Source organism: Microbacterium indicum DSM 19969, assembly GCF_000422385.1.
GTDB classification, from domain to species: Bacteria; Actinomycetota; Actinomycetes; order Actinomycetales; family Microbacteriaceae; genus Microbacterium; species Microbacterium indicum.
Map to the genome: position 1 here is coordinate 1 of NZ_AULR01000013.1, position 57110 is coordinate 57110.

Annotated in this window: 52 protein-coding genes and 1 pseudogene (1 of these 53 running past the window's edge); 13 read left to right on the plus strand and 40 right to left on the minus strand. The window is 71.8% G+C overall.

The features are described from left to right. Together H576_RS16965 and H576_RS15175 are read left to right on the plus strand one after the other, a co-directional pair. Window positions 1–202: pseudogene (locus tag H576_RS16965) on the plus strand (hypothetical protein); the annotation flags it as partial. 76 nt (window positions 203–278) lie between these two features. Further along, entirely contained in the window at window positions 279–2024 is a 1746-nt protein-coding gene (locus H576_RS15175) for a class I adenylate-forming enzyme family protein (RefSeq protein WP_051172549.1), read from the plus strand. A gap of 6 nt (window positions 2025–2030) precedes the next feature. Here the strand turns inward: H576_RS15175 and H576_RS0109550 are convergent, their stop codons facing one another. From H576_RS0109550 to H576_RS0109635, 18 genes are all read right to left on the minus strand, one after another. Further along, window positions 2031–2888, minus strand: a complete 858-nt coding sequence (locus H576_RS0109550; RefSeq protein ID WP_211215800.1) for an RluA family pseudouridine synthase — start codon at window positions 2886–2888, stop codon at window positions 2031–2033. Window positions 2889–2956: 68 nt separating this feature from the next. Next, window positions 2957–3526 (minus strand): signal peptidase II, encoded by a 570-nt coding sequence (gene lspA / locus H576_RS15180; RefSeq protein WP_245559159.1) that lies wholly within the window; start codon window positions 3524–3526, stop codon window positions 2957–2959. Between the two features lie 11 nt (window positions 3527–3537). Continuing rightward, entirely contained in the window at window positions 3538–4209 is a 672-nt protein-coding gene (locus H576_RS0109560; RefSeq protein WP_029150758.1) for a DivIVA domain-containing protein, read from the minus strand. Window positions 4210–4277: 68 nt separating this feature from the next. Then, a complete protein-coding gene (locus tag H576_RS0109565; protein WP_029150759.1) occupies window positions 4278–4583 on the minus strand; it encodes a YggT family protein in 306 nt (101 codons plus the stop codon). Window positions 4584–4659: 76 nt separating this feature from the next. Next, window positions 4660–5136, minus strand: a complete 477-nt coding sequence (locus H576_RS0109570) for a cell division protein SepF (protein ID WP_029150760.1) — start codon at window positions 5134–5136, stop codon at window positions 4660–4662. Window positions 5137–5228: 92 nt separating this feature from the next. Further along, complete coding sequence (ftsZ, locus tag H576_RS0109575) at window positions 5229–6386, minus strand: cell division protein FtsZ (RefSeq protein WP_029150761.1); 1158 nt, start codon at window positions 6384–6386, stop codon at window positions 5229–5231. Window positions 6387–6584: 198 nt separating this feature from the next. Continuing rightward, entirely contained in the window at window positions 6585–7568 is a 984-nt protein-coding gene (locus H576_RS0109580) for a cell division protein FtsQ/DivIB (protein WP_029150762.1), read from the minus strand. 7 nt (window positions 7569–7575) lie between these two features. Beyond that, window positions 7576–8979 (minus strand): UDP-N-acetylmuramate--L-alanine ligase, encoded by a 1404-nt coding sequence (gene murC, locus H576_RS0109585; protein WP_029150763.1) that lies wholly within the window; start codon window positions 8977–8979, stop codon window positions 7576–7578. Continuing rightward, on the minus strand, window positions 8976–10064 hold the full coding sequence (locus H576_RS0109590; RefSeq protein ID WP_029150764.1) for a UDP-N-acetylglucosamine--N-acetylmuramyl-(pentapeptide) pyrophosphoryl-undecaprenol N-acetylglucosamine transferase: 1089 nt from the start codon (window positions 10062–10064) through the stop codon (window positions 8976–8978). The genes murC and H576_RS0109590 overlap by 4 nt, the downstream gene beginning before the upstream one ends. Continuing rightward, complete coding sequence (locus H576_RS0109595) at window positions 10061–11293, minus strand: peptidoglycan glycosyltransferase FtsW (protein WP_029150765.1); 1233 nt, start codon at window positions 11291–11293, stop codon at window positions 10061–10063. Before H576_RS0109595 ends, H576_RS0109590 begins: the two co-directional genes overlap by 4 nt. Continuing rightward, entirely contained in the window at window positions 11259–12797 is a 1539-nt protein-coding gene (gene murD, locus H576_RS0109600) for a UDP-N-acetylmuramoyl-L-alanine--D-glutamate ligase (RefSeq protein WP_029150766.1), read from the minus strand. The genes H576_RS0109595 and murD overlap by 35 nt, the downstream gene beginning before the upstream one ends. After that, window positions 12794–13906 carry a phospho-N-acetylmuramoyl-pentapeptide-transferase gene (gene mraY, locus H576_RS0109605; protein WP_029150767.1) on the minus strand — a complete coding sequence of 371 codons (1113 nt, stop codon included), beginning with the start codon at window positions 13904–13906 and terminating at the stop codon, window positions 12794–12796. Before mraY ends, murD begins: the two co-directional genes overlap by 4 nt. Further along, window positions 13903–15315: a UDP-N-acetylmuramoyl-tripeptide--D-alanyl-D-alanine ligase gene (locus H576_RS0109610; protein WP_029150768.1), complete on the minus strand. Its 1413-nt coding sequence runs from the start codon at window positions 15313–15315 to the stop codon at window positions 13903–13905. Before H576_RS0109610 ends, mraY begins: the two co-directional genes overlap by 4 nt. A 28-nt stretch (window positions 15316–15343) precedes the next feature. Beyond that, window positions 15344–17134 (minus strand): peptidoglycan D,D-transpeptidase FtsI family protein, encoded by a 1791-nt coding sequence (locus H576_RS0109615; protein WP_029150769.1) that lies wholly within the window; start codon window positions 17132–17134, stop codon window positions 15344–15346. A 40-nt stretch (window positions 17135–17174) separates the two neighbouring features. Continuing rightward, window positions 17175–17762: a cell division protein FtsL gene (gene ftsL, locus H576_RS0109620; protein WP_029150770.1), complete on the minus strand. Its 588-nt coding sequence runs from the start codon at window positions 17760–17762 to the stop codon at window positions 17175–17177. Further along, window positions 17759–18712: a 16S rRNA (cytosine(1402)-N(4))-methyltransferase RsmH gene (rsmH, locus tag H576_RS0109625; protein WP_029150771.1), complete on the minus strand. Its 954-nt coding sequence runs from the start codon at window positions 18710–18712 to the stop codon at window positions 17759–17761. Before rsmH ends, ftsL begins: the two co-directional genes overlap by 4 nt. A 119-nt stretch (window positions 18713–18831) precedes the next feature. Next, the gene (gene mraZ, locus H576_RS0109630; protein WP_029150772.1) at window positions 18832–19263 is read right to left on the minus strand and encodes a division/cell wall cluster transcriptional repressor MraZ; all 432 of its coding nucleotides are present in this window, start codon (window positions 19261–19263) and stop codon (window positions 18832–18834) included. Between the two features lie 244 nt (window positions 19264–19507). Continuing rightward, on the minus strand, window positions 19508–19933 hold the full coding sequence (locus H576_RS0109635; RefSeq protein WP_342664881.1) for a DUF3040 domain-containing protein: 426 nt from the start codon (window positions 19931–19933) through the stop codon (window positions 19508–19510). A 33-nt stretch (window positions 19934–19966) separates the two neighbouring features. On the opposite strand from H576_RS0109635, the gene H576_RS0109640 reads away from it, so the two are divergent. After that, a complete protein-coding gene (locus H576_RS0109640; protein WP_029150774.1) occupies window positions 19967–21070 on the plus strand; it encodes a polyprenyl synthetase family protein in 1104 nt (367 codons plus the stop codon). A 3-nt stretch (window positions 21071–21073) separates the two neighbouring features. Here H576_RS0109640 and H576_RS0109645 read toward each other — a convergent pair whose 3' ends face one another. Then, the gene (locus H576_RS0109645) at window positions 21074–21418 is read right to left on the minus strand and encodes an Rv2175c family DNA-binding protein (RefSeq protein WP_029150775.1); all 345 of its coding nucleotides are present in this window, start codon (window positions 21416–21418) and stop codon (window positions 21074–21076) included. A 157-nt stretch (window positions 21419–21575) separates the two neighbouring features. Here H576_RS0109645 and H576_RS0109650 point away from each other — a divergent pair, with 157 nt between their 5' ends. Both H576_RS0109650 and pknB read left to right on the plus strand, forming a co-directional pair. Then, window positions 21576–22874 carry a LysM peptidoglycan-binding domain-containing protein gene (locus H576_RS0109650; RefSeq protein ID WP_051172552.1) on the plus strand — a complete coding sequence of 433 codons (1299 nt, stop codon included), beginning with the start codon at window positions 21576–21578 and terminating at the stop codon, window positions 22872–22874. A 41-nt stretch (window positions 22875–22915) separates the two neighbouring features. Then, complete coding sequence (gene pknB, locus H576_RS0109655; protein WP_029150777.1) at window positions 22916–24934, plus strand: Stk1 family PASTA domain-containing Ser/Thr kinase; 2019 nt, start codon at window positions 22916–22918, stop codon at window positions 24932–24934. A 60-nt stretch (window positions 24935–24994) separates the two neighbouring features. Here pknB and H576_RS0109660 read toward each other — a convergent pair whose 3' ends face one another. Further along, complete coding sequence (locus H576_RS0109660) at window positions 24995–26320, minus strand: class II 3-deoxy-7-phosphoheptulonate synthase (protein ID WP_029150778.1); 1326 nt, start codon at window positions 26318–26320, stop codon at window positions 24995–24997. Between the two features lie 41 nt (window positions 26321–26361). Beyond that, entirely contained in the window at window positions 26362–27048 is a 687-nt protein-coding gene (locus tag H576_RS15185; protein ID WP_051172554.1) for a lysophospholipid acyltransferase family protein, read from the minus strand. 141 nt (window positions 27049–27189) lie between these two features. On the opposite strand from H576_RS15185, the gene H576_RS0109670 reads away from it, so the two are divergent. Continuing rightward, the gene (locus H576_RS0109670; RefSeq protein WP_029150779.1) at window positions 27190–29022 is read left to right on the plus strand and encodes an AMP-dependent synthetase/ligase; all 1833 of its coding nucleotides are present in this window, start codon (window positions 27190–27192) and stop codon (window positions 29020–29022) included. A gap of 22 nt (window positions 29023–29044) precedes the next feature. On the opposite strand, the gene def is transcribed toward H576_RS0109670, so the two are convergent. The 3 genes from def to H576_RS0109685 all read right to left on the minus strand — a co-directional run bounded on the left by def (window position 29045) and on the right by H576_RS0109685 (window position 34851). Next, window positions 29045–29536 (minus strand): peptide deformylase, encoded by a 492-nt coding sequence (gene def, locus H576_RS0109675; protein WP_029150780.1) that lies wholly within the window; start codon window positions 29534–29536, stop codon window positions 29045–29047. Next, window positions 29533–31377: a MinD/ParA family ATP-binding protein gene (locus H576_RS15190; RefSeq protein ID WP_051172558.1), complete on the minus strand. Its 1845-nt coding sequence runs from the start codon at window positions 31375–31377 to the stop codon at window positions 29533–29535. The genes def and H576_RS15190 overlap by 4 nt, the downstream gene beginning before the upstream one ends. A 66-nt stretch (window positions 31378–31443) precedes the next feature. Continuing rightward, window positions 31444–34851, minus strand: a complete 3408-nt coding sequence (locus H576_RS0109685; protein ID WP_029150781.1) for a pyruvate carboxylase — start codon at window positions 34849–34851, stop codon at window positions 31444–31446. 81 nt (window positions 34852–34932) lie between these two features. On the opposite strand from H576_RS0109685, the gene H576_RS0109690 reads away from it, so the two are divergent. Next, the gene (locus H576_RS0109690; RefSeq protein ID WP_029150782.1) at window positions 34933–35751 is read left to right on the plus strand and encodes a ParA family protein; all 819 of its coding nucleotides are present in this window, start codon (window positions 34933–34935) and stop codon (window positions 35749–35751) included. Between the two features lie 4 nt (window positions 35752–35755). Here the strand turns inward: H576_RS0109690 and H576_RS15195 are convergent, their stop codons facing one another. From H576_RS15195 to H576_RS0109720, 6 genes are read right to left on the minus strand one after another with little or no spacing between them, the layout of a single operon-like run. After that, window positions 35756–36754, minus strand: coding sequence for a hydroxyacid dehydrogenase (locus tag H576_RS15195; RefSeq protein WP_036320296.1), 999 nt, complete (start codon window positions 36752–36754; stop codon window positions 35756–35758). Continuing rightward, on the minus strand, window positions 36751–37419 hold the full coding sequence (locus tag H576_RS0109700; RefSeq protein WP_036320299.1) for a hypothetical protein: 669 nt from the start codon (window positions 37417–37419) through the stop codon (window positions 36751–36753). The genes H576_RS15195 and H576_RS0109700 overlap by 4 nt, the downstream gene beginning before the upstream one ends. 2 nt (window positions 37420–37421) lie before the next feature. Continuing rightward, entirely contained in the window at window positions 37422–38336 is a 915-nt protein-coding gene (locus H576_RS0109705; RefSeq protein ID WP_029150784.1) for a carbohydrate ABC transporter permease, read from the minus strand. Then, the gene (locus H576_RS0109710) at window positions 38333–39247 is read right to left on the minus strand and encodes a carbohydrate ABC transporter permease (RefSeq protein WP_051172560.1); all 915 of its coding nucleotides are present in this window, start codon (window positions 39245–39247) and stop codon (window positions 38333–38335) included. The genes H576_RS0109705 and H576_RS0109710 overlap by 4 nt, the downstream gene beginning before the upstream one ends. 44 nt (window positions 39248–39291) lie before the next feature. Continuing rightward, complete coding sequence (locus tag H576_RS0109715; protein ID WP_245559160.1) at window positions 39292–40605, minus strand: extracellular solute-binding protein; 1314 nt, start codon at window positions 40603–40605, stop codon at window positions 39292–39294. A 15-nt stretch (window positions 40606–40620) separates the two neighbouring features. After that, window positions 40621–42471, minus strand: a complete 1851-nt coding sequence (locus H576_RS0109720) for a DUF2264 domain-containing protein (protein ID WP_029150787.1) — start codon at window positions 42469–42471, stop codon at window positions 40621–40623. 104 nt (window positions 42472–42575) lie between these two features. On the opposite strand from H576_RS0109720, the gene H576_RS0109725 reads away from it, so the two are divergent. After that, window positions 42576–43676 (plus strand): substrate-binding domain-containing protein, encoded by a 1101-nt coding sequence (locus tag H576_RS0109725; protein WP_029150788.1) that lies wholly within the window; start codon window positions 42576–42578, stop codon window positions 43674–43676. Here the strand turns inward: H576_RS0109725 and ftsR are convergent, their stop codons facing one another. Further along, window positions 43677–44366 carry a transcriptional regulator FtsR gene (gene ftsR / locus H576_RS0109730; RefSeq protein ID WP_029150789.1) on the minus strand — a complete coding sequence of 230 codons (690 nt, stop codon included), beginning with the start codon at window positions 44364–44366 and terminating at the stop codon, window positions 43677–43679. Further along, window positions 44366–44839: an FHA domain-containing protein gene (locus H576_RS0109735; protein ID WP_029150790.1), complete on the minus strand. Its 474-nt coding sequence runs from the start codon at window positions 44837–44839 to the stop codon at window positions 44366–44368. The genes ftsR and H576_RS0109735 overlap by 1 nt, the downstream gene beginning before the upstream one ends. A 142-nt stretch (window positions 44840–44981) precedes the next feature. Here H576_RS0109735 and H576_RS0109740 point away from each other — a divergent pair, with 142 nt between their 5' ends. The 3 genes from H576_RS0109740 (at window position 44982) to H576_RS0109750 (ending at window position 47899) form a co-directional block, all read left to right on the plus strand. Beyond that, entirely contained in the window at window positions 44982–45731 is a 750-nt protein-coding gene (locus tag H576_RS0109740; protein WP_169564336.1) for a copper resistance CopC family protein, read from the plus strand. A 19-nt stretch (window positions 45732–45750) separates the two neighbouring features. Further along, window positions 45751–47148, plus strand: a complete 1398-nt coding sequence (gene lpdA / locus H576_RS0109745) for a dihydrolipoyl dehydrogenase (RefSeq protein WP_029150792.1) — start codon at window positions 45751–45753, stop codon at window positions 47146–47148. Window positions 47149–47356: 208 nt separating this feature from the next. Beyond that, window positions 47357–47899 (plus strand): MerR family transcriptional regulator, encoded by a 543-nt coding sequence (locus H576_RS0109750; RefSeq protein ID WP_029150793.1) that lies wholly within the window; start codon window positions 47357–47359, stop codon window positions 47897–47899. Window positions 47900–47905: 6 nt separating this feature from the next. Here the strand turns inward: H576_RS0109750 and H576_RS15200 are convergent, their stop codons facing one another. The 7 genes from H576_RS15200 to ftsE are packed head-to-tail and all read right to left on the minus strand — an operon-like array spanning window position 47906 to window position 53597. After that, a complete protein-coding gene (locus tag H576_RS15200) occupies window positions 47906–48898 on the minus strand; it encodes a M15 family metallopeptidase (RefSeq protein ID WP_051172561.1) in 993 nt (330 codons plus the stop codon). A 57-nt stretch (window positions 48899–48955) separates the two neighbouring features. Then, window positions 48956–49561, minus strand: coding sequence for a CYTH domain-containing protein (locus H576_RS0109760; RefSeq protein WP_029150794.1), 606 nt, complete (start codon window positions 49559–49561; stop codon window positions 48956–48958). Between the two features lie 9 nt (window positions 49562–49570). Beyond that, window positions 49571–50617: a YihY/virulence factor BrkB family protein gene (locus H576_RS15205; RefSeq protein WP_036320301.1), complete on the minus strand. Its 1047-nt coding sequence runs from the start codon at window positions 50615–50617 to the stop codon at window positions 49571–49573. Between the two features lie 16 nt (window positions 50618–50633). Beyond that, window positions 50634–51098 carry a prepilin peptidase gene (locus tag H576_RS0109770; RefSeq protein WP_029150795.1) on the minus strand — a complete coding sequence of 155 codons (465 nt, stop codon included), beginning with the start codon at window positions 51096–51098 and terminating at the stop codon, window positions 50634–50636. Between the two features lie 59 nt (window positions 51099–51157). Then, window positions 51158–51634 (minus strand): SsrA-binding protein SmpB, encoded by a 477-nt coding sequence (gene smpB / locus H576_RS0109775; protein WP_029150796.1) that lies wholly within the window; start codon window positions 51632–51634, stop codon window positions 51158–51160. A gap of 59 nt (window positions 51635–51693) precedes the next feature. Next, window positions 51694–52605 (minus strand): permease-like cell division protein FtsX, encoded by a 912-nt coding sequence (ftsX, locus tag H576_RS0109780; RefSeq protein WP_029150797.1) that lies wholly within the window; start codon window positions 52603–52605, stop codon window positions 51694–51696. Next, complete coding sequence (ftsE, locus tag H576_RS0109785) at window positions 52602–53597, minus strand: cell division ATP-binding protein FtsE (protein WP_029150798.1); 996 nt, start codon at window positions 53595–53597, stop codon at window positions 52602–52604. The genes ftsX and ftsE overlap by 4 nt, the downstream gene beginning before the upstream one ends. A gap of 129 nt (window positions 53598–53726) precedes the next feature. On the opposite strand from ftsE, the gene H576_RS0109790 reads away from it, so the two are divergent. Both H576_RS0109790 and H576_RS15210 read left to right on the plus strand, forming a co-directional pair. Further along, window positions 53727–54329: a TetR/AcrR family transcriptional regulator gene (locus H576_RS0109790; RefSeq protein ID WP_029150799.1), complete on the plus strand. Its 603-nt coding sequence runs from the start codon at window positions 53727–53729 to the stop codon at window positions 54327–54329. A gap of 94 nt (window positions 54330–54423) precedes the next feature. Then, window positions 54424–55662 carry a S1C family serine protease gene (locus H576_RS15210; protein ID WP_084502650.1) on the plus strand — a complete coding sequence of 413 codons (1239 nt, stop codon included), beginning with the start codon at window positions 54424–54426 and terminating at the stop codon, window positions 55660–55662. Window positions 55663–55716: 54 nt separating this feature from the next. On the opposite strand, the gene pepN is transcribed toward H576_RS15210, so the two are convergent. Then, window positions 55717–57110, minus strand: the 3' portion of a protein-coding gene (gene pepN / locus H576_RS0109800) for an aminopeptidase N (RefSeq protein ID WP_029150800.1). Its footprint extends 1075 nt past the window's final position; only the last 1394 of its 2469 coding nucleotides appear in the window; its start codon lies off the right edge, out of view; it ends in the stop codon at window positions 55717–55719.

Sequence of the window (57110 nt, forward strand, 5' to 3'; positions counted from 1 at the left end):
GAAGTTCCAGATCGGCAGCCACCTCGCCGGAGCACTCGTCACCATCGTCCGAGACGCCACCACCATCGCGTTCTACGACGTCGCTACCGGCGAACTCCTCATCGAACACCCCTGGCCCGAGCCCGGCGTCCGCTACGTCAGCAACGGCAGGCCCCGCGGGCCCCGGAGGACCCCGCCACCGGAACCGTCACCGACGTCTTGACACATGAAGCGTCACCGATCTGCTGATGCGCTTCCGTCACCGAAGTCCTGATACATCACATGCAGGAAAGCCGACCGTGACCGAAACAGATACCGGATCCGAGAACCCGACGAACGCAGCCTCCCCCTACGACCAGAGCGGCCGATACGACGCCGCGGCCCTCCGAGAGGTGTTCGAGCAGCACCTCACCTACCTCGCCGGCGTCGAGCGCAACGTGCATCGCTACGCGCACCGCACAGCGCTGTCCGATCCCGCGACGGGAGGCTCCTGGACCTACGCGCAGCTCGGCGAGGACGTGCGCCGCATCGCGGGCGGCCTGTTCCGCCGCGGGGTGCGCGCGCGACAGCTCGTCATGGTGGAGCTGCCCAACTCGCCCGAGTTCGCCCTTCTCTACCCCGCCGCCAACACGCTGCGCGGCATCTTCTCGCCGACGAACTTCCGCCTCGCGCCCGGCGAGGTCGCCTACCTCGTCGAGGAGGCCCGCCCCGCCGTGCTCGTGTACGACACCGATCGCACCGCCGACCTCGCGCAGGCGCTCGCGTCCGTGGCGCTGCGCCCGCACCTCCTCGTCGCCGTCGGCGACGGCGAGCGGATCCCCGGATCGGTCGGCTGGGACGACATCGCGGGCGGCGAGCCGATCGCGGCCGCCGAGCTCGAGGAGCTCGGCGCCGGCCTCCCTCCCGCGAGCGTGTACGACGAGACCACGCGCCTGTACACCTCCGGCACGACGGGTCTGCCGAAGGCCGTGCCGCTGCCGAGCCTCGTCGACCTCATGAGCGCGCACGACGTGATCATGCACTTCCCGCTCAGCCCGTTCGACAAGACCCTCAACATGACGCCGCTCTTCCACCGCGGCGGCCTCTACTCGGGCGGCCCGAACCCGGTGTTCTACGTGGGCGCCGAGAACGTCACGCTGCGGTCCTTCGACCCCGACGTCGTGCTCGACCTCGTCGAGTCCGAGAAGCTGACCTATCTCATCGGCGCGCCCGCGACGCTGTACCGCCTCGCCGACGCGCAGGAGCGCAGGCCGCGCGACGTCTCGGCGCTCAAGGGCATCGTGACGATGGGTGCTCCGCTCGACCGCGCCGCGGCCCTGCGCTTCCAGCGGGTCCTGACGCCGCGGATCTTCAACGGGTACGGCACGAGCGAGACCTTCTGGAACACCGTCCTCCGCCCGGAGGACCTCCCCGACGGTGCCGGGTCCACGGGCCGCGCATCGACCGACGACGACGTCGCGGTCGCGCGCGCGCACCCCGACCGGCTCGGGGATCCGTCCGACACCGTGCCGCGCGACGGCCAGACGATCGGCGAGTTCGCGACCCGCAGCGTGAAGGCGGGGTACTCGTACCTCGGCAACGCGGCGGCCGAGGCGGGGAAGATCCGCGACGGCTGGTTCTTCCCGGGCGACCTCGCGACGTGGGACGAGGACGAGATCGTCACGATCGTGGGCCGCAAGGACGACATGATCATCTCGGGCGGCGAGAACGTGCACCCCGTCCAGGTCGAGGCGGCCCTCGCCGAGCATCCGGCGGTCGCCGACTCGATCGTCGTCGGCGTGCCGGACGACGAATGGGGTCAGGTCGTCGCCGCGTACGTGGTGCGCCGGAGCGGCGGCGAGCTGCCCGACGACGACGCGGCCGCCGCCGAGTTCGACGCGTTCCTGCGCGACCACCCGGGCATCGCCCGGTACAAGCGACCGCGCCTGTACCGCTTCGTCGACGGATCGGACATCCCGTTCAACGCGACGGGCAAGAAGCTGCACTACCGCAAGCAGGAGCAGGCCGCGGCGGACGCCGCGTCGGGCCTCTTCCTCGCGCGCTGAGCGAGGTCAGCCCGCGCCGTCCTCCAGCACGTCGAGCGCGTGCCGGAGGTCGGCCGGGTAGGGCGAGGTGAACTGCACCCACTCCCCCGTCGCCGGGTGGCTGAACGCGAGCTCGTGCGCGTGCAGCCACTGACGCGTGAGCCCGAGCCGCTCGGAGAGCGTCGGGTCGGATCCGTAGAGCGGGTCGCCGACGCAGGGGTGCTTCGTCGCGGCCATGTGGACGCGGATCTGGTGGGTGCGGCCCGTCTCGAGATGGACCTCGAGCAGCGAGGCGCGCGGGAAGGCCTCGAGCAGGTCGTAGTGCGTCACCGACTCCTTGCCGTCGGGCGTCACGGCGAACTTCCACGAGTGGCTCGGGTGGCGTCCGATCGGGGCGTCGATCGTGCCCGAGACGGGGTCGGGCAGCCCCTGGACGACGGCGTGGTAGATCTTGTCGACCGTGCGGTCCTTGAACGCGCGCTTGAGGACCGTGTACGCGTGCTCGTTCTTCGCGACGACCATGAGGCCGCTCGTGCCGACATCGAGGCGGTGCACGATCCCCTGGCGCTCGGCGGCGCCGCTCGTCGAGAGCTCGATGCCCATCGCCGCGAGCGCGCCGGGGACCGTCGGCCCCTCCCATCCCATCGACGGGTGGGCGGCGACGCCGGCGGGCTTGTCGACGACGACCATGTGGGCGTCCTCGAAGACGACCCCGAGGCCCGGGACCTCCTCCGGGATCACCCGGGGCGGCTCCTTCGGCTGCCACTCGACGTCGAGGAGCGATCCCGCCGCGAGGCGGTCGGACTTGCCGATCGTGCGCCCGTCGGCCGTGACGCCGCCCGCCTCGGCGACCTCGGCGGCGAAGGTGCGCGAGAAGCCGAGCATCTTCGCGAGGGCCGCGTCGACGCGCGCCCCGTCCTGGCCGTCGGGGACGACGAGCGTGCGCCGCTCGCTCACGGGCGCTCGTCGGGGGTGTCGGCCGCGACCCGCTTCGTCTCGACGCGCCTGCCGTCGAAGCCCACCCCGATGAGCACCAGGACGGCGACGGCGATCATGTCGCACACGATGAACATGTCGGCGACGTTGAAGATCGCGGGCCCGGGAAGGTAGAACCACATCCACGGCGTGAGGATGAAGTCGACGACGTGGCCGACGAGGAAGCCGGGCTCGCGCAGGAGGCGGTCGGTGAGGTTCCCGAGCACGCCGCCGAGCAGCAGCCCGAGCACGATCGCCCACGGCCACGAGCGCACGCGCAGGATCGCCAGAACGATGATGGCGATCGCGACGGCCGCGAGGGCGAGGGTGAAGATCCACGTGGATCCCTCGCCGATCGAGAACGCCGCGCCGGGGTTGAAGACGAGCTGCCACTGCAGGGCGTCTCCCAGCACCGAGACGCGCTCGCCCTCGACGAGGTTGCCGAGCACCCACTGCTTGCTCAACTGATCGACGGCCAGCACCACGATCGCGAGAGCCGCGAGGGTGATGCCGGCCGTCAGACCAGGAAGGGATCGTCCCTTCGTCACTGGGGTGCTGCTCAGAGGCCCGCGTTCGAGGAGGGCTTCCCGCCCGACTTCGAACCGGACTCGTCGAGGTCGGCGAGCTTCTGCTCGAAGTAGCCGCGGAGCTGCTGGCGGTAGTCGCGCTCGAACTGGCGCAGCTCGGTGATCCGCCCCTCGAGCGTCGTGCGCTCGGCGTTGAGCTTCTCGGAGATCTCGCGCTGCTTCGCCTCGGCGGCCGAGACGATGCCCGTGGCCTTCGACTCGGCGTCGGAGACGAGCTTGGAGGCCTTCGCCTCGGCGTCGGCGACAGCCTTCGAGGCCTTGGCCTGGCCCTCGGCGACGTGCTCGTCGTGGAGGCGCTCGGCGCGGGCGATGATGCCGGCGGCACTGGCCGCGGTCGACGAGACGCCCGACTCGGCGGCGGGGGCGGCCGCCACGGGAGCCGGGGCCGGCTCCTCCTTCTTGGGGGCCGGCTTCTCGGCGGGCTTCTCGGCTGCGGGGGCGGGAGCAGGGGCGGCTGCGGCCTTCTTGGCAGCGTCCTCGAGCTCGGCGACGCGCGCCTTGAGCTGCTCGTTCTCCTCGATGGTCTTGCGCCACTCGACGACGATCTCGTCGAGGAAGTCGTCGACCTCGTCGGGGTCGAAGCCCTCCTTGAAGCGAACGTGCTGGAACTGCTTGGTGACGACGTCTTCCGGCGTCAGAGCCATGGTTTCTGCCCCTCTTTCGATGGTGGACATCATGCTAGTTCAGATGACTGCGAAGTTCGGTGCGCGCCTCACGCGACGAACGCGATGCTCCGGAGGATCGACATCGCGACGAAGCAGAGGATCAGCGTGATCGGGAAGCCCAGGTCGATCGCGACGGGGCCGACGCGCAGCGGCGGGATGATCCGGCGGAACATGCGGATCGGCGGATCCGTGAGCGTGTAGACCACCTCGGCGATGACGAGGGTCACGCCGCGCGGGCGCCATTCCCGATTGAACATCGGGATGTACTCGAAGACGAGGCGGACGAAGAGCACCAGGACGTACAGCGAGACGAGGAGGTGCAGGATCGTGGCGACCCACCCGATGACAGACACGAGAAACCACCCTACGCGACGCAGGGCCCGGGAACGCTCGACGCGTCCCGGGCCCGACGAGCACCGACGTCTCGGATCAGCTGGCGAAGGCCGTGTCGTCGGCGGGCGCGATGCCGCCGTCGCCCGAGACCGCGATGTTCTCGGGGCTCAGGAGGAAGACCTTGCTGGTGACGCGCTCGATGCGGCCGTAGAGGCCCATCGACAGGCCGCTCGCGAAGTCGATGAGGCGGCGCGCGTCGGCGTCGGACATCTGCGAGACGTTGATGATCACGGGCAGGCCGTCGCGGAAGTGCTCGGCGATGGTCTGCGCGTCGCGGTACTGCTTGGGGTGCACCGTGACGATCTCGCTGACGGTGCCGGCCGCCGGCTGGCGCACGACGGTCGGGCGGCGCAGCGGCGTCACGGGAGCGGGCTTCTCGTCTTCGGTGATGGTCGTCTCCTCACGCTGCGAAGCACGAGCCACGGGCGCCGTGGGGGCGTCCTCCTGGATCTCGTACTCCTCCTCGTCGGCGAGGCCGAGGTAGACCATCGTCTTCTTGAGCGGGTTCGCCATGGCGTCCTCCGGTTAGGTGCTCGTCTTGTCTGAAGGCTAAGCCAGCGCGAGGCGCGGGCCCGTGATTTCGCCCGCGGATCGCGGGCGTGTCGTCACTTCAGGAACTCGGGGATGTCGATGTCGTCGTCGTCGAATCCGGCCGACTCGGCGAGGACCGGCGTCGAGGGGATCGACGGCGCCGAGACGTGCTCATCGGCGGGCGCCGCGACGTCGGACTCGGCCGCCGTCGCCTGGTCGCCGGGGAGCGTCGGGCGCGCGTTCTCGCGGCGCTCGAAGCTCGGCACGTCGACGCGCGCCTGCGGCTCTCCGCCGTCGAAGCCCGCCGCGACGACCGTGACGCGCACCTCGTCGCCGAGCGTGTCGTCGATGACCGTTCCGAAGATGATGTTCGCTTCGGGGTGCGCGGCCTCCTGCACGAGGCGGGCCGCGTCGTTGATCTCGAAGATGCCGAGGTTCGATCCGCCCTGGATCGAGAGCAGCACGCCGTGCGCGCCCTCGATCGACGCCTCGAGCAGGGGCGACTCGACGGCCAGCTCGGCCGCCTTGATCGCGCGGTCGGCGCCGCGAGCCGAGCCGATGCCCATGAGCGCGGATCCCGCGCCCTGCATGACGCTCTTGACGTCGGCGAAGTCGAGGTTGATGAGGCCGGGGGTCGTGATCAGGTCGGTGATGCCCTGGACGCCCGCGAGGAGCACCTGGTCCGCCGTGGCGAACGCCTCGACCATCGAGATGCCGCGGTCGCTGATCTCGAGCAGGCGGTCGTTCGGGACGACGATGAGGGTGTCGACCTCGTCCTTGAGCACGGCGACGCCGTTCTCGGCCTGCTGCTGACGGCGGCGGCCCTCGAAGGAGAAGGGCTTCGTGACGACGCCGATCGTGAGCGCGCCGATCGACTTCGCGATGCGCGCGACGACGGGGGCGCCGCCCGTTCCGGTTCCGCCGCCCTCGCCCGCCGTGACGAAGACCATGTCGGCGCCCGCGAGCGCCTGCTCGATCTCCTCGGCGTGGTCCTCGGCGGCGCGGCGACCCACCTCGGGGTCGGCGCCGGCGCCGAGACCGCGGGTGAGGTCGCGACCGACGTCGAGCTTGATGTCGGCGTCGCTCATGAGGAGCGCCTGCGCGTCGGTGTTGATCGCGATGAACTCGACGCCGCGCAGCCCGAGCTCGATCATGCGGTTGACGGCGTTGACTCCGCCGCCGCCGACGCCGACGACCTTGATGACGGCGAGGTAGTTCTGGTTCTGGCTCATTGCTGCCTCCGTGACTGTGCCCGTGCTCGATGCGTCGCCGACGGATCCCCCGGCGTGTCCTCAACCTTCACCCTCTACTCGAGAGTTAAAGTATGTGTCCGCATACGTTTCTGCTCGTCCACGACGGTACGTGGATCCCGCGGATCGGCGCGCAGGCGCGCGGGGCGTGTCGGCGTTTCGCGCCCGGTTCCCGGCGCGTCAGCCGACGACGAGCACGCCGCTCGACGACACGTCGTAGAACGAGACCGTGTCGGGCGGGCTGGCCGTCATCCCGGCCTCGAGCGTCGCGAGCTTCTCAGCCGTGTCCTCGGTGCTCCCCCACCGCACCGTCACGCCTCCGCCGTCGCTGAGGTCGAACGAGACGTCGTCGGGCGTCGTGGCGTGCACCGTCGTGACCCGGGCGAGGAGATCAGCGGGAAGCGCACGCAGGACCTGGCCCGCCGCGGCGAACGCGTCGGAGCTCGGCCCGCCCTCGACGTCGGCGAGCGGCAGCCCGTCGGGCCGCTGGTCGCTCGTCGAGAGCGCGACGCCGGCCGCGTCGACCGTCGTGAAGCCGGCGTCGGACTGCACGACCGCGACGGGCGTGCGCTCGACGATCCGCACGACGAGGTCGTGCGGGGGGCGGATCTCGACGGCGTAGGTCTCGATGAGCGGGAACGCCACGAGGTCGGCCTTGATCTCGCTGTGATCGACGAGGGGCATGGGCCTGCCGACCTGGTCGGACAGGGCGTCCTCGACGGCCGAGGCGTCGAGCGCTGACGCGCCCTCGATCGTGATCGTCTCGACGGCGAACAGCGGGCTGTAGGCAGCGCCCACGGTGCCGGCGACCAGCACGACGACGGCGCCGATCGAGCAGATCCAGACGATGCGGCGGCGCCGGGCCCGCGCGGTGAACCGGCGCACCTCGGATCGCTCGAGGCGCCGGCGGCGGCGCTCGGCCCGCCACGCTCCGAGGAGCCCCCCGTCGGCGACCTCCGGCTCGGCTTCTGACTCCGGATCGTCGAGGGGCCCATCGGGCTCGTCGCCCGGCTCCGGATCCTCGGCACGCGGACGCCCGAACGGCAGCAGCGACGCGAGCCCCCGACGCGCGGCGGGCTCGTCGGCGATCGGCTCGAGGCCCGACTCGTCGGCCTCCGGCTCGGGCCGGCGAGCCGCGGGCGGCAGCGGTTCGGGGCGCTTCATGCGCGGATCAGGCCTCAGGGTGCGTCTTCAGGGCGCCGAGCACCTGCGGGATGATGCGGTAGACGTCGCCGCAGCCCAGCGTGATGACGAAGTCGCCCTCGCGCGCGACCTCGGCGACGCGCTCGGCGGCCTGCTGCCAGTCGGGCACGTAGGACACGTGGTCGGGGTCGGAGAAGCCGCGCTCGACGAGCGCGCCCGTGACGCCGGGGATCGGATCCTCGCGCGCGCCGTACACATCGAGGACGACGGTGTGGTCGGCGAGGTCCTCGAGGACATGCGCGAACTCGCCCGACATGAGCTTCGTGCGCGAGTAGGTGTGCGGCTGGTGGAGGGCGATGATGCGGCCGCCGCCCACGACGGAGCGCGCGGCCGACAGTGCGGCGGCGACCTCGGTCGGGTGGTGCGCGTAGTCGTCGTACACGCTCACGCCGCGCTCGGTCCCGTGGAGCTCGAAGCGACGCACCGTGCCGCCGAACGCCTCCACGGCCTCGAGGGCGGCGGCCAGCTCGAAGCCGAGCGACAGGAGCACCGCGACGGCGCCGGCGGCGTTGATCGCGTTGTGCCGGCCCGGGACGGCGAGGCGGCCCTCGGCGCGCCGCCCGTCGTGCACGAGCGCGAAGGAGACGGGCCCGTCGGTCGCGATGTCGACGACGCGCACGTCGGCCGTCTCGTCCTCGCCGAAGGTCACGACGTTCGCGTGCGAGAGCCGGGCGCCGACGCGGCGGGCGCCCGAGTCGTCGGACGAGATGACGACGGCTTCGCGCGCGCGGTCCGCGAACGTCACGAACGCGTCGTCGAAGGCCTCGTGCGTTCCGTAGTGGTCGAGGTGGTCGGCGTCGACGTTGGTGATGAGCGCGACGGAGGTGTCGTAGATCAGGAAGGTGCCGTCGGACTCGTCGGCCTCGATCACGAAGAGGTCGTCGCCGCCGACGCCGCTCGACGCCCCGAGCTGCTGGATCACGCCGCCGTTCACGAAGCTCGGGTCGGCGCCCAGGCGGTCGAGCGCCGTGACGATCATGCCCGTCGACGTCGTCTTGCCGTGCGCGCCCGCGACCGAGACGAGGCGGCGGCCCGCGATGAGGAACTTCAGCGCGAGCGAGCGGTGCAGCACGGGGACGCCGCGCTCCTTCGCCGCGAGGAACTCGGGGTTCTCGGGCCAGATGGCGCCCGTGTAGACGACGGCGTCGACCTCGGCGGGCAGGTTCGCCGCGTCATGGCCGATCGAGACCGTCGCGCCGAGCTCGGCGAGGTCGCGCGTGTTCTGGCTCTCGGAGCGGTCGGATCCCGAGACGGTCGCGCCCGCCGCGAGGAACATGCGGGCGAGGCCCGAGACGCCGGACCCGCCGATGCCGATGAAGTGGACGGCGCCGATGCGGTCGGGGACCGGGACGGTGAGGTCGGGTGCGATCATGCGGTGCGCTCCTCGCGCCCGAGGGCGCGGTCGAGGTGGGACAGGACGTTCTCGGTGCCGCGGCGCGTTCCGGCGCCCGACGCGGCGGACGCCATGCGGGCGATCCGCTCCTCGTCCCCGAGCAGGGGCACGAGGGAGGACCGGACCCACGCGGGCGTGAACGCGGCGTCGTCGACGAGCAGGGCGGCTCCCGCGCTCACGGCCGACGCGGCGTTGAGCCGCTGCTCGCCGTTGCCGACGGGGTACGGCACGTACACGGCGGGGATGCCGAGGGCCGAGATCTCGGACACCGTCGAGGCGCCCGAGCGGGAGACGATGAGGTCTGCGAGGGCGAACGCGAGATCCATGCGGTCGACGTAGCGGCGCATGGCGTAGCCGGGGGCCCCGGGATCGACGGCGTCGCTCTTCTCCCCCGTGACGTGCAGCAGCTGCCATCCGGCGGCGAGGACGTCGCGCCAGGCCTCGCCGAGCGTCTCGTTGAGGCGGCGGGCGCCGAGCGATCCGCCGAACACGAGGAGCACGGGCTTCGACGCGTCGAGCCCGAAGTGCTCGGCGGCCTCGGCGCGCGCCGCGGCGCGGTCCAGGCCGACGATCTCGGGGCGCAGCGGCATGCCCACGACCTCGCCGCGCTTCAGCGGGGTTCCCGCGAAGGCCATGCCGACCGCGGCGGCGGACCGGGCGCCGAGCACGTTCGCGAGGCCGGGCCGCGCGTTCGCCTCGTGCACGACGGAGGGGATGCCCTCGCGCTTCGCCGCGATGTACGCCGGAGCGGCCGCGTAGCCGCCGACGCCGAGCACGACGTCGACGCCGCGGTCGCGGATGTACGAGCGCACGGTCTTCACGGCGCGCGAGAAGCGCGCGGGGAACGCGAGCGCGGCGCCGTTCGGGCGGCGCGGGAAGGGGACCTTCGGGACGATCAGCAGCTCGTAGCCGCGCTGCGGGACGAGCCGCGACTCGAGGCCCTCGGCCGTGCCGAGCACCAGGACGGTGTCTTCGGGGTCGCGTGCGAGGATCCCGTCGGCGACCGCGAGCAGGGGGTTCACGTGGCCGGCGGTTCCGCCCCCGGCGAGCAGGTAGGTCGTCACCGGACGATCTTATGCGCAGGGGTCTGGACGGCGGCCGCGGCGTCGACCGCCGCCGTGTTGGGGATGCGCCGCGCGAGCGCGAGCAGGACGCCGCAGCCCACGAGCACCGCGATGAGCGAGGATCCGCCGCGCGACAGGAACGGGAGCGGGACGCCGAGCGCCGGGAAGACGCGGAGGACGACGCCGATGTTGATGAGGGCCTGGCCGATGAGCCACATCCCGATGCCGCCGGCCGCGGCGCGGATGTAGACGTCGTCGGTGCGGCGGATCATGCGGAAGATCGCGACCGCGAGGATCGCGAAGAGCGCCAGCACGACGACGCAGCCCACGAGTCCCAGCTCCTCGCCGATGATCGCGAAGATGTAGTCGTCGGACGCGGCGGGGAGCCAGTTGTACTTCTCCTTGGAGTTGCCGAGTCCGACGCCGAAGACGCCGCCGTCGGCGAGGCCCCAGATCGCGTGGAGGGGCTGGTAGCAGGTCGAGAGGTAGTCCTCGAGGCAGTTGCCCTGGTACACGCTGAGGATGCGGTTGAGCCGGTTGGGGCTGAACACCGCGAGGAGGCCGATGCCGAGGGCGCCTCCCCCGAGGATGGGCGCGATGTGCCACCCGCGCACGCCGCCGAAGAACATGGCGCCGATGAGCACGAGGACGTAGATCATCGTCGTCCCGAGGTCGTCGCCGAGCATGACGGCGGCCATCGTGAGGAGCGCCCCGGGGACGAGCGGGATCCAGACCTGCCAGAACGTGCCGAAGCGATCGCGCTTGCGCCAGAGGATCAGGGCGCACCACAGCGCGAGCGCGAGCTTCAGGAACTCGGAGGGCTGGATCGAGATGACCCCGAGGCTCAGCCAGTTGCGGTTTCCGCCCGATCCGTACCCCAGCGGGGTGAACACGAGCGCCTGCAGCGCGAGCGCCACGATGAGCACGGGCCACGCGATGCGTCGCAGCCACGCGAGCGAGAAGCGGCTCACGATGAGCATGATCGGGATCCCGACCGCCGCGTACACGAGGTGCGAGAGGCCGTCGCCGAGCGGGCCCGACCCCGCCTCGACCGAGCGCACGGTCGTGGCCGAGAACACCATCACGACGCCGAACGCCGTGAGGAGGATCGACGTGCCGAGGATCAGCAGGTACTCGACCGACGCCGGGCCCTGCCCGGATCCGAGCGAGATGCGGGCCGCGAGGCCGCCGCGCTCAGCCCTCTTCGGGGGCCTCTGATCCGATGTCACGCGAGCTCCCCCTCTCGATCCATGCCTCGACCGCGGCGGCGAAGCGGTCGCCGCGGTCTCCGTAGCTCGCGAACTGGTCGAACGAGGCCGCCGCCGGGGCGAGGAGGACGACGTCGCCGTCATCAGCCGCCTCGGCCGCGAGCTCGACGGCGCGCGCCATGACGTCTTCAGTGTGAGCGTCGTCGACCTCGAACACGGGCACGCCCGGCGCGTGTCGCGCGAACGCGTCGACGACCGGCGTGCGGTCGGATCCGATCGCGACGACGGCCTTCGCGAGCGCGCCGCGCTCGGCGACGAGGCCCGCGATGTCGACGCCCTTGAAGAGGCCGCCGACGACCCAGACGGCGCCCGGGTACGCCGCGAGCGACGACGCGGCGGCGTGCGGGTTGGTCGCCTTGGAGTCGTCGACCCACGTGAGGCCGGCCGCGCGGGCCACGACCTGGATCCGGTGCGGGCCGAGCTCGAAGGTGCGGACGGCGTCGCGCACGGCCGAGGTCGGCACCCCGGCGGCGCGCGCGAGCGCTGCCGCGGCGAGGATGTTCGCGACCATGTGCGGGGCCGCGAGGCCGCGATCGGCGAGCTCGGCGACGGTCGCGAGCTCGGCGGCCGAATTGCGGCGGTCCTCGACGAACGCGCGGTCGGCGAGCACGCCGTCGACGACGCCGAGGTCGCTCGGGCCCGGCACGCCGAGGTCGAAGCCGACGGCGCGCGCACCCTCGGTGACGTCGGCGTCCTCGACCATGCGCATCGTCGCCTCGTCGGCCTTGTTGTACACGCACGCGACCTTCGTGTGCCGGTAGACGACCGACTTCGCGTCGCGGTAGGCGGCGAAGGATCCGTGCCACTCGAGGTGGTCGTCGGCGAGGTTGAGGCAGGCCGCCGCGAGCGGAACAGGCGAGCCCACGCCGTCCTGGAGCCCGAGGTACCAGAGCTGGTGGCTCGAGAGCTCGACGACGAAGACGTCGAAGCCCTCGGGGTCGCGCACGGCATCGAGCACCGGCACGCCGATGTTGCCGCACGGCGCCGCGCGCAGGCCCGCGGCCTGGATCATCGTCGCCGCGAGGCGCGTCGTCGTGGTCTTGCCGTTCGTGCCGGTGATGAGGATCCACTCCGCCGGCGTGCCGTCCGCGCGGACGATCTTGTCGCGCACGCGCCACGCGAGCTCGATGTCGCCCCAGAGCGCGATCCCCTCCTCGCGGACCCATCGGATCACGGGGTGCGACGGCGGGAAGCCCGGCGACGCGACGACGACGTCGGGCGCGAACGCGACGAGCTCGGCCGGCGCCTCGGCGAGCGGGGTCTCCACGAGGCGCGCGCCGATGACCGGGACGAGCCGCGCGTACTCCTCGGCCGCGCTCTCGGCGACGACGAGCACGTCGGCGCCCAGCTCGACGAGGGTGTCGGCGACCGAGAAGCCCGTGGCCGCGAGCCCGAGCACCGCGACGCGCAGCCCCTTCCAGTCGGCGTTCCAGCTCGTCAGGGAGTCGAGTCGCGGAGAGGTCATACGCGCGAGAGCCATTCGATGTAGAGCATGCCGACGCCGACGACGGCGAACAGGCCTGCGATGATCCAGAAGCGCACCACGATCGTGACCTCGGCCCAGCCGCGGAACTCGAAGTGGTGGTGGAGCGGGCTGTTGAGGAAGAGCCTCTTGCCCTTGGTGAGCTTGAAGTACACGCGCTGCAGGATCACGGATCCGCTCGACATCACGAAGAGGCCGGCGATGATGATGCCGAGCAGCTCGGTGCGGGTGAGCATCGCCATCGCCGTGATGACGCCGCCGATGGCCATCGACCCCGTGTCGCCCATGAAGATCGACGCCTTGGGCGCGTTCCACCAGAGGAAGCCCACGAGGGATCCGACGAACGCCGCCGCGACGATCCCCAGATCGAGCGGGTCGCGCACCTGGTAGCAGCCCGCGATGTTGTCGGGCGAGACGCTCAGCGACGAGCACGCCTGGTTGAACTGCCAGAACGCGATGGTCGCGTAGGCGCCGATCGTGAAGATGCCCGCGCCGGCCGCGAGGCCGTCCAGGCCGTCCGTGAGGTTCGTCGAGTTCGAGAAGCCCGTCCCGAGCAGCGAGATCCACGCGAGGTACAGCAGCCAGCCGAGGACCGGACCGAGCGCCATGAAGGACAGCACGGGGACGTCGCGGATGAACGAGATGCTCGCGCTGCCCGGCGTCAGCGTCAGGCTGTTGGGGAAGTTCAGCGCCACGATGCCGAACGGCACCATGACGAGGACCTGCCCGACGATCTTCTTCCACCCGCTGAGGCCCGCGTAGTTCTGCATGCGGACCTTGAGGAAGTCGTCGATGAACCCGACGGTTCCGAACCCGAGCATCGCCCAGATGACGAGCCAGCCCGAGATCGTCGGCGGATTCCCCCCGACGTACGTGCCCGTCAGGTAGCCGACGAGCGTGCCGAGGATGAAGATGACGCCGCCCATCGTGAGCGTGCCGCGCTTCGTCTCGTGCTTCGGGGCGTTGTATCCGACGCTGTCGGTGCGGATCGGCTGCCCCCACCCCCAGCGGCGGAACAGCCGAGAGAAGACGGGAGTGAGCAGAAGAGTGAAGGCGAGAGAGATCGCCGCTGCAGCCAGAAGTGATCTCACGAGAACGATTCTCCCAGACGATCGCCGAGAAACCGCAGACCGGCGGCGTTCGACGACTTCACGAGCACGCGGTCGCCGTCGCGGAGCTCGCCCCGGAGGTACTCGTACGCCTCGTCGGCCGTCGCGAAGAACACCGCCTCGTCGCTCCAGGATCCCTCGGCGACCGCCGAGAGGAACAGCGGCCTGGCCTCGGAGCCGACGACGACGATGCGCGGGATGCGCAGCCGCACGGCGAGGAGCCCGATCTTCTGGTGCTCCTCGACGTCGTGCTCGCCGAGTTCGCTCATCGCGCCGAGGACCGCAACCATGCGCTCCCCCGGCTTCGTGATCTGGGCGAGCGTGCGCAGCGCCGCCTGCATGGCGTCGGGGCTCGCGTTGTACGCGTCGTTGATGATGCGCACCCGATCGGAGCCCATGACCTGCATGCGCCACCGCTCGGCGAGCTGCATGCCCTCGATCGCGGCGATCGCGTCGCCGACGGGGACGCCGAGCGCGTGGGCGGCCGTGATCGCCGCGAGGGCGTTCTTCACGTGGTGCGCGCCGAGGATCCGGAGGAACAGCTCGCGGCGATGCCCGTCGATCGAGACGACGGAGCGGGTGCCGTCGGCCGTGACGTCGAGGCCCGAGGCGCGCACGTCGGCCGCCTCGCTCTCGCCGAAGAACCGCACGCCGGCGCGGCGCTCGGCCGCGGCGCCCGCCATCGCGGCGACGCGCGCGTCGTCGACGTTGAGGACCGCCGTGCCGCCGGGTCGGATCGCCTCGACGAGCTCGCGCTTCGCGCGGGCCGTGTGCTCGATGCCGCCGAACCCGCCAGCGTGCGAGAGGCCGACCATGAGGACGACCCCGACGTCGGGCGCCACGAGCCCCGCGAGCCGCGCGATCTGGCCGGGCGCGTCCGCTCCGAACTCGCACACGAGGAACTCGGTCGTGTCGGTGACCTTGAGCATCGTGAGCGGCGCGCCGACGGCGTTGTTGTACGACGCGACGGGCGCGACGGTCTCACCGCGGCGCGACAGGATCTCGCGCAGCATGTTCTTCGTCGTGGTCTTGCCGTTCGACCCCGTGATCCCGACCACGCGGATCCGCCCGAGCGCGCGGGCGCGGGAGACGTTCTCGCGGGCGAGGTCCGCGATGGCGGCCACGACGTCGTCGACGACGATCTGGGTCACGTCGGCGTCGACGGGGCGCTCGACGATCGCGAGCACGGCGCCCGCCTCCACGGCGGCGGGCACGAACAGGTGCCCGTCGGTCGTCTCGCCGGGCTTCGCGACGAAGACGCCGCCGGGCGCCATGGCACGGGAATCGGTGTCGACGACGCCCCGCACCACGGTGGAGGGGGTGTCGCCTGCGGCGAGACGCAGCTCGCCGCGGACGGCGGCGGCGATCTCGTCGAGGGAGAAAGCGATCATGAAGGGGATCCTCGACGCGCTGTGCGCGTCACTCGGCGAACTTGGGCAGCGGTTCGAACTCGCTGGTCGATGGCTGCACTCGGTATGTCTTGAGCACCTGCGTCATCGCCTTCACGAAGGCGGGCGCGTTGGCCGACGACGACGTTACCCGCTTGGGCTCGTCGAGCGTCACCATGACGATGTACTGGGGGTCGTCGGCGGGCGCGATGCCGATGAGGCTCGTGTAGTAGAGGCCGGCCTTGTAGTTGCCGTTGCCGTCGGTCTTCTGCGCCGTTCCGGTCTTGGCCGCGATGCGGTAGCCGGGGATCTGGATCTGGTCGGATACCGACCCGAAGTCGGCGACGCCCTCGAGGAGCTGCATCGTCTCGCCCGCGGCCTTCTCGCTGATGACCTGCTGCGATTCGGGGAGATCGGGCGAGGTCGTGTCGCCGTCGGCGTCGGTGCAGCCCTCGACGATGTGGAGCGGCTCGCTCTTCCCGCCGTTCGCGATCGTCTGGTAGGCGTTCACGACTTGCGGCATCGTGACGGTGAAGCCCTGGCCGAACGCCGTCGCGTACTTGGTCTGGTTGTCCCACTCGCTCGGCTCGCGGAGGACCCCCGACTCCTCGCCGAGGAAGCCGACCGACGACTGCTCGCCGACGCCGAACTTCTTGAGGTAGTCGTATCGCGTCTGGTCGCTCACGAGCGCGCTGATCTTCGACAGCGCGACGTTCGACGAGTCGATCATGGCCCCCGCGAGCGTGTAGTCGTACGACGGGTGCGAGAACGAGTCGCCCACGACGGCGCCGTTGTCGAGCGTCTCGTGGCCCGACGCCGTGACCTCAGTGAGGGGGGTCGCCGCGCCCTGATCGAGGACCGTCGCCGACGTGATCGCCTTGAAGGTGGATCCGGGCTCAAACGTGTTCGTGAAGATGCGCGATCCGCGGTTCGCCTCGTCGGTCGCCGTCGGGTCGTTGGGGTCGACGGTCGGGTACTCGACGGCGGCCTTGACGGCGCCCGTTCCGACCTCGACGACCATGATCTGGCCCGAGTTCGCCTGCTGCGTCTCGACCTCCTCCTTGAGCATCTGGAGGAGATACCAGCTGAGGTCGGTGTCGATCGTGAGCTGGAGGGTCCCGCCGTCGACCGCGGGGGTCTCCTGCGTCGTGCCGGGGATCCGGACGCCGCCGTCACCCGAGGTCTGGTAGCTGATCTCGCCGTCGGTCGGGTCGAGGCACGAGTTCTCCATGAGCTCGTAGCCCGCGAGGCCCTCGCCGTCGGATCCCGTGAAGCCCACGAGGTTGCCCCCGACGGCGCCGTTCGGGTAGACCCGCGATGTGTTCGACGTGATCGAGAGCATCGGGGCGTCGAGGTCGAGGAGCTCGCGGTACTGCGCCGTCGAGATCCCGTCGATGAGCTTCGCCCACCGGGCGTCGGGGTTCGACGCGAGCGCGTCGGTCGCGACCTTCTCGACGTCGGCGCCGGACATGCCGACGACCGAGCCGATGCGCTCGGCGAGGTGGCCCCAGGTCTCGACGTACTTCTCGCCGGCGTCGTCGTAGCGGTCGACGTCCTTCGCGAGGCCCGGGTCGAGCGCGACGTCGTAGTCGACGCTGCTGCTCGCGAGCACCGTTCCGTTCGCGTCGACGATGGATCCGCGCACGCCCGCGATCGTCGACGAGCTGCTGAAGGCGAGGTCCATCGACTCCTGGACGTGCTCCTTGGCGCTCACGACCTGGATGTCGAAGAGCCGCACGACGAACGAGACGAGGACGATCATCACGACGACGACGGCGATGCCGGTGCGGCGCCTGGCCGATCGACGGGTCCGAGCGATCATGCGGCTCCTCGGTGTCGGGCGCCGGACGGCGCGGTGGTGGTCAGTGGGTCGACGGCGACGGGAGGCCGCTGTCGATCGGCGGCGCGGCCGGGATCTCGTCCGGCACCGCGTCGGCGGCACCATCGTCGCCCGAGATCGTCTCCTGCTCGTCGGTCACGAGCGGCGTGTTCGCGATCAGCTCGTTCGCCGCCGCGTTGCCCGCCCCGACGTTGACGGTCGAGACGTCGCCCGCGGCCGCGCCCGAGCCCGTCACGGCGCCGTCGCTGAGCCGCAGATAGCTCGGCGTCTCGTCGATGACCATGCCGAGCGCCGTCGCGTTGGCCGCGAGGTACTGGGGCGACGACAGCCCCGCGAGCCCGTCGCTCAGCTCCTGCTTGTCGAGCGTGAGCTGCTTCTGGTCGGACTGCACGGCCGCGAGGTCGTACGAGCTCTGCGTCGTGAGGATCGAGAGGCCGAGCTGCGCCGCCGCGATGAGCCCGGCCCCCGCGACCGCCACGATCGCGTAGGCGAGGCGCGGCTTGCGGCGCTTCGCGGGCGGCGCGTCGAGGGCGCGCAGCGGGCGGGAGGACCGGCCGGGACGGGCCGCGGGCTCGTCGAACGGCAGCAGGTCGGCATCTGCGAGGCTCATGCGTCGCTCCTGACTCTCTCGATCGCGCGCAGGCGCACGGGCTTCGCTCGGGGGTTGCGTTCGGCCTCCTCAGCCGACGCCTGCTCGGCGCCGCGCACGAGGAGCCGGAACTTCGGCTGGTGCTCGGGGAGTTCGACGGGGAGACCGGCGGGAGCCGTCGAGCGGGTCGCCTCGGCGAACAGCCGCTTGATGAAGCGGTCCTCGAGGGACTGGTAACTGAGGACCACGAGCCGCCCCCCGACCGCGAGGGCCTCGAGCGCGGCGGGGATCGCGCGTTCGAGGGCGGCGAGCTCGCCGTTGACCTCGATGCGCAGGGCCTGGAAGACGCGCTTGGCGGGGTGCCCCGCGTTCATGAGCGCCGCGGGCGTCGCACGCTGGAGGACGTCGACGAGCTGGCCCGTGCGGGTGATCGCCGTGCGGCCGCGCTCGTCGATGATCGCGCGGGCGTAGCGCCCGGCGAGCTTCTCCTCGCCGTAGCGCTCGAAGATCCGCCGGAGGTCGCCCTCGCCGTAGGTCGCGACGACGTCGGCCGCCGTCTGGCCCGCGCTCTGGTCCATGCGCATGTCGAGCGGCGCGTCCTGCGCGTAGGCGAATCCGCGATCGGCCTCGTCGAGCTGCAGAGACGAGACGCCGAGGTCGTAGAGGATCCCGTCGGCGTGGTCGATGCCGAGGCCCTCGAGCGCGCCGAGGATCCCGTCGTAGACGGTGTGGACGAGGTCGATCCGCGCGGCGAACGGCTCGAGCCGCTCCCCCGCGATCGCGAGGGCCTGCGTGTCGCGGTCGAGGCCCACGAGGTGCGCCTCGGGGCAGCGCGTGAGGAAGGCCTCGGCGTGGCCGCCCATGCCGAGCGTGCCGTCGACGTAGACCGCACCGGGCTTCTCGAGGGCGGGGCCGATGAGCTCGAGGCAGCGCTCGAGCATCACGGGGACGTGGATGTCGCGGAGGTTCATGATGCGTCCGGGTCGTGGTTCTTCGTGGAGGGGAGATCCGGAGGCTCCGATCCCCATCCGCGCGACCTGTCACCGGGGAAGTGGCGACAGGGTCGCGGCTGGGCGTCGGAACCGCCGGGTCAGAAGAGGCCCGGGATCACCTCCTCCTGCATCTCGGAGAACGACTCCTCGGTGCTCTCGAGGTAGGCGTTCCACGCCGCCGCGTCCCAGATCTCGGCGTGTGCGCCGACGCCCGTGACGACGAGCTCCTTCGAGAGCCCCGCGTACTCACGCAGGGGCTGCGGGATCGTCACGCGGTTCTGTCCGTCGGGTGTCTCGGCGCTCGCACCCGAGAGGAAGAGGCGCATGAAGTTGCGGGCGTCCTTGTTGCTCAGGGGGGCCTGGCGGATCCGCTCGTGCACCTGCTCGAACTCGGAGGTCGAGAACACGTAGAGGCAGCGCTCCTGACCGCGCGTCACGACGACGCCGCCGGCGAGCTCCTCGCGGAACTTGGCCGGGAGGATGACGCGGCCTTTGTCGTCGAGCTTCGGTGTGTGCGTGCCCAGCAGCATCGGCCATTCACCCCCTCAGTGATCAGCCCTTTCCGGATACGCCCCACATTACTCCACTTCCCCCCACGAACAAGGGAAAATTGCGATTCGATCACGAAGAACGCCCGCGAGGTCCCCGAAAACACAGGGATCCCGGGCGGTGGAGGAAGGTGGGGGGCCAGGGGTGGAGGACGCGGCGTGTCGGTCCGAGACGCAGAAAAGCGCCGCCCCGAGGGGCGGCGCTTCCGAGAGAGGGTGCTGCGGGCTACTGGCCCTGCTGGCGGCGATCCCACCTGTCGTTCATGCGGTCCATGAAGGAGTCGTTCGACGGCGCCGAGGGGCGGGGCGAGCGCGGCTCGCCGCCCGAGCGCGGGGCCTGCGAGCCGCGGCCCGGCGCGAAGGCGATGATCGCGCCCGCGACCATCGCGGCGAATCCGACGACGCCCACGATCACGGCGACGACGACCTGGAGACCCCAGAGCATGATCCCGGCGAGGACGCCGACGAGGCCCACGATGACGAGGAGCACCCCGACCAGCATGTTGCGGTAGCTGAATGAGCGAGGCGCGCCAGGGTGAACGACATCGGCGTCGTTGTGCATGAGCTGACGCTCCATCTCATCGAGAAGTCGTTGCTCTTGCTCGGAGAGTGGCATCGGGATCCCCCTTGGGTGGGTAGAGACGCTTCCCATTCTAGGGCCGCCTGCGCCACCTAGGCTAGGTGCGTGCCGACCGCTCCCGAGATCATCACAGCCATCTCCCGGCGCCTGGAGAACTTCTCGGCCGAACGCGAGCGCGAGATCGCGGGCGACCCGATCTTCGCGGCCGACGCGCCGATCGATCCCGTCGCGCGCCTCCTCCTCGAGCGGGCGCGCGAGGCGCTCGCGGGAGGCAAGCGGCTGCGCGCGCGATTCGCGGCGCAGGGGTGGCGCGCCGCGACGGGCGGATCCGAGCTGCCGGCGCACGTCATCGACCTCGGCGCCGCCCTCGAGGTCTTCCAGGCGGCGGCCCTCGTGCACGACGACCTCGTCGACAACTCCGACACGCGCCGCGGGCGCCCCGCGACGCATCGGGCGTTCGAGGCCGCGCACCGCGAGGCGGGGTGGATCGGCGACGCGGCCGAGTTCGGCCGCTCGGCCGCGATCCTCCTGGGGGACCTCCTCCTCGGATGGAGCGACGACCTCCTCGAGACCGCGCTCCTCCGCACCCCCGGCACCGCCGCGGCGACGCGCGCCGACTACGCGCGCATGCGGCGCGACGTGATCCTCGGACAGCTCCTCGACGTGGCCGAGGAGTCGTCGTGGCCGACGCTCCCCGACGCGACGCACGCCGAGCGCGCGCTGCGGATCGCGACGCTGAAGTCGGCGCGGTACAGCGTGCAGCAGCCGCTGATCCTCGGCGCGTCGATCGGCGGGGCCTCCCCCGCGCTCCGATCGACGCTCCTCGCGTTCGGCCACCCCGTCGGGCTCGCCTTCCAGCTGCGCGACGACGAGCTCGGCGTCTTCGGCGACCCCGAGATCACGGGGAAGCCGGCGGGCGACGACCTGCGCGAGGGGAAGCGCACCCTCCTGATCGCGTACGCCCGCGAGGGCATGGGATCCGACGACCGCGCCCGGATCGACGAGCGGCTCGGTGCGCCCGACCTCTCGGCGGGCGAGATCGCCGCGATGCAGGACGCGATCCGGTCCTCCGGCGCGCTCGACCGCGTCGAGGAGGAGATCGCACGCTGCGCCGCCGAGGCCGCGCAGGCCCTCGACGCGGGAGACGCGGGGGCCGCCGACGCGGAGCTGCGCGTGCTCATCTCCGACGCCACGCGGCGCCGGGCGTAGCCGCTACGCGAGCGTCTGCGCGACGCGACGCACCTCGGCCTTGCGGCCCGCGAGAAGCGACTCGATGGGGGCGTTGCCGAGCGACTCCTCGACGCGGAACAGCCAGTCGATGATCTCCTCGTCGGAGAACCCGACGTCCTGGAGCACGATCACGGTGCCGCGGAGCGACGACAGGGGGCGCGAGCCGTCGAGGAACGCCGCCGGCATCTTCTGCACGCCGTCGCGTCTGACCGCGATGAGCGCGCGCTCGTCGAGGAGCCGACGGACGCGGCTGATGGTCTCGCCGAGCCGCTCTGCGACGTCGGGAAGGGCCAGCCACTCGATCGATTCGGTCACGTCGTCGCTCATCCCCCGATTCTGTCACGGCGGGGATCCGAACGCCCTCGGTTTTCACATGCGCAACACGCGCAACAGTGGATGACACCAATTGACAGCGTTATCCGTCCGTGACACTCTGAGCCACGTCGATGTGTGTGATCGACACGATCCCGGAGGGGGAATCCGAGTGACCAAGACGACGCAGCCCACCGCTGTCCCGCGCGCAGCCGCCGTGCCCATCGCGATCTCGGGCGCCCTCGCGCTCACGCTGGGCGCGGCGCCGGCCTTCGCCGCCGACGACGCCCCGCGCGCGGCCGACGCGAAGCGCGCGGGCTCTCCCCTGCGGCTCGTCTCGGCGAGCGCCCCCGTGCAGCCCGCGACGGCCGAGGTCGAGACGGGGTACGCCTCGGGCGCGTCGGGATCCTCTCCGACCTACACGGTGCAGGAGGGCGACACCGCGACGGGCATCGCGATCCGCCAGGGCCTGCGCACCGTCGACCTCCTCTCCTGGAACGGCCTGTCGTGGTCGAGCACCATCTACCCGGGCCAGGAGCTCACGCTCCGCGCGCCGGGATCCGGGTCCGCCGACGCGCAGCCCGCGTCGAGCGCAGGCGCCGCCTCCTCGGGCGCGACGGGATCCGCGACGAACCACACCGTGGCGGCCGGCGAGACCCTGTGGTCGATCAGCCAGAAGTACGGCACGACCGTCGCGGCCCTGACCTCGGCGAACGACCTCGGGGCGAACGCCCTGATCTTCCCGGGCCAGGAGCTCTCGCTCACGGCCTCGAGCGGGCACGCGGCGACCCCGGCCGCGGCCGTCGCGACCCCGGCCGCGTCGACGGGCTCCTCGTCGTCCTCCGGTTCCGTGACGGTCGCGGCGGGTGACACGCTCTGGGCGATCGCCGCCGCGCACGACCTCTCGGTCGACGAGCTGCTCTCGATCAACTCCCTGAGCGCGTCGTCGATCATCTACCCGGGCCAGAGCCTCACGGTCGCGAAGCCGCAGGCCGCGCCCGCGTCGACGTCTTCGTCGGGTTCGAGCTCGTCGGGTTCGATCTACGACAGCTCGACCTACGACCTCTCGGCGAGCCTCAACGCGCCCCAGGCCGAGAACGCGGCCCTGATCATCGGCGTCGGCCGATCGGTCGGCGCGTCCGACACCGCCATCGCGATCGCGCTCGCGACCGCGATGGTCGAGTCGGGCCTGCGCAACCTCGACCACGGCGACCGCGACTCGGTCGGCCTGTTCCAGCAGCGCCCGAGCCAGGGATGGGGCGAGGCCGAGCAGCTCAACGACCGGGGGTACGCGACGCGCGTCTTCTTCCAGGGGTCGGACGACGGATCGGCCCGCGGCCTCTACGACATCTCGGGCTGGGACTCGATGTCCTTCGGCGAGGCGGCGCAGGCCGTGCAGATCTCGGCGTTCCCCGACCGCTACGACCGCTGGCGCTCCGCGGCGTACGGCTGGCTCGCCACCTACGGGTGAGCCTGCGGGTTCCTCAGACGAGGCTTCCCTAGAATCGATCCGTGCCGACTCGATCTCCCGCCGACCCGCTCATCGGGCGGCTCGTCGACGGCCGGTACCGGGTTCGCGAGCGCGTCGCGCGCGGCGGCATGGCCACCGTGTACGTCGCGACGGACCTGCGCCTCGAGCGCCGCATCGCCCTGAAGGTGATGCACCACCACCTGAGCGATGACGAGCGGTTCCAGTCGCGCTTCATCCAGGAGGCGCGCGCGGCGGCCCGCCTGAGCGACCCCAACGTCGTGAGCGTCTTCGACCAGGGGCAGGACGACGACATCGCGTACCTTGTGATGGAGTACCTGCCGGGGGTCACGCTGCGCGACCTCATCGCCGAGCACGGGCGCCTCACGACGGCGCAGACGATCACGATCATGCACGCCGTGCTCTCGGGTCTCGCCTCGGCGCACCGCGCGGGGTTCATCCACCGCGACGTCAAGCCCGAGAACGTGCTCCTCGCCGACGACGGGCGCATCAAGATCGGCGACTTCGGGCTCGCCCGCGCGACGTCGGCCAACACGGCGACGGGGCAGCAGCTCCTCGGCACGATCGCCTATCTCGCGCCCGAGCTCGTGACGCAGGGCTCCGCCGACGCGCGCACCGACATCTACGCGCTCGGCATCATGCTGTACGAGATGCTCGCGGGCGAGCAGCCCTACCAGGGCGAGCAGCCCATGCAGATCGCGTATCAGCACGCGACCGAGCAGGTGCCCCGCCCGAGCATCAAGAACCCCGGCGTTCCCGAGCCGCTCGACGAGCTCGTGCTCTGGTCGACCGAGCGCGAGCCCGACGAGCGGCCCGACGACGCGCAGGCGATGCTCGACAGGCTCGTCGAGATCGAGCACGAGCTCGGGATCCTCCCCCGCCCGCCGCGCGGCACGGGCCCGGGCGGCGTGCCCCACGACACGGGCGACCTCACGGGCGGCGAGACGAAGCTCCTCCCGCCGCAGGCCGCCCTCCTCCCCACGGGCGCGACGAGCGTTCTCGCTCCGACCTCGCCCGTCGCCGACCTCGCCTCCCCCGCCGCGCTCGGCGGAGAGAACGCCGAGCGCCTCGCGCGCGCGACCCGGCGACGCAGCGCGCGCGGCTGGGTCGCGGCGATCATCGCGTTCGTCCTCGTCGTCGCGGCGGGCACGACGGGCTGGTGGTTCGGATCCGGCCCCGGCTCGATGGTCCTCATCCCCGCGTTCGCGGCGACGACCTCCTTCGACGACGCCTCGGCCGAGCTCGCCGGCCTCGACCTGCTCGCCGACCAGCGCAGCGCGTCGAGCCTCGACGTGCCGAGCGGGCAGCTGATCTCGACCGATCCGGGGTCGGGCGACCGGGTGTACCCGGGCGACACCGTGACCCTCACCTACTCGACCGGTCCGGCCGAGGTGACCCTCGACTCGATGCGCGGCATGACGGCCGACGACGTCGAGGCGTACGCGACCGACGCCGTGCTCGAGGTCGCGGGCGACCCGGCGCAGCGCTTCGACGCGAGCGACGCCGGGACCGTCATCGGGATCTCGGTGACCTCGCGCGACGGCGGCGACCCCTATGCCTGCTTCGACGGCTGCACGGCGCACCAGGGCGACACGCTCTCGATGACGCTCTCGGCCGGCCCGGTCCCCGACGTGCAGAACGTGTCGATCGACGAGGCGCGCACCCGCCTCACGGACGCGGGCCTCCAGGTCGCCGACGAGACCCAGCAGCAGTACGACGAGACGATCGGCGCGGGGTTCGCGATCGGCCTGTCCGGCGTCACCGCCGACACGGTCCTCTCTCCCGGCGACTCCGTCACCCTCATCGAGTCGCTGGGGCCGCAGCCCGTCGCCGTCCCCGACGTCGTCGGCATGACCCGCGACGACGCCGTCGCGACGCTCGAGGGCCTCGGCTTCGACGTCAGCTACTCGGGCCTGCTCAACGCGCTCCCCGGCGCGTGGGTCGTCGTCTCGTCGACCGATCCGGCCGCCGCCGAGATGCGGGTCCCCGCGCAGACGACCGTGACCCTCAGCCTCACGCTGTCGGGCCCGATCAGCGGCTGACGCCCGCCGCGCGCGAAGGGGGCGCAGGATCCGCGGATCCTGCGCCCCCTTCCGTTCGCGTCAGCGGTTCTCGAGCTCCGCCGCGACGAGGAACGCCAGCTCGAGCGACTGCATGTGGTTGAGGCGCGGGTCGACGAGCGACTCGTAGCGCGTCGCGAGCGCCTCCTCGTCGATCTCGTCGGATCCGCCGAGGCACTCGGTCACGTCGTCGCCCGTGAGCTCGACGTGCACGCCGCCCGGGATCGTGCCGACGGCGCGGTGCGCCTCGAAGAAGCCGCGCACCTCGTCGATGATGTCGTCGAAGCGGCGCGTCTTGTAGCCATTGGGCGTCGTGATGCCGTTGCCGTGCATGGGATCGGTGACCCACAGGGGCTGCGCGCCCGCGTCCTTCACGGCCTCGAGGAGCGGCGGGAGGGCCTCACGGATCCGCCCGGCGCCCATGCGCGTGATGAAGGTCAGGCGCCCGGGCTCGCGCTCGGGGTCGAGCTTGTCGATGAGGGCGAGCGCCGTCTCGGGCGACGTCGTCGGGCCGAGCTTGACCCCGATGGGGTTGCGGATCTTCGAGAAGTAGTCGACGTGCGCGCCGTCGAGCTCGCGCGTGCGCTCGCCGATCCAGAGGAAGTGCGCCGAGGTGTTGTACACCTCGCCCGTGCGCGAGTCGACGCGCGTCAGGGGGCGCTCGTAGTCCATGAGGAGGCCCTCGTGGCCCGCGAAGAAGTCGACGCGCTTGAGCTCGTCGAAGTCGGCGCCCGCCGCGTCCATGAACTTGACGGCGCGGTCGATCTCGGACGCCATCTGGTCGTAGCGCTTGTACGCCGGGTTCTCGGCGAAGCCCTTGTTCCACGAGTGCACCTGGCGGAGGTCGGCGAAGCCGCCCTGCGTGAAGGCGCGCATGAGGTTCAGCGTGCTCGCCGACGTGTGGTACGCCCGGAGCAGGCGGTTCGGGTCGGCCGTGCGCGACGCCTCGGTGAAGTCGAAGCCGTTCACGATCTCGCCGCGGAAGGCCGGGAGAGTGACGTCGCCGCGCGTCTCGTCGTCCTTCGAGCGGGGCTTCGCGAACTGGCCCGCCATGCGGCCCATCTTGATGATCGGCATCGAGGCGCCGTAGGTCAGCACGACCGCCATCTGGAGGATGGTCTTGATCCGGTTGCGGATGTTGTCGGCCGTCGCGCCCGCGAAGGTCTCGGCGCAGTCGCCGCCCTGCAGGAGGAAGGCCTTGCCCGCGGCCGCCTGCCCGAGGCGATAGCGCATGTCGTCGACCTCACCCGCGAAGACGAGCGGCGGCAGCGCCGCCAGCTCCTTCGTCGCCAGCTCGAGCGCCGCCTGGTCGGGCCACGCCGGCTGCTGCTTGATGGGGAGTTCGCGCCACGCGTCGAGGTGCTGCATGCCTCAACACTAGTGGAGCCGGGGCGCCCCGATCCGCGCCGTCACGCGTCGACGCGCGGGGCGTCGCGGTACTTCGACGCGTAGTCGTCGAGGTACTCCTGGGCGCCGAGCTGCTGCAGCGCGACCATGATCTCGTCGGTCACGGCGCGCAGCACGAAGCGGTCGGATTCGAGCCCCGCGTACCGCGAGAAGTCGAGCGGCTCGCCGAGCACGACGCCGACCCGCATGATGCGGGGAAGCGAGGCGCCGATCGGCAGCATCTTCTCGGTGTCGACCATCACGACGGGGATCACGGGGACCTTCGCCTCGAGCGCCATGCGGGCGATGCCCGTGCGCCCCTTGTACAGCCGCCCGTCGGGGCTGCGCGTGCCCTCGGGATAGATCCCGAGCAGGTCGCCGCGCCCGATCACCTGCAGGCCCGTGTTGAGGGCGGCCTCCGACGCCGACCCGCCGGAGCGGTCGATCGGGATCATGCCCGTGCCCTTCATGAACCACTTCGTGGCCCACCCCTTGAGGCCGCGGCCCGTGAAGTACTCGTTCTTCGCGAGGAACTTCATGGGTCGGTCGATCATGAGCGGCAGGAAGACCGAGTCGATCACCGACATGTGGTTGCTCGCGAGGATCGCGGCGCCGCTCTTCGGGAGGTTCTCGGCGCCCGTGATCCAGGGGCGGAAGATCGCCTTCGCGATGGGGCCGACGACGATGTACTTGAGGATCCAGTAGAACACCGGGCGGCTCCAGACGTCGGGGACGCATGGGAGTCTAACGCGCGGGTCGCGGCGTCACGGCGCACCCGGACCGGGGAATAGACTGGCCCGAACATGCGAGCGGCGGCCCCGCCCGCGACATCCGGTGACAAAGGAGCTGCCGTGATCGAGTTCAACGCCGACCTCGTCGTCCCCATCGACCCCCAGCGCAACATCGCTGACGTGCTCGCCGATCGTGCGCGGAAGACCCCCGATCTGCCGCTCTTCGGCATCCCCGACGGCGACGGCTGGCGCGACAAGACGGCGCGGGAGTTCGAGGAGGAGGTCACGGCCCTCGCGAAGGGCTTCGTCGCGGCCGGCGTGCGACCGGGCGACAAGGTGGGCTTCCTCGCCCGCACGACCTACGAGTGGAGCCTCGTCGACTTCGCGCTCTTCTACGCGGGCGCGATCATGGTGCCCGTCTACGAGACGAGCTCCCCCGCCCAGATCCAGTGGATCCTCTCCGATTCGGGCGCCGCCTCGCTCATGGTCGAGTCGGCCGAGCGCTACGAGCGGTTCGCCGAGGTGAGCGACCAGCTGCCGCTCGTCGCCACGGTGTGGCGCATGGACGAGGGCGCTCTCGCGACCCTCGTGGAGCAGGGCGCGGGCGTCGACGACGCCGAGATCGAGCGCAGGCGCCGCCTCGCGAACGGATCCGACATCGCGACGATCATCTACACGTCGGGCTCGACGGGCCGCCCCAAGGGCTGCGTCCTGACGCACAGCAACTTCGTCGACCTCGCGCAGAACGCGGGCAGCGCGGCGCTCCGGGAGGTCGTCTCGCAGCCGGGCGCCTCGACCCTCATGTTCATCACGACGGCGCACGTCTTCGCTCGCTTCATGTCGATCTTCTACGTGCACTGGGGCATCAAGACGGGTCACGAGCCCAACACGAAGAACCTCGTGAAGGCCCTCGGGTCGTTCAAGCCGACGGTGCTGCTCGCCGTGCCGCGCGTCTTCGAGAAGGTCTACAACTCGGCCGCGCAGAAGACCGAGTCCGAGGGGAAGGGCGCGATCTTCCGCCGCGCCGCCAAGATCGGCATCGAGCACGCCCGGCGCGTGCAGGAGGGCGAGAAGGTCGGCGTCGTGCTCGGGCTGCAGTTCAAGCTCTACGACAAGCTCGTCTTCGGCAAGCTCCGCGAGCTCATGGGCGGCCGCGTCTCGTACGCCGTGTCGGGGTCCGCTCCCCTGGGCCCGCACCTCGGCTACTTCTTCCGCGGCCTCGGCGTGAAGATCCTCGAGGGCTACGGCCTGACCGAGACGACGGCCCCGGCTTCCGTCAACGTCCCCGCCCGCATCAAGGTCGGCACCGTCGGGCCCGCGCTGCCGGGCGTCGGGATCCGCATCGCCGACGACGGCGAGATCCAGGTGCGCGGCATCAACGTGTTCCGCGAGTACTGGCGCAACCCCGAGGCGACCGAGGCCGCGTTCGACGGCGACTGGTTCCGCACGGGCGACCTCGGCGCGCTCGACGACGACGGCTACCTGCGGATCACGGGCCGCAAGAAGGAGATCATCGTGACGGCGGGCGGCAAGAACGTCGCGCCGCAGATCCTCGAGGACCCCATCCGCGCGAACCCGATCGTCGGGCAGGTCGTCGTCGTCGGCGACAAGAAGCCGTTCATCTCGGCGCTCGTGACGCTCGACCCCGAGATGCTCCCGGCCTGGCTCGCGACGCACGGCGAGTCGAGCGACCTCACGCTCGAGCAGGCGGTTCACAGCCCCGCCGTCCACGCCGAGGTGCAGAAGGCGATCGACGAGGCGAACGCGCTCGTGTCGCGCGCCGAGTCGATCCGCACCTTCCGGATCCTCCCGACCGAATGGACCGAGGCGACGGGTCACCTCACCCCGAAGCTTTCGATCAAGCGCACCGAGATCCTGCGCGACTTCGCCGACGACGTCGAGGGCATCTACTCGGAGCCGAAGGACATGACCTCGACGGTCGCGATCGGCTGAGCGGCCCCGCCGCGGGTCCGGCTCAGAACCAGTCGGACTCGCGGACCTCGCGCATCGCGACGCGGCGCTCCTCGGGGGTCAGCCGCTGCAGGTAGACGACGCCGTCGAGGTGGTCGCACTCGTGCTGGAGCATCTGCGCGAACAGGCCTTCTCCCTCGAGCGTCACGGGCCGGCCGTCGACGTCGACGCCCTCGACGCGCGCGTACGGGTGGCGCAGCGCGTCGTGCCAGAGGTTCGGCACGGAGAGGCATCCCTCGCTCGTCGGCACGGCCTCGCCGCGGGTCTCGACGACCCGCGGGTTGAGGATCGCGCCGACCTGGCCGTCGACGTTGTAGCTGAACGCGCGGAGGGCGACGCCGATCTGCGGCGCCGCGACGCCGGCGCGGCCCGGGAGCTCGACCGTCTCGATGAGGTCGGCCACGAGCGCGCTCGTGCCCTCGTCGAACTCGGTGATCTCGGCGCACTTCGTCCGGAGGACGGGGTCGCCGTAGATCCGGATCTCGCGGACCGTCATGCGTTCCGGATCCCCTCGACGACGAGCGCGGCGAGCTGTCGCGCGGCGTCGCGGGTCTTCCGGTCGAGCTCGTGGAACGCGATCGTCGATCCCGTCGCGAGGCGCTCGTCGTAGGGCACGCGCACGACGTGGCGCACGCGCGACGCGAAGTGCGCCTCGAGCTCGTCCAGCCGCAGGAGCGGCGCGCCGGGCTTGTCCTGGTTGAGGACGACGACCGCCTTGCGGGCGAGCTGCTCGTGGCCGTTGGTCTCGAGCCAGGTGAGGGTCTCGGAGGCGAGCCGCGAGGCGTCGACGCTCAGGCCCGCGACGATGACGAGCTGGTCGGCCAGGTCGAGCGTCGCCCCCATGACCGAGTGCACGATGCCCGTGCCCGTGTCGGTGAGGACGATCGAGTAGTAGTGCTCGGCGATGTCGGCGACGCCGCGGTAGTCGGCGTCGCCGAAGGCCTCGGAGACGTGGGGATCCGACTCGGAGGCGAGCACGTCGAGGCGCGTCTCGTCGCGCACGACGTGGGCCGAGACGTCGCTGAAGCCCGTGATCTGGTCGTGGCTGCGCACGAGGTCGCGCACGGTCTTGCCCGACGGCTTGGCGATGCGCTCGGCGAGCGTGCCGCGGTCGGGGTTCGCGTCGACGGCGACGACGCGGTCGTCGCGCGCGTCGGCGAGCGCCATGCCGAGGAGCGCCGTCACGGTCGTCTTGCCGACGCCGCCCTTGCGGCTGAGCACGGGGACGAAACGGGCGTGGCCCGCGAGCGGCGACGCGATCCGCGCCGACAGCTCGCGCTGCTCGCGCGTCTTGCGCCCGTCGCCGAGGTTCACGAGGCCGCGCGTCGCCGAGTAGACGATGCGGCGCCACGGATCCACGGGCTCGGGCCGGCGGATCGCGCCGGTGTCGAGGAGGCGGTCGGCGGTGAGGACGTCGGCGGACTCGCGGCCGGCCGACGCCTGGACCTCGCCAGCGCGGCGCGCGGCCGGGGTCTTCTCGGGCGCCTTCGGGCCCTCGACCCGCGCGGCCGCGACGACGGCGTTCGCCGTCGTGTTCGTGACGGCGGCCGGGACGGGCTCGGGGCCGCGCAGCTCGACCTCGGCCGGGAGCGGCTCGGGCTCGACGGCCTCGGGCTCCTCCGCCGCAGGCGCCTCGTCGACGACGATGCGCTCGGGCGCGGACTCGACCTCGGGCTGCGGCTCGGAGGCGGACGACTCGGGCGCCGTGCGCTCGGCCGTCGCGTGCTCGGGAGCGGCGGGCTCGGGCTCGGCGACAGCCGGGACCGCCTCGGGCTCGAGCGCGTCGAGGAGCATCGCGTCGAGGTCGTCCTCCGCGTCGACGGGGGCGTCGTCGGAGCCGGCGTCCGGCTCGGCGTCTTCCACCGGCTCGGCGTCGTCGACCAGCTCGGCGTCGTCGACTTCCTCGGCGACCGGGGCGTCGCCGGCCTCGGGCGCGACCTCCTCGGCCTCGGGCGCGGGATCCGCGACCTCGGAACCGTCGCCCTCGTCGTCGTCATCCGCGGGTCCGGCGTCGGGCGCGGCCTCCGCGTCCTCTTCATCGTCCTCGACGAGGATCTCGCCCGTCACGACGTCGGCCTCGTCGTCGCGCGTGACGGCCTCGTCGGGCGCCACGGCGTCGCCGTCGTCGATCCCGGCGGGGCGGATCTCGTCGGCGATCACGTCTCGGTCGTCGTCCTCGCGGTCGTCGCGGTATCCGGCGGGAAGCTGCACGGCGACCTGCGACGTCACGGTGAAGTCGATGGCCGTCGTGTTGACGCTGACCTCGTCGAGCACTCCGTTGTCGTCGGACGAGGGGTTCGCGTCGTCGCGCGCGGGCGTGCTGCGATCGGCTGCCACTGGTGGTGCTCCTGGAGTTTCTGGGGGCGCGAGGCGCCGACGCGGGAACCTCCCGCCCCCGAGACTTTACTGTCCGGCGGTGACCACGAGCAAAAGATCGCCCGCATCGACCTGCTGGGTGGGGGCGATCGCGACGCGTTCGACCGTGCCGGAGACCGTGGCCGCGATCGACGCCTCCATCTTCATCGCCTCGATCGACGCGACCGCCTGTCCCGCCTCGACGACGTCGCCCGGGGCGACGCGCAGGGTCACGACGCCCGAGAACGGCGCGGCGAGGTGCCCCGGGTTCTGGCGGTCGGCCTTCTCGGCTTCGTGCGTCTCGACGTCGATCGACCTGTCGCGCACCTCGACGGGGCGCAGCTGGCCGTTGAGCGTCGTCATGACCGAGCGCATGCCCTTCTCGTCGGCGTCGCCGACCGACTCGAGGCCCACGATCAGCTCGACGCCCCTCTCGAGGTCGACGACGTGCTCGCGCCCGTGCTCGAGGCCGTAGAGGTAGTCGGCGGTGTCGAGCACCGACAGGTCGCCGTACACGCGCCGCGTCTCCTCGAACGCGGCCGTCGGCTGCGGGAAGAGCAGGCGGTTGAGGGTCGCCCGCCGCGTGGCCGAGTCGCCTCCGAGCGCCGCGAGGTCGTCGTCGCCCAGCGGGGTGATCGCGGTGTCGACGTCGCGGCCCGCGAGGATCTTCGACCGGAAGGGCTCGGGCCAGCCGCCCGGCAGCTCGCCGAGCTCCCCCGCCATGAACCCCACGACCGAGTCGGGCACGTCGTACCGCGCGGGGTGCGCCTCGAAGTCGGCGGGGTCGGCGCGCACGGCCGCGAGCTGCAGCGCGAGGTCGCCGACGACCTTCGACGACGGGGTGACCTTGGGGATCCGCCCGAGCATGCGGTTCGCGGCGGCGTACATGTCCTCGACGAGCTCGAAGTCGTCGGCGAGGCCCAGCGCGATCGCCTGCTGGCGCAGGTTCGACAGCTGCCCGCCCGGGATCTCGTGCGTGTAGACGCGCCCCGTCGGCCCCGCGAGGCCCGACTCGAAGGGCCGGTACACGCGCCGGACGGCCTCCCAGTACGGCTCGAGGTCGGCGACGGCCTGCAGGTCGAGCCCCGTGTCGCGGGCCGTGTGCGCGAGCGCCGCGACGAGCGACGACATCGCGGGCTGGCTCGTCGTTCCCGCCATCGGGGCCGAGGCGACGTCGACGGCGTCTGCGCCCGCCGCGCTCGCGGCGAGGAGCGTCGCGAGCTGCCCGCCCGCCGTGTCGTGCGTGTGCACGTGGACGGGGAGCTCGAACTCGCGCCGCAGGGCCGTGACGAGCTTCGCGGCGGCGGGCGGGCGCAGGAGCCCCGCCATGTCCTTGATCGCGAGGACGTGGGCGCCGGCGCCCACGATCTCCTCGGCGAGGCGCAGGTAGTAATCGAGCGTGTACAGGTCCTCGCTCGGGTCGGCGAGGTCGCCCGTGTAGCAGAGCGCCACCTCGGCGAGAGGGGCCCCGGCCTCGCGCACGGCGTCGATCGCGGGACGCATCTGCGCGACGTCGTTGAGCGCGTCGAAGATCCGGAAGACGTCGACGCCCGTCTCGGCGGCCTCCCGGACGAAGGCCTCGGTCACCTCGGTCGGGTACGGCGTGTACCCGACGGTGTTGCGGCCGCGCAGGAGCATCTGGATCGCGACGTTCGGGAGCGCCTCGCGCAGGCCCGCGAGGCGCTCCCACGGGTCCTCGCCGAGGAAGCGGAGCGCGACGTCGTACGTCGCGCCGCCCCAGGCCTCGACCGAGAGCAGCTGCGGCGTCGCACGCGCGACGTGCGGCGCGACCTCGAGGAGGTCCTTCGTGCGCACGCGCGTCGCGAGCAGCGACTGATGCGCGTCGCGGAACGTCGTGTCGGTGACGGCGAGCGCCTTCTGCGCACGCAGGTCGGCCGCGAAGGCCTCGGGGCCGAGCGCGAGGAGGCGCTGGCGGGAGCCGTCCGGGGCCGGCGCGTCGAGGTCGGTCGCGGGCAGCTTGTCGCGCGGCACCGCGAGGGCCGGCCGCTCGCCGAAGGGCCTGTTGACCGTGACGTCGGTCATCCAGCGGAGGATCTTCGTGCCGCGGTCCTTCGACACGCGGCCCTTGAGCAGCTCGGGGCGCTCGTCGATGAACGACGTCGACAGGTCGCCGGCGACGAACGACGGATCCTCGAGCACGGCGCGGAGGAACGGGATGTTCGTCGCGACCCCGCGGATCCGGAACTCGGCGAGCGCGCGGCGCGCACGCGCGACGGCGGCGGGGAAGTCGCGACCGCGCACCGTGAGCTTCGCCAGCATCGAGTCGAAGTACGGGGAGATCTGCGACCCGGCCGCGACGGTTCCGCCGTCGATGCGGATCCCCGCGCCGCCCGGCGACCGGTAGGTCGTGATCCGCCCCGTGTCGGGCCGGAAGCCCTGCGAGGGGTCCTCGGTCGTGATGCGCGTCTGCATCGCGGCCCCGTGGAGCCGGATCGCGTCCTGGACGAGGCCCAGGTCGGAGAGCGTCTCCCCCGAGGCGATGCGCATCTGCGTCTGCACGAGGTCGACGTCGGTGACCTCCTCGGTGACGGTGTGCTCGACCTGGATGCGCGGGTTCATCTCGATGAAGACGACCTCGCCCGCGCGCGGGCCCGTCGTCTCGAGGAGGAACTCGACGGTTCCCGCGTTCTCGTATCCGATCGAGCGCGCGAACGCGACGGCGTATCCGTGCAGCGCGCCGGCGATCTCGGGGTCGAGGTTCGGCGCCGGCGCGAGCTCGACGACCTTCTGGTGGCGGCGCTGCACCGAGCAGTCGCGCTCGAAGAGGTGGACGGTGTCGCCCGTGCCGTCGGCGAGGACCTGCACCTCGATGTGCCGGGGCCGGAGCACGGCCTGCTCGAGGAACATGCGCGCGTCGCCGAAGGCGCTGTCGGCCTCGCGCATGGCCTCCTCGAGCGCCGCGGCGAGCGCCTCACGGGTCTCGACGCGACGCATGCCGCGCCCGCCGCCACCCGCGACGGCCTTCGCAAACAGGGGGAACCCGATCTCGTCGGCCTCGGCGAGGAGGGCGTCGACGTCGTCGGTCGCGCCCGTCGAGCGGAGCACCGGCACCCCCGCCGCGATCGCGTGTTCCTTCGCGGTGACCTTGTCGCCCGCCATCTCGAGCACGGCGGCGCGCGGCCCGATGAAGGCGATCCCCCGCTCGGCGGCCTTCGCCGCGAGATCGGGGTTCTCGGAGAGGAAGCCGTAGCCGGGGTAGATCGCGTCGGCTCCCGAATCGACCGCGACGCGCACGATCTCGTCGACGTCGAGGTAGGCCTGGACGGGATGCCCCTTCTCGCCGATCTGATAGGCCTCGTCCGCCTTGAGACGGTGCAGCGAGCTGCGATCCTCCCAGGGGTAGACCGCGACCGTCTTCGCTCCGAGCTCGACCGCGGCGCGGAAGGCGCGGATCGCGATCTCCCCTCGATTCGCCACGAGGACCTTCGTGAACATGAGCCTCCCAGATCAGGGCGATCGGCGATCGCTTCGGCGGGTGCAGATCGGTCTCAGACTATTGGACGGTAGCGTAGGGGCGTGCACGTACTCAGCGTCAGTTCTCTGAAGGGCGGCGTCGGAAAGACGACGGTGACCCTGGGCCTCGCCTCCGCGGCGTTCGCTCGCGGCATCCGCACCCTCGTCGTCGACCTCGACCCGCAGTCCGACGTGTCGACGGGGCTCGACGTCCAGACCGCCGGCCGCCTCAACATCGCCGACGTGCTCGAGAATCCCAAGGAGAAGGTCGTCCGCCAGGCGATCACCTCCAGCGGGTGGACCAAGGTGCACCCCGGCACGATGGACGTGCTGCTCGGGAGCCCCTCGGCCATCAACTACGACGGCCCGCACCCCTCGGTGCGCGACGTGTGGAAGCTCGAGGAGGCGCTCGCCCTCATCGAGGACGAGTACGACCTCGTCCTCGTCGACTGCGCGCCCTCGCTCAACGCCCTGACGCGCACGGCCTGGGCCGCGAGCGACCGCGTCGCGATCATCACCGAGCCCGGCCTGTTCTCGGTCGCCGCCGCCGACCGCGCGCTGCGCGCTGTCGAGGAGATCCGCCGCGGCCTGTCCTCGCGCCTGCAGCCCCTCGGCATCGTCGTCAACCGCGTGCGCCCGCAGTCTGTCGAGCACCAGTTCCGCATCAAGGAGATGCGCGACATGTTCGGCCCGCTGGTGCTCGAGCCCCAGCTCCCCGAGCGCACCTCGCTCCAGCAGGCTCAGGGCGCCGCGAAGCCCCTGCACGTCTGGCCGGGCGAGTCGGCGCAGGAGCTTGCGGCCGACTTCGACCAGCTGCTCGACCGCGTCGTCGAGGCCGGTCACATCGACGCGCCCGAGCAGGGCGCGACGACCGCCGAGTAGCCCCTCAGGCCTCCGAGTCGAGTGCCGTCACCGGCACGGGGTACGCGAGCGGCTCCCCCGCCGCGATCCGGCGCAGCTCGCCGATCTCGGCGTCGACCATGCGGTCGACCTCCGTGCCGACCGACCCCGCGATGTGCGGGGTGAGGAGCGCGTTCGGGTGGTCGTACAGCGGGTGCTCCGCCGGGAGGACCCACGGCACCGTCACGTCGAGCACCGCGAACAGGTCGCCGCGCACCACGCGGTCGGTCAGCGCATCCTGGTCGACGACCTCGCCGCGCGCCGTGTTGATGATCGCCGATCCGGGGCGCATGGCGTCGATGAGCTCGCGCGTCACGAGCCCGCGCGTCGCCGGCAGCGACGGCGCGTGCACCGAGACGACGTCGCTCGCCTGGAAGAGCTCCGCGAGCGTCGCGGGCTCCGCCCCGAGCGCGCGGATCTCGTCGGCGCCGAGGGTGGGGTCACTGAGCAGGACGTCGAGCTCGAAGGGCGCGAGCAGGTCGACGACGCGTCGGCCGATGCGCGACGCCCCGATGATCCCGACGGTGCGGCGGTAGTTGCCGATCACCCCGAGCGCGGCCTGATCGACGAGGTCGCGGCTCTCGCGGTACGCCCGGGCGATCGGGACGATGCGCTTGTTCGCGAAGAGGATCGCGGCGAGCGTGTACTCGGCGACGGGGACGGCGTTGGCGTCGACCGCCGAGCTCACGCCGATCCCCCGCTCCCACACGGCGCGGTCGAACTGGCTGCGGACCGAGCCCGCGACGTGGAGGATCCACCGGAGGCGCGGCGCCGCGGCGAGCATCCCCGCGTCGATGCGCGGCGTCCCCCACCCCGTCACGAGGACCTCGGCCTCGGCGAGGGCCGCGCGGGCACGCGGGTCGTCGAAGCCGTCGACCGTGCCGAGGAGGCGGCCCTCCTCGGCGAGCAGCCGCGCGAGGCGCCGCTCCGAGGCCGGGGCGAGCGCCCCCGTGCCGACGGCGCTGAGGACGGCGGGGCGCGTCATGCCGCCTCCCCCGCCGGGCGCAGGGCCGGCTGCAGGGTGTGCCGCCCGCCCGCCCACACGATATAGAGGCACGCGGCCGCCGTGAGGCCGAGGCCACAGGCGGGCGCCGCGGAGACGACGGCGGCCTGCACGCCGACGACGACGAGGCTCAGGACCGTGAGCGGCCAGCGGCGCACGGCGAGGAGGAGCGAGATCCGGACGACGTCGCGCAGGCGCGAGGCCGGAGACTCCGCGATCGCGACGAGCCCCACCGCTCCCGTCGCGACGGCGAGGAGGGCGATCACGACGAGGAGCGGCGCGACGACGGCGCCAGCGCCCGTCGGCACGAGGACGAACACGTCGACGGCCGCGACCGTCACGACGGCGACGACGATCGCCGAGAGCGCGAGCGCAGGGCGCCACGTCGCGCGCAGCTGCCGGAGGAAGGCCCGGAGCACCGACGGATCGCCGCCCGAGTGGGAGCGGAAGACGCCGAACGCCGCGCAGATCCCGCACCCGGCCGGCACCGCGGCGAGCGCGAGGAGCGGCCAGGACAACGACGGGTCGGTCGTGACGAGGAGCGCGATGAACGGCAGGCACCACACCGCGAGCGCGACGTTCGTGCCGAGGACGAGGTGCGCCGCGCCGAAGAGCGTCGCGTAGACGCCGTGCGGGATCCGCTTCATGGTCAGCCCTTCATCCCGCTCGTCGCGATGCCCTCGACGAAGAACCGCTGGCCCGCGAGGAACACGACCGCGATCGGGACGACCGAGATCACGAGGCCCGCGAACAGCACCCCGTAGTCGACGTCGTACAGGCTCGAGACGAAGTTGTTGAGGCCCAGCTGCATCGTCCACAGGCTCGGGTCGCGCAGGTAGATGAGCGGCCCGAGATAGTCGTTCCACGTGTTGACGAAGGTCAGGAGCGAGAGGCTCGCGATCGCGGGCACCGACAGCGGGAGCATGATCCGCCACCAGATGCCGTACTCGCTCACGCCGTCGAGGCGGGCGGCCTCGCTGAGCTCCTCGGGGACGGTCTCGTAGAACTGCTTCATGAGGAAGACGCCGAAGGCGCCGAACGCCTGCAGGAGGATGACCGACCACAGGGTGTTCGCGATCCCGGCGTCCGACAGCATGATGAACTGCGGGATCATGTACGACTGCCACGGCACCGCGATCGTGCCGATGTAGAGCAGGAAGAGCGCGTCGCGGCCGGCGAAGCGGATCCGCGAGAATCCGTACGCCGCGAACGACCCCGTGACGACCTGGAGCGCCGTCACCGAGACCGACAGCACGAGGGTGTTGCGGATCCAGGTGCCGATGTCGGCGCGCGTCCAGATGTCGACGTAGTTCTGCCAGACGAAGACCTCGGGGATCCACCGGACGGGAACCGAGAACACCTCGTTGGCCGACTTGAGCGAGCTCATGATCATCCAGAAGAACGGCGTGAGCATCGCGGCGGCGGCGACGATGAGGACGACGTACAGGAGCACCCGGAGCGCGATGCCCCTGCGCTGCCCCGCCGCCCGGGGGCGCGGCGCGGGCTCGACCGAGAGCCGCCGGCGCCGGGCCGGCGGGGTGACGAGGGTCATGGTCTCGCTCATCGCGCTTCGCTCCTCTTGTTCCACACGAACTGGATGACGGTGACGAGGATGCACAGGAGGAACAGCACGACCGACGCGGCCGACGCGTAGCCGAAGTCGTTCTCCTCGAAGCCCTTGCGGTAGATGAACTGCGAGATCACGGTCGTCGACTGCCCCGGTCCGCCCTTCGTGAGGACGAGGATCAGGTCGAAGATCTTGAGCGACCCGATCGTGAGCATGACCGTGACGAAGAACATCGTAGGCCGGAGGCTCGGCAGCGTCACGTGCGCGAAGCGCTGCCACGCGCCCGCCCCGTCCATGCGGGCCGCCTCGTGCAGCTCCCGCGGCACCGTCTGCAGGGCCGCGAGGAACAGCACCATGTAGTAGCCCATGTCGCGCCACACCGAGATGATCACGACGGCGGGCATCGACCAGTCCGCCGAGGTGAGCCAGCCGGGAGGGTTCGCGATGCCGAGGAAGCGGAGGATCTCGTTGATCGGCCCGTAGTCGGGGCTGAACAGCAGGTTCCACACGAGGGCGATCGCGACGATCGACGTGATGTAGGGGAAGAACGCGGCCGTGCGGAAGAACGCGACGCCGCGCAGCTTGTTGTTGAGGAGGAGGGCGAGCCCGAGCGACACGACGATCGTCAGCGGGATGTGCATCACGGCGTAGTAGAGCGTGTTGAGGAACGCGGTGCGGAAGCTCGCGTCGCCCGCGAGGCGCTGGAAGTTCTGCAGGCCGATGAACTGCGACGATCCGAAGATGTTCCAGTTCGTGAGCGACATGTAGAACAGCACGATCACGGGGATGAGCGTGAGGAGTGCGAAGCCGAGGAAGTTCGGCAGGATGAAGCTCCAGCCCAGGAGGGCGTTGCGCAGCCTCAGGCGCGATCGGCGCCGCGCGCGCGGTGGTGTCGCTGTCGTCGTCATGATGCTCCCGACGGAGCGGGGCCGGATCCCCGACCCCGCTCCGGTCAGTCCAGTCCCACCTCGTTCGCGACGCGGCCCTCGGCGTCGGCGATCGCGGAGTCGACGTCCTGGGACCCCGACAGGATCGCGGAGTGCATGTCGTTGAGGATGTTCTGCACGGCGGCCGTCTTGTCGGACGCCGGGTTCTCGGGCTTCGTGTCGTGCGTCTGCACGGCGAAGGTCGACAGCTCGTCCTGCGGAGCGCCGTCGACGGCGAAGTACGCGTCGACGACGGGATCCGTGAGGAGCGCGGGCGTGATGCCGATGCCCGCGAGGGCGGTCGCCGCCTCCTCGCTGGCCGCGTAGGCGAGGAACTCCTTCGCGAGCTCCGCCTTCGCGTCCGACACGTTGGCGTTGACGCCGAAGCCCGTCGGGTCGCCGAAGGTGACGGGGGTCTGGTCGGTGCCCGTCGTCGAGGCGTCGAGCTGCGGGATCGGGGCGATGCCCCAGTCGAAGTCGTCGGCCTCGCCCGACGCCTGCTGCGAGATGAGCGTCGCGACGTACCAGGTGCCCATCGGCATCATCGCGGCGTTCTGCTTGCCGAACTCTCCCTGGTAGGTGAGCTGGTTGGCCGAGACGGTGTTGAACGACTGCTGCGCGCCGTCGTCCTGCAGCGTGAGCGTGCGCTCGTAGAACGGCGCGAAGTAGCCGTAGTCACCGCTGAGGATGTCGGCGCCCGCCGACTGAGCCGTTGCGAAGCCCTGCAGCGTCGACTGCCAGCCGTGCTCGTAGGTGCCCTTGGGCCCGTCGAGCGCCGCCGTCAGCTCCTCGGCCGCGGCGTCGTAGTCGTCCCAGGTCCAGGATCCGTCGGGGTAGGCGACGCCCGCCTCGTCGAAGAGCGCCTTGTCGTAGTAGAGCACCCACGAGTCCTGGCGGTACGGAACGGCGTAGCGCGTGCCGTCGACGGTGTACGAGTCGAGCCCGCCGATCCCGTCGGGCACCTCGACGTCGGACACGTCGAGCAGCTGGCCGCCCTCCTGGAAGGTCGTGAGGAACTTGACCTCCTTCTGGGTGACGATGTCGGGCCCCTTGCCCGCGGCGAGGTCGGCCGTCACGAGGGTGTTGTACTCGGTGGGGTCGTAGTCGACGACCTCGACCGTGACGCCCTCGTGCTGCGCCTCGAAGCCGTCGGCGAGCAGCTGGAACTCCGGCGTCGTGTCGACGCTCCAGCCCGAGATCGTGAGGGTCGAGTCGTCGGACGCGGAGGAGGATCCGGCGGATCCGCCGCATGCCGAGAGGGCGAGGGTGAGGGCGGCCAGGCCGGCCGCCGCGGTGATCGTGCGCTTCATGTGCTGCTGCTCCTTTGCTGCAGGGTGCATCGTTCGGTGTTCGGGTCAGGGGAGGAAGTGACGGAGATCGTGGTCGCTGCGGTGGCCGTCGGGCCAGGTGACGCTCACGGCGTCGCCGTCGACGGCGATGCCGCAGCCGGCGGGGGCCCCGAGCGCGAGCTCGGCGGCGGCCCACTCCCCCGCGACGATCGCAGCATCGGCGACGGGGATCGAGGCGACGGGCCCGAGCGGGCTCGCGTCGGCGCGCACGACGACGACGGCGTCGGCTCCGCCCGCGAGGCGCAGCGCCGTGGCGGGAGCGCCGTCGCCCGCGGCGGCCCAGCCGCCGAAGCGCAGGCACCACCCGTCCGGAGCGGCGCCGACGCGGGCGAGGCGCACCTCGTGCGCCCCGCGGACGAGCGAGACGACGGTGACGGGGGCGACGACCTCCGCCTCGCCCGCGACGCCGGATCCGTGGTTCCGGGCGCCCGCGACGGGATCGATCGTGTGCGCGTCCCACGAGGAGGCGGCGACGCCCACGCCGTCGTCCACGCGCGCGGCGCGGAGCGTCATGGCGGCGCGGTGCGTCGCGCGGCCGGATCCGTCGACGAGCGCGACCGACTGCTCGAGCGGGTCGGTCCACGCCGCGTCGTCGAGGAGCGGGGAGGCGGCCGTCGAATAGCCCAGCCGCGCGTACAGGGGCGAGTCGCCGACGACGGTCCCCGGCAGCGCGTGGTCCGTCCCGTGGTTCACGACGCGGACGACGCCGTCGGCCGCCGTTCCCGAGACGATCCACCCCGGGACCGGAAGCGCGCGCAGCGTGTCGCCGCGCTCGATCGGCAGCGGCTCGGCGGGCGCGGCCCACACCGGGTGATCGGCGGGGAGGGCGATGCCGAGGAGGCCCTTGGCGGCCCAGTAGGGGGATCCGGTCCCCGAGTACGACTGCGCCATCTGGCGCCACTCGTCGAACCAGCCCATCGTCAGCACGCCGTCGGGGCCGGGAACGCCGCGGTCCGCGAAGTGCTGCACGATCCGCGCGCCCGCGCGCCTCAGCTCGCCGAGCGGGACCTCGTCGACGCCCGCGATCGCCCCGGCCCAGAACGGCGCGGCCGCCGCGAAGCGGTAGATGAGGCTGCGTCCCTGGATGAGGGGACCGCCGTCGCCTCCCACGAGGTGCACGGCATCGGCGAGGTACGCGCCGAGCTTCCTCCTGTCGCGCCCGGGGCGGTCGCCCGCGAGCTCATCGGCACCGCGCATGCGCGCCCAGAGGATCGGGTAGAGGTGCATGGCCCAGCCGACGTAGTGGTCGTAGGCGCGGCCGTCGCCGTCCGAGTACCAGCCGCCGTCGCGGGCGAACTCGTCGTTCAGCGCGAGGTCGGCGTCGATGTCCTCCTGCGACCACGGGCCGCCGACCGAACGCAGGAACGTCTCGACGACGATGCGGAACCACAGCCAGTTGTTGCGCGGGTACGTCGTGTCGCCGACGACGGGCGCGAGGTAGTCGACGACGCGGCCCTGCGTGACGGCGTCGAGGCGATCCCAGATCCACTCGCGCGTCATGTCGAGGATCAGGGCGATCGACGCGGCCTCGACCTTCGCCTGGCCGTGTTCGTCGGGGCGGACCCAGCGATCGGAGGCCTCGGGGTCGACGCCGCGCGCGATCGCACGGGTGCAGAAGTCGATGAGGCGGTCGACGCCGTGACCGCGCTCCCCCGCGATGCGGAAGCCGGCGAGGAGGAAGGTGCGCGCGAAGCCCTCGAGGCCGTCGACGTCATGGCCGTATCCGCCCTCGGCGCCCGGGAACTCGATGCGCGCTCCTCCCTCCGACGCGTGCGCCAGGGCGGCTTCCAGCAGCCGGTCGGCGTAGGCGGTGAGGTCGTCGCGCGTCCACTCGGGGGCGAGCTCGGCAGCAGTCACGGAGATCTCCTTCGACGGTCCGTGGGGGGTCGTCGGCGAGCGTATCAATCCGTTTCGTTCACACGAATCTTTTGTGATCGTAACTGATCGTTTATGGTCGTTGCATGCCTGCACCGTCGCACGCGCCGGATCCGTCCGGCCCCCTGGGCGCCTCGCGGCGCGACCGGATCCTCGATGCCCTGGCCCGCGACGGCGAGGTGCGCGTCTCCCAGCTCGCGGCCGACCTCGGCGCCGCCGCCGTCACGCTCCGGCGCGACCTCCAGCAGCTCGAGGCCGACGGCCTGCTGACCCGCGTCCACGGCGGCGCCGTCCCGCCGGCGGGAGGCGTCGCGGCCCGACCCGCGACACGCGGCTCGGGCCGGATCGGCGTCCTCGTTCCGTCGCTCGACTTCTACTGGCCCGACATCGTCCGCTCGATCGAGTCCGCGGCGCGCGATCGCGGCTACGCGATGCTCCTGCGCGGGACCTCGTACGACATGCAGGACGAACGGCCCGTGCTCGCGCGCATGCTCGAGGCGGGCGACGTCGCGGGCCTCGTCGTCGCCCCCAACACCGACACCGAGTTCGCGCCGGACGTCATCGCCTGGCTCGAGCAGTCGGGGGTGCCGTTCGTGCTCGCCGAGCGCGAGGCCGCGCGGCGGCCCCTCGGCACCCCGCTCGAGTCGGTCGCGACGGACCACGCACTCGGCGCGATCCTCGCCGCCCGCCATCTGGCCGCCCTCGGGCATCGTAAGGTCGGTCTCCTCATCTCGCGCTCGTCGCCGACCTCGCGCAAGATCATCGCGGGCTGGACCGCGGCGTGCCGCGAGCTCGGCCTCACGCCGGACGACCACGTCGAGCGGATCCTCCCCGACCGCGGCGACGCGGCGTTCTCGCGCGCCGTCGAGGCGGTGCTCGACGCCGTGCTCGCGGCGGGCGTCACGGCGCTGCTCGTGCACTCGGATCGCGAGGCGATGGCGCTCGTCGACCTCGCGCTCGCGCGCGGCCTCGCGGTGCCCGGCGACCTCTCGGTCATCGCCTACGACGACGAATACGCCGAGCTCTTCACGCCGGCGCTCACGGGCGTCGCTCCCCCGCGCGCGGCGATCGGCCGCGCGGCGCTCGACCTGCTCGCGGCGCGGATCGCGGACCCCGCCAGGCCCGTGCACCGGCTCACGATCAGCCCCGAGCTGAACGTGCGCGACTCGACGGGCGAGCCCGGCTGATCAGTCGGGGAGGATGCGCGCGAGCGCGTCGCGCACGAAGATCGAGCGCACCTCGTCGAGGCGGTCGGCGAGCTGCGGTCCGAGCTCGGACGCCGCGGCGCGCGACGACGGATCCGACCGTCGCAGGAGCGGCGAGAGCGCGGCCTCGACGAGGGCGGCCTCGCGCTCGGCGCTCTGGCGCAGCGTGCGCACGTGGCGCGGGTCGATGCCGTGCCGCTCGAGCGCGACGAGCGCGCGCAGCAGCGCGACGGCCCGGTCGTCGTACGACTCGGCCGGAGTCATGAGCCCCAGGCTGAACGCGTCGTTCAGCAGCTGCGGCGCCGCGCCCGCGGCCTCGAGCAGGTCGGTGCGCGCGTAACTGCGCCCCGACGGGTGGATCGAGGTGGGGACCTGCGGCATGTCGGGCGACTTGCCCGCGTCGAGGTCGTCGAGGTAGTCGCGGATCACCCCGAGCGGGAGATAGTGATCGCGCTGCAGCGTGAGCGCGAGGCGCAGGCGCTCGAGGTCGCTCGGCGAGAACTTGCGGTACCCCGCGGCCGTGCGCTGCGGGGAGACGATCCCCTGCACCTCGAGGAAGCGCAGCTTGCTCGAGGTCAGCGCCGGGAAGTCTCCGGAGAGCTTCGACAGCACCTGTCCGATCGACAGCAGCGCGCGCCCGGCGGCCCCGTCTGCCGCGGCCGCCGCCGCCATCAGGCCGCGGCCCCCGGCAGGTCGCGGGGCGAGCTGAAGAACGTCAGGCGGAACTTGCCGACGCGCACCTCGTCGCCGTTGCGCAGCGCGGCACGGTCGACGCGCTCACCGCCGACGTAGGTGCCGTTGAGCGAGCGCTGGTCGACGAGCTCGAAGCCCGAACGCGTGCGCGTGATCTCGGCGTGGCGGCGCGACACGGTCACGTCATCGAAGAAGATCCCAGCCTCGGGGTGGCGGCCGATCGTCGTCGACTCGGAGTCGAGGAGATAGCGAGCGCCGGCCGCGGGGCCCGAGCGGACGAGGAGGAGCGCCGCGCCCGAGGGCAGCGCCTCGACCGCGTCGAGCTCGGCCTGGGAGAGGTCGCCGGAGAAGGGGACGAACGACAGGTCGGCGTCGTGGCCGAACGTCTGCGTGTGGTCGCCGGAGCCGTCGTGACCGCCCATCTGCGGGACGTGTCGTGTGGCCGCGGGCATCGGCTCGTACTGCTGGTCAGACACGTGCCCTCCTTCCGTTCCCCTCAGCCTATCGGATCCGGAGGCGGCGAAACGATCTCGATCCGTGCGAAACGGACCGATTCGCCGGATCCGCGGAGGAGGCGGTCGTACCGTGTCGTGCGTGACCGACACGCGCACCCGATCCCCCCGTTCCCTGGCCGCCCGCATCGTCGGGGCCGCCTCCCTCGCGGCGGCCCTCGTGCTGACGGCGTCGCCCGCGTTCGCGCACTCGGACCTCGTCGCGACGTCGCCCGCCGAGGGCGCGACGCTCGACGTCGTCCCGGCCGAGGTGTCCCTGACGTTCAGCGACGACCTCCTGGCCGAGGGCGCCGCCGAGATCCAGGTGTTCGATGAGACGTGCGCCGACGCGGGCCTCCTCATCGCGAACCCCGGCATGGCCGACACCCGCGACTGCCGCAACTACGCCTCGGGCGACCCCGTCGTCACGGGGCCCACGATCACGCAGGCGCTCGACCGGACCGACGCGGTCGCCGGCACCTACACGGTCGTCTGGCGCGTGACCTACGGCGACGCCCACTCGGGCGAGGACCTCTTCACCTTCACGGCGTCGGGCGCGGCTCCCGCCGAGCCCTCGGACGACCCGTCGCCGACCGAGACGGCGCTCCCCGCCGACCCGTCGGCGTCCGCCGAGCCGACGACGCCCGCAGAGACGACCGACCCCGCGACGGCGGCACCGTCGGCCACGGCGACCGCGTCCCCCTCGCCGACGGCGACCGCGTCGCCGACCCCGGCGGCGGACGCCTCATCCGGCGTCTCCGCACCCCTCGTGATCGGCATCGTCGCGGGCGTCGTCGTGCTCGCCCTCATCGTGTTCATCGTCGTGATGATCGTGCGCGCGCGCCGAAACTGACGGCACTAGGCTGGAGACCATGGCTCACTACGACGTCGTCATCCTCGGCGCCGGCCCCGGCGGTTACGTCGCGGCCGTACGCAGCGCCCAGCTCGGTCTTTCCGTCGCGATCATCGAGGAGAAGTACTGGGGCGGTGTCTGCCTCAACGTCGGCTGCATCCCCTCCAAGTCGCTCCTCAAGAACGCAGAGGTCGCGCACACCTTCACCCACAAGGCCGACTTCTTCGGCATCTCGGGCGAGGTCACCTTCGACTACGGCTCGGCGTTCGACCGCAGCCGCAAGGTCGCGGAGACCCACGTCAAGGGCATCCACTTCCTCATGAAGAAGAACAAGGTGACCGAGTACGACGGCCGCGGCACCTTCGTCGACGCGAAGACGATCGACGTCGCGAAGAGCGACGGCACGACCGAGCGCGTCACGGCCGACAACGTCATCATCTCGACGGGCTCGACCGTGCGACTCCTCCCGGGCGTCCAGCTCAGCGAGAACGTCGTCACCTTCGAGAGCCAGATCCTCACGCGCGAGCTGCCCGAGTCGATCGTCATCGTCGGCGCCGGCGCCATCGGCATGGAGTTCGCCTACGTCCTCTCGAACTACGGCGTGAAGGTCACGATCGTCGAGTTCGCCGACCGCGTCCTCCCCAACGAGGACCCCGAGGTCTCGAAGGAGATGGCGAAGCAGTACAAGAAGTACGGCATCGACGTCCTCACCTCGACGGGCGTGCAGTCCGTCACCGACAACGGCTCGTCGGTCCACGTCACCTACAAGGCGAAGGATGGATCCGAGGGCGCGATCGACGCGTCGAAGGTCCTCATGTCGGTGGGCTTCGCCCCCAACACGCAGGGCTACGGCCTCGAGGCGACGGGCGTCGCTCTGACCGACCGCGGCGCGATCGACATCGACGACCACATGCGCACGAACGTCGCCGGCGTCTACGCGATCGGCGACGTGACGGCGAAGCTCCAGCTCGCCCACGTGGCCGAGGCGCAGGCCGTCGTCGCCGCCGAGACGATCGCGGGCGCCGAGACGATGACGCTCGGCGACTACCGCAACATGCCCCGCGCGACGTTCTGCTCGCCGCAGGTCGCGAGCTTCGGCCTCACCGAGGAGCAGGCGATCGCCGAGGGCCACAAGATCACGGTGGCGAAGTTCCCCTTCACCGCCAACGGCAAGGCGAACGGCCTCGGCGAGCCCGTCGGCTTCGTCAAGCTGATCGCCGACGAGGAGCACCTCGAGCTGCTCGGCGGCCACATGGTCGGCCCCGACGTGTCCGAGCTGCTCCCCGAGCTCACGCTCGCGCAGAAGTGGGACCTCACGGCCGTCGAGGCCGCCCGCAACGTGCACACGCACCCGACGCTGTCGGAGGCGCTGCAGGAGGCGTTCCACGGCCTGCAGGGTCACTTCATCAACCTCTGACCCCGCTCTCGCGCATGGGGCCCGGATCCTCGGATCCGGGCCCCATGCGCGTTCCGGGAACACGCACCGCCCTGGCGATGTTCCGCACGTTGGGTCACGATTGATAACGGTGCCCGACACGCCGCCCCGCCCGAGCGCGATGTCTCAAGTTCGGCTTGAAGGTCGCCGTAGTGTGGGACCTGCCCACCCCCGAAGAGAGGACGACGAGATGAGCGCGGGAACCCCCGACGACAACGGCTTCGCCGTCGACCTGCTCTTCACCGACGGGCTGCCGCAGCTCGATCCTGAGATGGGCTACCGCGGCACCGTGGCCGCCAAGGCCGCCGGCATCACCTATCGCCAGCTCGACTACTGGGCCCGCACCGAGCTCGTCGTCCCGACGATCCGCGACGCGAAGGGATCGGGCTCGCAGCGCCTCTACGGCTTCCGCGACATCCTCGTCCTCAAGCTCGTGAAGCGCCTCCTCGACACCGGGATCTCGCTCCAGCAGATCCGCGTCGCCGTCGAGCAGCTGCGCGCGGCGGGGATCCGCGACCTCGCGGGCACGACCCTCATGAGCGACGGCGCATCGGTCTACCTCTGCACCTCGAACGACGAGGTCATCGACCTCGTGAGCCGCGGCCAGGGCGTCTTCGGCATCGCGGTCGGCAAGGTGCTGCGCGAGGTCGAGTCGACGCTCGTCGAGTTCGACCCCTCGGCTCCCGACCCCGTCGACGAGCTCGCCGCGCGCCGGTCCCGGAAGACGGCGTAGCGCGCCTCAGTCGGCGTAGTCCGGGGCGGCGCCGAGGCCCCAGAAGTCCTCGTACGTCTCGTACCCGCCCTCGGCGTACGCGGTCGCGAGCTCGACGCCCACGTACCGCAGGTGCCACGGCTCGGGCTCGTATCCCGTCGTCGCGGTGCCGCCCTCGACGTACCGCAGGATGAAGCCGTATCGCCACGCGTTCTCGGCGACCCATCGGCCCTGCGCCGTGTCGCCGAACTCGTAGATCGTGCCGCACGCCCGCCCATCGCACGCGACGAGGTCCGCGGCGAGGCCCAGCTGGTGCTCGCTGTATCCGGGGCGGGCAGACGTCCGCTCGGCGGCCTCCTGCCCGAGCTGGGCGACGAGCCCGCTGTGCGCCGTGACCTGCGTCGCGTAGCTCCGATAGCCGCTGAACAGGCTGACCTGCCCCTGGCCCGCGGCGTCGACGGCGGCGGCGAGCTCGTCGAGGGCTGCGGCGGCCGTGGGCGTCATCGTGGCCCCGACGGCGCTGTAGACCGACGACGGCGCCGCGAGCTCCGGCGCGAAGTCGATCGGATCGATCGGTCGCTGCTTGTCGACGACGACCCACGCCCACTCGGGCCGGTCGAGCGCGACGCACTCGGCGGCCGCCCCCGACGCGACGGCGGAGCGGAACGCCTCCCCGCCTCCCGCGGCGCGGACGACCTCGTCGGCGTCGCCCGAGGCGACGGCGGCACGCACGGCGTCGTCGCAGAACGCGGCGTCCGGGTCCTCCGACGGATCCGCGGTCGGAATCGGCGAGGGATCCCCGGGCGCCGCGGACGACGCGGTGGCCGTCGGCGAGGCCGTCTCCGTGGGGCGTGGCGCCGCGCCGGCGGATCCGCCGCTCGTCACGAGCTCGGCGCCCACGACGATCATCACCGACGCCGACACGAGAGCGACGAGGGCCGCGAGCGAGCGGCGGCGTCGGCGCTGCGTGCGGCGGCGCACCTGCGCGCGCCGGGCATCGGAGCGGAGCGGGGGCGTCATCCCCTCATTCTGTCGTCCCGATCGGGAGGCGGCGCGGGATGGGACCGCGCGTCGCGCCTAGCGGCCGAGGGCGCGGGCCAGCTTCGAGGCCGACGACGGGGCGGTCGCGCCCGCCGCGAGGGCCGCGCGCTCGACGGCGTCGAAGAAGGCGTCGACGTCGGCGGGGGCCGCGGCGCCGAGCTCGACCTCCCACTCGTGCCAGGCGCGCTCGGACCCGCCGCGCAGGTCGCTCGTCGCGACGTGATCGTCGACGAACTCGGCGATCACTCCCCCGTCGGCGTCGAGCAGCTCGTAGGCCGTGCGGTCGTTGACGATGCGCGCGAGGGGCTCGAGCGACGCCGTGTCGCCCCACTGCGCGAGCTCGCCGAGCGCCTCCGCCGGGATCTCGTCGGCGTCGCCGAGCGGCCAGTGCAGCTCGACCCGCGCGCCGTCGACGAGGGGACCCTTGACGTGCCAGCCCGCGTCGGGACCGCCCGTGCGGCGGCGCAGCGCGACGCCCGCCGCGGCGAAGTCGCCCGCGGGAGTGTCGAGGTAGAGCGCGTCGAGATGACGAGCCTCGCCCGGGGTCACGGAGGCGACGCCGGGGACGGCGGTCCAGTCGGGAAGGGGGGTGCCGGGCTCGACGTCGAACTTGCGCTCGATCTCGACGGATCGCGATGCCATGCGTCCAGGCTACGCGGAGTATCGTTCGGCTCGCTCGGCGATCTTCTCACGCTCGACCCTCTCGGCCTCGCGCGCGACGCGCAGCGCGTCGGTCGCGACGCGGAGGTCGCGCTCGGCGGCGCGCACCGCGCGCTGCTTGAAGGTGTCGGCGCCGTAGCGCGACGCGACGCGGTTCTCGCGGTCCTCGACCGACACGACGATGTAGGCGGAGGCGATCAGGATCACCTGCGACGAGAAGTTGAACCACAGGAGCAGAGCGATGAGCGGGATGAAGCCCTCGAGCAAGGGGTTGTTGTCGGCGCCGCCGACGAACAGGCTCGACAGCTGCTGCAGCACGACGAGCCCCGCGCCGCCGAGGAGCGCACCGGAGAGCATGATCCGCGGCGGCGTGCGGAGGCCCGAGAGCAGCCAGAACAGCCACGCGATGACGACGGAGTCGAGCACGAAGGTCACGACGATGGTCCCCACGCGGGTCAGGACGGTCGCCGTCCCGGACGGCGCCGTGCCGATCCAGCCGAGCACGAGATCCACGAAGCCCGTCCCGAGGAGAGACGCCACGGCCGACGCCGCGAGGAGGACGCCCAGCGAGAGCGCGAAGAGCAGGTCGAAGGCGCGCAGCAGCAGCGCGTTGTCGCCCTCGTGCGCCGTCCCCGCGATCTGCCGCACCGCGACGCGGAGGTTGCCGACGGCCCCGATGAGCGCCCAGACGAGCGCCGGAACCGACACGATGAGGACGATGATGTTCTGCTGGAAGTAGTCGCCCGTGATCGACGAGGCGTCGATGAGCCCGGATCCGTCGGTCGACAGGAGGCCGGGGATGACCTCGTCGACCGACGCCACGAGCGCGTCCCACAGGTCGTCGCGCGACGAGAGCCACATCGAAGCGATCGAGAAGCCGAGCAGCACGGCGGCGAAGACGGCGAACAGCGCGCGGAACGTGATCGCCGCCGCGAGCAGCCCGCCCCCGTGATCGGAGTAGAGCAGGAAGGCGCGGAGGATCCGGTGCCGCAGCACCCAGGCGATCGTCGCCTGCACGCCCCTGATCACGCTCCCCATGCCACGAGGCTATCGGTCAGACGAGCGCGGGCCCGACGCACGCACCGAGGATCATGCACGGGCCGAACGCGATCCGGGTGTCGCGGGAGCCGCGCCGCGTCGCGATGAGACCGGCCGCCCACGCGGATCCGACGACGAACGCGAGCGCGGACCCGAGCGCGAAGGCGGGCCAGCCCTGCCACGCGAGGACGGCGCCCGTCGGCAAGGCGAGCTTGATGTCTCCCCCGCCGAGCCCGCCGCGGCTCGCGACCCGCAGGAGCGCGTACCCGCCGCCGAGCGCGAGCGCCCCGGCCGCGGCGCGCACGAGGGTCGCGGGCGATCCCTCGGCGACCGACGCCGCGAGGGCGAGCGCGAGGATCCCGCCCGCGAGGGGCAGCACGATCGCGTTCGGCAGCCGGTGCTCGGCGATGTCGATGTGGCAGAGCCACCCGCCGACGCCCGCGAACACGAGCAGCGCGGCGAGGGCGAGCGGATCCGACATGCGCCCCAGGCTAGGGAGAGGGCCGGGGGTGGTGCAGATGCCTGTGGAGAACGGGGCGGCTACTCGCCCATGCGGTTGCGGCTGCGCATCGCGCGCTCAGCCTCGAGCCGGTCCTGGCGTTCGCGCAGCGTCTGCCGCTTGTCGTACTCGGTCTTGCCCTTGGCGACGCCGATCTCGACCTTCGCGCGGCCGTCGACGAAGTAGAGCTTGAGCGGCACGAGCGTGTATCCGCCCGCCGACGCCTTCTGCCCGATCTTCGCGATCTCGTCCTTGTGCAGGAGCAGCTTGCGGACGCGCTTCGACGCGTGGTTCGTCCAGCTGCCCTGGGAGTACTGCGGGATGTTCACCTGGTCGAGCCAGGCCTCGCCGCCGTCGACGTACGCGTAGCCGTCGGTGAGGTTCGCGTGGCCCGCGCGCAGCGACTTGACCTCGGTGCCCGAGAGCACGATGCCCGCCTCGTACGTCTTCTCGATCGTGTACAGGTGGCGTGCGCGACGGTTGGTCGCGATCACCTGCTCGCCCTTCTCCTTGGGCATGTGCGCACCTCCCGTCGCCGCGTGATCAGACCTCCCAGTCTATACGCGGCGCTGGAGCCTCAGGCCTTGAGCCAGCGGCGGATCGCGAAGCCGGCCGACAGCGCCGCGAGCAGCACGCCGAGCAGGATGATGACGGGGATGACGTACCAGGTCTCGGCGAGGCCGATCCACGGGATCGCCGACGCCTCGGTCGCGAGGTAGTCGCCGACGCCGACCCGCACGAGCACCACCACGGCGGCGCTCGCGAGGACCGATCCGATGAACGCCGCGAGGATGCCCTCGAGCACGAACGGCGTCTGGATCGTGCCGTTCGACGCGCCGACGAGGCGCATGATCCCGACCTCGCGGCGACGCGCGAACGCCGACAGCCGGATCGTCGTCGAGATGAGCAGCACCGCCGAGATGAGCATGAGCACCGCGATGCCGATGGCGATGTACGTCGCGATCGTCAGGGTCTGGAAGAGCGGGTCGAGGTACTCGAGCTGGTCGGCGACCTCCTCGACGCCCTGCACGCCGCTGAACGCCTCGCGGATGACGTCGGTCTGGTCGGGGTTCTGCAGGTCGATGTGGAAGACCGCGCTCGTCTGGTCGACCGTCAGGAGGCCGGAGATGCTCGCATCGAAGCTCTGCGTGAGCTCGTCGTGCGCCTCCTGCTGCGTCTGGAACGAGTACGAGTCGATCAGCGGGGCGAGCGTGGATCCGTCGAGCTGGTCCTGGACCGCCTGGATCTGCTCGTCGCTCGCCGTGCCGTCGACGCACGTGTCGCCGTCGGAGATCGACGAGCACATGTACACGTCGACCTGCGCACGATCCTCGAAGTAGGAGTTCGTCTTGCCGATCTGCGCCTGCATGAGGATCGCGGCGCCGACGAAGGTCAGCGACACGAATGTCACGAGGATGACCGAGACGACCATCGAGAGGTTGCGGCGGAGGCCCTGGAGCGCCTCCGAGATGATGAGCGAGCCGTTCACGAGGTGGGCCCCACTTCGTCGTCGCGGCCCGTGAGGCCGAGGCGGTCGGCGACGCCGAGGTCGTCGACCTGCGGCTCGGGCGCGACCGGGGTGTTCTTGTCTGCGTCGTCGGCGGCGGGGGCCTCGGGGGCGTCGTCCGGCGCCTCGGCGGCCGCGTCGTCGGCGGGCTGCGCCATCGCCTCGGCGGCCTGCTCGGCGAGAGGGCCCGCGCCCGTGACGGTCTCGCGCTGGACCTCGAGGGCGGCGGTCAGGGCCGCGATCGACGAGGCGCCGCGCTCGGCCTCGGGGCGCAGGGTCGCGACGACCGAGGTGTCGCCGTACGACCCGCGCACCTCGTCGCGCACGAGCCTGCCGCTCGAGAGCTCGAGGACGCGGCGCTGCATGCGGTCGACGAAGCCGGCCTCGTGCGTCGCCATGACGACGGTCGTGCCGGCGGCGTTGATCGCCTCGAGGACGCGCATGACCTCGACCGAGGTCGTGGGGTCGAGGTTTCCCGTCGGCTCGTCGGCGAGGAGGATCTGGGGGCGGTTGACGATCGCGCGGGCGATCGCGACGCGCTGCTGCTCGCCGCCCGAGAGCTCGTGCGGCATGCGCTTGCCCATGCCCGCGAGTCCGACGCGCTCGAGCGCCTCGGGAACGGCGGCCTTGACGGCGCTGCGCGAGCGCCCGATGACCTGCAGCGCGAACGCGATGTTCTGCGTGACGGTCTTCGACGGCAGCAGGCGGAAGTCCTGGAAGACGGATCCGATGCTGCGGCGGAAGTAGGGCGTGCGCCTGTCGCTCAGCGCCTTGGTGTCGCGCCCGAGCACGAGCACGCGCCCCTCGGACGGCGTTCCCTCGCGCATCATGAGGCGCAGGCACGACGACTTGCCGGAGCCCGAGGCGCCGACGAGGAACACGAACTCGCCGCGGTCGACCTCGAAGTCGACGCCGTCGAGCGCGGGTTGGGCGGTGCCGCGGTATCGCTTGGTGACGTTCTCGAACCGGATCATGACCCCACGAGAGTACGCGGAGCACGGCGGCGCGCCCGGCGCGACACGGTGCGGCGCGCCCGCATTCCCAGGCGCGCCTCAAGGAGGGGCGTCCGCGCCCGGCGCGCCGTCGTGCGGCAGACTTGGCCCATGACGAACACCCCCGTCTCCCCTTCCGCGACATCGGACGACCCGCGAGCGCAGCGCAGCAGGCAGCGGCTCGCCGACGCGCTCCGCACGATGCTCCAGGCCGAGGACCTCGGCGACATCGGCGTCGCCGAGCTGTGCCGCGCCGCGGGCGTGCACCGCACGACCTTCTACGGCCACTACGCGAGCGTCGGAGACCTCGCGGCCGACGTGTACGCGACGATGCTCGACGAGGCGAGCGCCGTCGAGCCCTTCACGGCCTCCCCCTCCGAGTCGTCGCAGGTCTACGTCGACCAGATGGTCGAGCTTCTCGACGCGGTCCTCCGCGAACGCACCGCGATCCGCGCCCTCCTCGAGTCGTCGGTGTCGCTCGGCTTCCGCAAGCGGCTGCGCCAGCGCTACCTCGACCGCATGCAGATGGCCGTCGACGTGCTCCGGGCCAACGGGGCCGACGTCCCCGAGGACTCGACCGTCGGCGTCGCGTTCATGGCGGGCGGCATCGCGAGCGCGCTCGAACTGTGGGCAGCCTCCGACGACACCGATTCGCGCGCCTTCGGCCGGCAGGTGCTCGCATCGATGCCGCGCTGGTGGCCGTCTCCGGCGTGAGCGATCCGGCTTCATAGGAAGCGCATAGGGCGATCATCGCGTACGCGCTGGTCCGGGGAGTCCAATGAGTCCATCAGGCACGAAAGGGGCCCTCATGGACGACATCACTCCCACCACTCCCACCGCACCGGTCGCCGCCAAGCGGCCCTGGTATCGGCGCCGCGCGACGATCTTCGGCGCCGCCGGATCCGCGCTCGTCATCGGCGCCTTCGCGGCGGGCATCCCCGTCGGCGCGGCGACGCTCTCGCCGACGACGACCGCCGCTCAGACCATCCCCCAGCAGCAGGACTCGTCGGGATCCTCGTCGAGCGGATCCGCGCAGCAGGTCTCGCCGTTCGGCAGCGGGACCGAGCAGCAGCAGCAGTCGACGACCTCCGGCAACGAGGCCTCGACGACCGCGAGCACCGACGAGGCGTCGGGCGTGGTCCTCGTCAACACGGTGCTCGGGTACGAGAACGCCGAGGCCGCGGGAACGGGCATCGTGCTCACGAGCGACGGCCTCGTCCTCACCAACAACCACGTCGTCGAGGGATCCACCGAGATCACCGTGACGATCGGATCCACGGGCCAGCAGTACACGGCGACGGTCGTGGGCACGGACGCCGAGAACGACGTCGCGGTGCTGCAGCTCGAGGGCGCGTCGGGCCTCACAACGGCGACGATCGACGACGACGACGACGCCGCGGTCGGCGACGACGTCACGGCGGTCGGGAACTCGGAGGGCGGCGGCGTCCTCATGGCGGCGGACGGCACGATCACCGACCTCGACTCGACGGTCACGACGCAGTCCGAGTCGACGGTCTCGAGCGAGACGCTCGACGGCATGATCCAGATCTCGGCCGACGTCGTCTCGGGCGACTCGGGCGGCCCCCTCCTCGACGACGAGGGCGAGGTCATCGGCATCGACACCGCGGCGTCGAGCGGATCCGCCACGACGGTCGCCTACGCGATCCCGATCGACGACGCCCTCGACATCGCGAACCAGATCGTGTCGGGCGACGAGTCGGGCAGCGTGACGATCGGCTACCCCGCGTTCCTCGGCGTGCAGGTTTCCAGCGAGACGGGCATGTCGGCGTACGGCTACCAGAACGGCGCCTCCGTGACGGGCGCGTCGGTCGCGGGGGTCATCGAGGGCACCCCGGCCGCCGACGCGGGCATCGCCGCGGGCGACGTCATCACCTCGGTCGACGGCGTCGCCGTCTCCTCGTCCGACGACCTCACGCAGATCCTCGCGTCGTACGACTCGGGCGACCAGGTGACGATCGCCTGGACCACGGCGGCCGGCGCGAGCCAGACCGCGACCGTGACGCTCGCCGACGGCCCCGCCGCCTGACGCGCATCGCACGCGAGAGGGGCCACGGCATCCGCCGGGGCCCCTCTCGTCGCGTCAGTTCGCGGCGCGCACCCGCAGGTCGCGCGCCAGGTGGTCGCGCTGCTCGATCACGAGGCGGCGGAGCGAACCCGGGGCGTCGTCGTTCGCGGCGAGCCAGGCGTCGACCTTCTCGAGCGAGTCGCCCGCGGGGAACAGGCCGCGCACGAGGCGGCGGGCGATCTCGATCGAGCGCTCGGCCCACGTCGGGCGGATCCGCGCGAAGTAGTCGTCGTCGAAGCCCGCGACGAGGTCGCGCCGGCCGCCGGCGCGCACGCCGTCGATCGTGGCGCCGAGGTGATCGTTCGTGAGCGACGTGTCGGTCCACGCGCCCTCCCACGCGGCGGCGCGGACGTCGGCTTCGGGGCGCGCGGCGAGCGCCGCGACCGCCGCGGTGCGGCCCGACATCGTGTCGTCGCGCGCGAGCTCGGCGCGGATCTCGTCCTCGCCCACGGCGCCCGTCGCGGCGAGCGCGAAGATCCACGCCCAGCGCAGGTCGGCGTCGAGCGCGAGGCCCTCGGGTGCGGGCTCAGATCCGTCGAGCATCGCGCGGATCGCTGCCGATCGGCCGTCCGAGACCGAGGCCGCCGCCCCGAGGGCGCGGGCCCAGGCGAGCTGCGCACCCGAGCCCGGCCCGGCGGCGCGGAGCGACTGGGCGACGACGTCGAGCCACGCGGCGCGCGCGGCGTCGCGATCGGCGTCCGCGACGAAGTGGTTGACAGTGTGCGCGGCGTTCGCGAGCGTTCCCGCGAGCAGGCCGACGTTCGCCTCGCGCGGCGCGTGGCGCTCGACGATCGCGAGGAAGCGCCCCGCCGGCAGCAGACCGTCGCGCGTCGCGTTCCAGAGGGCCGACCAGACGAGACCGCGCGCGAGCGCGTCGTCCAGGCCGCTGAGCGCCTTCTCGACCGTCGCGAGCGAGCGCTCATCGAGGCGCGCCTTGGCGTAGGTGAGGTCGCCGTCGTTGATGAGCACGAGATCCGCGTCCGGGAGCTCGATCGGCGTCCGCTCCTCCGTGAGCTCGACGTCGACCGACTCGGTGCGGACGAGCGCGTCGCCGTCGAGCGCGTACAGCCCCACCCGCAGGCGGTGCGGGCGGGCGTCGGTCTGCACGAGGGCGGATCCGTCGTACGAGATCTCGCTGACGCCCGTCGTCTCGAGCCACGCCCGCGACCACGCGCGCACGTCGCGGCCCGACGCGTCCTCGAGCGCGACGAGCAGGTCGTCGAGCGTCGTGTTGCCGTAGGCGTGGGCCCGGAAGTACGCCCGCGCACCCGCGAAGAACGCCTCCTCGCCGACGAACGCGACGAGCTGCTTGAGCACCGAGGCGCCCTTGGCGTAGGTGATCCCGTCGAAGTTGAGCTTCGCCGCCTCGAGATCGGGGATGTCGGCGACGATCGGGTGGGTCGTCGGCA

Coding starts and splice junctions, on each gene's coding strand:
- H576_RS0109725 (WP_029150788.1), top strand. CDS start 42,576: ATGCCTGCACCGTCGCACGCGCCGGATCCGTCCGGCCCCCTGGGCGCC.
- H576_RS0109615 (WP_029150769.1), bottom strand. CDS start 17,134: ATGATCGCTCGGACCCGTCGATCGGCCAGGCGCCGCACCGGCATCGCC.
- H576_RS0109635 (WP_342664881.1), bottom strand. CDS start 19,933: ATGGGAAGCGTCTCTACCCACCCAAGGGGGATCCCGATGCCACTCTCC.
- H576_RS0109790 (WP_029150799.1), top strand. CDS start 53,727: ATGACGAACACCCCCGTCTCCCCTTCCGCGACATCGGACGACCCGCGA.
- H576_RS0109700 (WP_036320299.1), bottom strand. CDS start 37,419: ATGAAGCGGATCCCGCACGGCGTCTACGCGACGCTCTTCGGCGCGGCG.
- H576_RS0109710 (WP_051172560.1), bottom strand. CDS start 39,247: ATGACGACGACAGCGACACCACCGCGCGCGCGGCGCCGATCGCGCCTG.
- ftsE (WP_029150798.1), bottom strand. CDS start 53,597: ATGATCCGGTTCGAGAACGTCACCAAGCGATACCGCGGCACCGCCCAA.
- H576_RS0109715 (WP_245559160.1), bottom strand. CDS start 40,605: ATGCACCCTGCAGCAAAGGAGCAGCAGCACATGAAGCGCACGATCACC.
- ftsL (WP_029150770.1), bottom strand. CDS start 17,762: ATGAGCCTCGCAGATGCCGACCTGCTGCCGTTCGACGAGCCCGCGGCC.
- def (WP_029150780.1), bottom strand. CDS start 29,536: ATGACGGTCCGCGAGATCCGGATCTACGGCGACCCCGTCCTCCGGACG.
- H576_RS0109550 (WP_211215800.1), bottom strand. CDS start 2,888: ATGCTCGGCTTCTCGCGCACCTTCGCCGCCGAGGTCGCCGAGGCGGGC.
- smpB (WP_029150796.1), bottom strand. CDS start 51,634: ATGCCCAAGGAGAAGGGCGAGCAGGTGATCGCGACCAACCGTCGCGCA.
- H576_RS15210 (WP_084502650.1), top strand. CDS start 54,424: ATGGACGACATCACTCCCACCACTCCCACCGCACCGGTCGCCGCCAAG.
- H576_RS0109645 (WP_029150775.1), bottom strand. CDS start 21,418: ATGAGCGACGACGTGACCGAATCGATCGAGTGGCTGGCCCTTCCCGAC.
- H576_RS0109705 (WP_029150784.1), bottom strand. CDS start 38,336: ATGAGCGAGACCATGACCCTCGTCACCCCGCCGGCCCGGCGCCGGCGG.
- ftsZ (WP_029150761.1), bottom strand. CDS start 6,386: ATGAGCCAGAACCAGAACTACCTCGCCGTCATCAAGGTCGTCGGCGTC.
- H576_RS0109760 (WP_029150794.1), bottom strand. CDS start 49,561: ATGGCATCGCGATCCGTCGAGATCGAGCGCAAGTTCGACGTCGAGCCC.
- H576_RS0109685 (WP_029150781.1), bottom strand. CDS start 34,851: ATGTTCACGAAGGTCCTCGTGGCGAATCGAGGGGAGATCGCGATCCGC.
- H576_RS0109735 (WP_029150790.1), bottom strand. CDS start 44,839: ATGCCCGCGGCCACACGACACGTCCCGCAGATGGGCGGTCACGACGGC.
- mraZ (WP_029150772.1), bottom strand. CDS start 19,263: ATGCTGCTGGGCACGCACACACCGAAGCTCGACGACAAAGGCCGCGTC.
- murC (WP_029150763.1), bottom strand. CDS start 8,979: ATGATCGCACCCGACCTCACCGTCCCGGTCCCCGACCGCATCGGCGCC.
- H576_RS15200 (WP_051172561.1), bottom strand. CDS start 48,898: ATGACGCCCCCGCTCCGCTCCGATGCCCGGCGCGCGCAGGTGCGCCGC.
- H576_RS0109610 (WP_029150768.1), bottom strand. CDS start 15,315: ATGATCGCTTTCTCCCTCGACGAGATCGCCGCCGCCGTCCGCGGCGAG.
- H576_RS0109570 (WP_029150760.1), bottom strand. CDS start 5,136: ATGGCGAACCCGCTCAAGAAGACGATGGTCTACCTCGGCCTCGCCGAC.
- murD (WP_029150766.1), bottom strand. CDS start 12,797: ATGACCTCTCCGCGACTCGACTCCCTGACGAGCTGGAACGCCGACTGG.
- H576_RS15195 (WP_036320296.1), bottom strand. CDS start 36,754: ATGACGCGCCCCGCCGTCCTCAGCGCCGTCGGCACGGGGGCGCTCGCC.
- rsmH (WP_029150771.1), bottom strand. CDS start 18,712: ATGAACCTCCGCGACATCCACGTCCCCGTGATGCTCGAGCGCTGCCTC.
- H576_RS0109750 (WP_029150793.1), top strand. CDS start 47,357: ATGAGCGCGGGAACCCCCGACGACAACGGCTTCGCCGTCGACCTGCTC.
- ftsR (WP_029150789.1), bottom strand. CDS start 44,366: ATGGCGGCGGCGGCCGCGGCAGACGGGGCCGCCGGGCGCGCGCTGCTG.
- H576_RS15205 (WP_036320301.1), bottom strand. CDS start 50,617: ATGGGGAGCGTGATCAGGGGCGTGCAGGCGACGATCGCCTGGGTGCTG.
- H576_RS0109560 (WP_029150758.1), bottom strand. CDS start 4,209: ATGGCTCTGACGCCGGAAGACGTCGTCACCAAGCAGTTCCAGCACGTT.
- H576_RS0109770 (WP_029150795.1), bottom strand. CDS start 51,098: ATGTCGGATCCGCTCGCCCTCGCCGCGCTGCTCGTGTTCGCGGGCGTC.
- lpdA (WP_029150792.1), top strand. CDS start 45,751: ATGGCTCACTACGACGTCGTCATCCTCGGCGCCGGCCCCGGCGGTTAC.
- H576_RS0109580 (WP_029150762.1), bottom strand. CDS start 7,568: ATGAAGCGCCCCGAACCGCTGCCGCCCGCGGCTCGCCGGCCCGAGCCG.
- H576_RS0109660 (WP_029150778.1), bottom strand. CDS start 26,320: ATGCAGCACCTCGACGCGTGGCGCGAACTCCCCATCAAGCAGCAGCCG.